The organism is Micrococcus sp. Alg238-R198, from assembly GCF_900537135.1.
Taxonomy (GTDB): Bacteria; Actinomycetota; Actinomycetes; order Actinomycetales; family Micrococcaceae; genus Micrococcus; species Micrococcus luteus.
Map to the genome: position 1 here is coordinate 1 of NZ_UNRH01000006.1, position 57671 is coordinate 57671.

Annotated in this window: 49 protein-coding genes and 1 pseudogene (1 of these 50 running past the window's edge); 39 read left to right on the top strand and 11 right to left on the bottom strand. The window is 74.0% G+C overall.

The window, feature by feature from the left end; translation table 11 throughout:
• The coding region (locus G6R13_RS07060) for a transposase (protein WP_205521340.1) at positions 1-454 on the top strand (454 nt) is incomplete at its 5' end.
• A 33-nt stretch (positions 455-487) separates the two neighbouring features.
• On the opposite strand, the pseudogene G6R13_RS07065 reads toward G6R13_RS07060, so the two are convergent.
• Together G6R13_RS07065 and G6R13_RS07070 are read right to left on the bottom strand one after the other, a co-directional pair.
• Positions 488-1032 (bottom strand): annotated as a pseudogene (locus G6R13_RS07065) (transposase); the annotation flags it as partial.
• Positions 1033-1320: 288 nt separating this feature from the next.
• Entirely contained in the window at positions 1321-1842 is a 522-nt protein-coding gene (locus tag G6R13_RS07070; protein ID WP_063189749.1) for an adenine phosphoribosyltransferase, read from the bottom strand.
• 100 nt (positions 1843-1942) lie between these two features.
• Here G6R13_RS07070 and G6R13_RS07075 point away from each other — a divergent pair, with 100 nt between their 5' ends.
• The 8 genes from G6R13_RS07075 (at position 1943) to G6R13_RS07110 (ending at position 11693) form a co-directional block, all read left to right on the top strand.
• Entirely contained in the window at positions 1943-3478 is a 1536-nt protein-coding gene (locus tag G6R13_RS07075) for a peptide MFS transporter (RefSeq protein WP_144879632.1), read from the top strand.
• An 85-nt stretch (positions 3479-3563) separates the two neighbouring features.
• Positions 3564-3950 carry a glycine cleavage system protein GcvH gene (gcvH, locus tag G6R13_RS07080; RefSeq protein ID WP_002854607.1) on the top strand — a complete coding sequence of 129 codons (387 nt, stop codon included), beginning with the start codon at positions 3564-3566 and terminating at the stop codon, positions 3948-3950.
• 101 nt (positions 3951-4051) lie between these two features.
• Positions 4052-4477 (top strand): FHA domain-containing protein, encoded by a 426-nt coding sequence (locus G6R13_RS07085; protein ID WP_002854606.1) that lies wholly within the window; start codon positions 4052-4054, stop codon positions 4475-4477.
• 12 nt (positions 4478-4489) lie between these two features.
• Positions 4490-5233: a MerR family transcriptional regulator gene (locus G6R13_RS07090; protein ID WP_044659482.1), complete on the top strand. Its 744-nt coding sequence runs from the start codon at positions 4490-4492 to the stop codon at positions 5231-5233.
• Complete coding sequence (locus tag G6R13_RS07095) at positions 5226-5741, top strand: bifunctional nuclease family protein (RefSeq protein WP_002854604.1); 516 nt, start codon at positions 5226-5228, stop codon at positions 5739-5741. The genes G6R13_RS07090 and G6R13_RS07095 overlap by 8 nt, the downstream gene beginning before the upstream one ends.
• Before the next feature lie 212 nt (positions 5742-5953).
• A complete protein-coding gene (locus G6R13_RS07100) occupies positions 5954-6517 on the top strand; it encodes a MerR family transcriptional regulator (RefSeq protein WP_135019669.1) in 564 nt (187 codons plus the stop codon).
• 111 nt (positions 6518-6628) lie between these two features.
• Positions 6629-10147 (top strand): pyruvate carboxylase, encoded by a 3519-nt coding sequence (locus tag G6R13_RS07105; protein WP_163721303.1) that lies wholly within the window; start codon positions 6629-6631, stop codon positions 10145-10147.
• 82 nt (positions 10148-10229) lie between these two features.
• Positions 10230-11693, top strand: a complete 1464-nt coding sequence (locus tag G6R13_RS07110) for a mycothione reductase (protein ID WP_163721305.1) — start codon at positions 10230-10232, stop codon at positions 11691-11693.
• Positions 11694-11754: 61 nt separating this feature from the next.
• Here G6R13_RS07110 and G6R13_RS07115 read toward each other — a convergent pair whose 3' ends face one another.
• Both G6R13_RS07115 and G6R13_RS07120 read right to left on the bottom strand, forming a co-directional pair.
• On the bottom strand, positions 11755-13590 hold the full coding sequence (locus tag G6R13_RS07115) for an AMP-dependent synthetase/ligase (protein WP_163721307.1): 1836 nt from the start codon (positions 13588-13590) through the stop codon (positions 11755-11757).
• A gap of 114 nt (positions 13591-13704) precedes the next feature.
• Entirely contained in the window at positions 13705-14475 is a 771-nt protein-coding gene (locus tag G6R13_RS07120) for an alpha/beta fold hydrolase (RefSeq protein ID WP_036316677.1), read from the bottom strand.
• Positions 14476-14543: 68 nt separating this feature from the next.
• Between G6R13_RS07120 and G6R13_RS07125 the strand changes: the two genes are divergently transcribed.
• Positions 14544-15251: a lysophospholipid acyltransferase family protein gene (locus G6R13_RS07125; protein WP_145951446.1), complete on the top strand. Its 708-nt coding sequence runs from the start codon at positions 14544-14546 to the stop codon at positions 15249-15251.
• A 71-nt stretch (positions 15252-15322) separates the two neighbouring features.
• Positions 15323-16735, top strand: a complete 1413-nt coding sequence (locus tag G6R13_RS07130; RefSeq protein WP_159833223.1) for a 3-deoxy-7-phosphoheptulonate synthase class II — start codon at positions 15323-15325, stop codon at positions 16733-16735.
• Between the two features lie 24 nt (positions 16736-16759).
• On the opposite strand, the gene pknB is transcribed toward G6R13_RS07130, so the two are convergent.
• Positions 16760-18697, bottom strand: a complete 1938-nt coding sequence (gene pknB, locus G6R13_RS07135; protein WP_240335718.1) for a Stk1 family PASTA domain-containing Ser/Thr kinase — start codon at positions 18695-18697, stop codon at positions 16760-16762.
• A gap of 55 nt (positions 18698-18752) precedes the next feature.
• Positions 18753-19868 carry a LysM peptidoglycan-binding domain-containing protein gene (locus tag G6R13_RS07140; protein ID WP_240335719.1) on the bottom strand — a complete coding sequence of 372 codons (1116 nt, stop codon included), beginning with the start codon at positions 19866-19868 and terminating at the stop codon, positions 18753-18755.
• 267 nt (positions 19869-20135) lie between these two features.
• Here G6R13_RS07140 and G6R13_RS07145 point away from each other — a divergent pair, with 267 nt between their 5' ends.
• Positions 20136-20534: an Rv2175c family DNA-binding protein gene (locus tag G6R13_RS07145; protein WP_049158988.1), complete on the top strand. Its 399-nt coding sequence runs from the start codon at positions 20136-20138 to the stop codon at positions 20532-20534.
• Between the two features lie 44 nt (positions 20535-20578).
• Here G6R13_RS07145 and G6R13_RS07150 read toward each other — a convergent pair whose 3' ends face one another.
• Positions 20579-21694 (bottom strand): polyprenyl synthetase family protein, encoded by a 1116-nt coding sequence (locus G6R13_RS07150; protein WP_136939956.1) that lies wholly within the window; start codon positions 21692-21694, stop codon positions 20579-20581.
• Positions 21695-21750: 56 nt separating this feature from the next.
• Here G6R13_RS07150 and dinB point away from each other — a divergent pair, with 56 nt between their 5' ends.
• From dinB to nrdR, 24 genes are all read left to right on the top strand, one after another.
• A complete protein-coding gene (gene dinB, locus G6R13_RS07155; RefSeq protein ID WP_163721308.1) occupies positions 21751-23046 on the top strand; it encodes a DNA polymerase IV in 1296 nt (431 codons plus the stop codon).
• A 133-nt stretch (positions 23047-23179) separates the two neighbouring features.
• The gene (locus G6R13_RS07160; protein WP_002854577.1) at positions 23180-23566 is read left to right on the top strand and encodes a DUF3040 domain-containing protein; all 387 of its coding nucleotides are present in this window, start codon (positions 23180-23182) and stop codon (positions 23564-23566) included.
• A 323-nt stretch (positions 23567-23889) separates the two neighbouring features.
• The gene (gene mraZ, locus G6R13_RS07165) at positions 23890-24321 is read left to right on the top strand and encodes a division/cell wall cluster transcriptional repressor MraZ (protein WP_002854575.1); all 432 of its coding nucleotides are present in this window, start codon (positions 23890-23892) and stop codon (positions 24319-24321) included.
• 142 nt (positions 24322-24463) lie between these two features.
• The gene (gene rsmH, locus G6R13_RS07170) at positions 24464-25459 is read left to right on the top strand and encodes a 16S rRNA (cytosine(1402)-N(4))-methyltransferase RsmH (RefSeq protein WP_073116573.1); all 996 of its coding nucleotides are present in this window, start codon (positions 24464-24466) and stop codon (positions 25457-25459) included.
• Complete coding sequence (locus G6R13_RS07175) at positions 25456-26049, top strand: hypothetical protein (protein WP_144879636.1); 594 nt, start codon at positions 25456-25458, stop codon at positions 26047-26049. The genes rsmH and G6R13_RS07175 overlap by 4 nt, the downstream gene beginning before the upstream one ends.
• Positions 26050-26117: 68 nt before the next feature.
• Positions 26118-27872, top strand: coding sequence for a penicillin-binding protein 2 (locus G6R13_RS07180; protein WP_240335720.1), 1755 nt, complete (start codon positions 26118-26120; stop codon positions 27870-27872).
• 38 nt (positions 27873-27910) lie between these two features.
• On the top strand, positions 27911-29668 hold the full coding sequence (locus G6R13_RS07185) for a UDP-N-acetylmuramoyl-L-alanyl-D-glutamate--2,6-diaminopimelate ligase (protein WP_163721312.1): 1758 nt from the start codon (positions 27911-27913) through the stop codon (positions 29666-29668).
• Positions 29665-31179 carry a UDP-N-acetylmuramoyl-tripeptide--D-alanyl-D-alanine ligase gene (gene murF / locus G6R13_RS07190; RefSeq protein ID WP_144879642.1) on the top strand — a complete coding sequence of 505 codons (1515 nt, stop codon included), beginning with the start codon at positions 29665-29667 and terminating at the stop codon, positions 31177-31179. The genes G6R13_RS07185 and murF overlap by 4 nt, the downstream gene beginning before the upstream one ends.
• Entirely contained in the window at positions 31176-32303 is a 1128-nt protein-coding gene (gene mraY, locus G6R13_RS07195) for a phospho-N-acetylmuramoyl-pentapeptide-transferase (RefSeq protein WP_144879644.1), read from the top strand. Before murF ends, mraY begins: the two co-directional genes overlap by 4 nt.
• On the top strand, positions 32300-33895 hold the full coding sequence (gene murD / locus G6R13_RS07200; RefSeq protein ID WP_186303351.1) for a UDP-N-acetylmuramoyl-L-alanine--D-glutamate ligase: 1596 nt from the start codon (positions 32300-32302) through the stop codon (positions 33893-33895). The genes mraY and murD overlap by 4 nt, the downstream gene beginning before the upstream one ends.
• A 44-nt stretch (positions 33896-33939) precedes the next feature.
• A complete protein-coding gene (gene ftsW / locus G6R13_RS07205; RefSeq protein ID WP_144879646.1) occupies positions 33940-35232 on the top strand; it encodes a putative lipid II flippase FtsW in 1293 nt (430 codons plus the stop codon).
• Positions 35229-36359, top strand: a complete 1131-nt coding sequence (gene murG / locus G6R13_RS07210) for an undecaprenyldiphospho-muramoylpentapeptide beta-N-acetylglucosaminyltransferase (RefSeq protein WP_041102719.1) — start codon at positions 35229-35231, stop codon at positions 36357-36359. The genes ftsW and murG overlap by 4 nt, the downstream gene beginning before the upstream one ends.
• Complete coding sequence (gene murC / locus G6R13_RS07215; RefSeq protein ID WP_144879648.1) at positions 36356-37843, top strand: UDP-N-acetylmuramate--L-alanine ligase; 1488 nt, start codon at positions 36356-36358, stop codon at positions 37841-37843. Before murG ends, murC begins: the two co-directional genes overlap by 4 nt.
• 53 nt (positions 37844-37896) lie before the next feature.
• A complete protein-coding gene (locus G6R13_RS07220; protein WP_186303353.1) occupies positions 37897-38625 on the top strand; it encodes a cell division protein FtsQ/DivIB in 729 nt (242 codons plus the stop codon).
• 317 nt (positions 38626-38942) lie between these two features.
• Complete coding sequence (ftsZ, locus tag G6R13_RS07225; protein WP_060774656.1) at positions 38943-40160, top strand: cell division protein FtsZ; 1218 nt, start codon at positions 38943-38945, stop codon at positions 40158-40160.
• Positions 40157-40978, top strand: coding sequence for a polyphenol oxidase family protein (locus G6R13_RS07230; RefSeq protein WP_144879650.1), 822 nt, complete (start codon positions 40157-40159; stop codon positions 40976-40978). The genes ftsZ and G6R13_RS07230 overlap by 4 nt, the downstream gene beginning before the upstream one ends.
• Positions 40975-41763 (top strand): YggS family pyridoxal phosphate-dependent enzyme, encoded by a 789-nt coding sequence (locus tag G6R13_RS07235; protein ID WP_136940919.1) that lies wholly within the window; start codon positions 40975-40977, stop codon positions 41761-41763. Before G6R13_RS07230 ends, G6R13_RS07235 begins: the two co-directional genes overlap by 4 nt.
• A gap of 110 nt (positions 41764-41873) precedes the next feature.
• Positions 41874-42506, top strand: a complete 633-nt coding sequence (gene sepF / locus G6R13_RS07240; protein WP_060774653.1) for a cell division protein SepF — start codon at positions 41874-41876, stop codon at positions 42504-42506.
• Between the two features lie 7 nt (positions 42507-42513).
• Positions 42514-42810 (top strand): YggT family protein, encoded by a 297-nt coding sequence (locus tag G6R13_RS07245; protein ID WP_144879652.1) that lies wholly within the window; start codon positions 42514-42516, stop codon positions 42808-42810.
• A 139-nt stretch (positions 42811-42949) separates the two neighbouring features.
• The gene (locus G6R13_RS07250) at positions 42950-43543 is read left to right on the top strand and encodes a DivIVA domain-containing protein (protein WP_136940918.1); all 594 of its coding nucleotides are present in this window, start codon (positions 42950-42952) and stop codon (positions 43541-43543) included.
• A 56-nt stretch (positions 43544-43599) separates the two neighbouring features.
• The gene (lspA, locus tag G6R13_RS07255) at positions 43600-44070 is read left to right on the top strand and encodes a signal peptidase II (RefSeq protein WP_060774652.1); all 471 of its coding nucleotides are present in this window, start codon (positions 43600-43602) and stop codon (positions 44068-44070) included.
• Positions 44071-44074: 4 nt separating this feature from the next.
• Positions 44075-45037 (top strand): RluA family pseudouridine synthase, encoded by a 963-nt coding sequence (locus G6R13_RS07260; protein ID WP_144879654.1) that lies wholly within the window; start codon positions 44075-44077, stop codon positions 45035-45037.
• 107 nt (positions 45038-45144) lie between these two features.
• Positions 45145-48741: a DNA polymerase III subunit alpha gene (dnaE, locus tag G6R13_RS07265; protein WP_141843994.1), complete on the top strand. Its 3597-nt coding sequence runs from the start codon at positions 45145-45147 to the stop codon at positions 48739-48741.
• 43 nt (positions 48742-48784) lie between these two features.
• Positions 48785-49279, top strand: a complete 495-nt coding sequence (nrdR, locus tag G6R13_RS07270) for a transcriptional regulator NrdR (RefSeq protein WP_002855838.1) — start codon at positions 48785-48787, stop codon at positions 49277-49279.
• Between the two features lie 158 nt (positions 49280-49437).
• On the opposite strand, the gene G6R13_RS07275 is transcribed toward nrdR, so the two are convergent.
• The gene (locus tag G6R13_RS07275) at positions 49438-50262 is read right to left on the bottom strand and encodes a polyphosphate--glucose phosphotransferase (protein WP_036339941.1); all 825 of its coding nucleotides are present in this window, start codon (positions 50260-50262) and stop codon (positions 49438-49440) included.
• 21 nt (positions 50263-50283) lie between these two features.
• Complete coding sequence (gene map, locus G6R13_RS07280; RefSeq protein WP_144879656.1) at positions 50284-51228, bottom strand: type I methionyl aminopeptidase; 945 nt, start codon at positions 51226-51228, stop codon at positions 50284-50286.
• A gap of 36 nt (positions 51229-51264) precedes the next feature.
• On the opposite strand from map, the gene G6R13_RS07285 reads away from it, so the two are divergent.
• Entirely contained in the window at positions 51265-51477 is a 213-nt protein-coding gene (locus G6R13_RS07285; protein ID WP_036314191.1) for an SPOR domain-containing protein, read from the top strand.
• Between the two features lie 67 nt (positions 51478-51544).
• On the opposite strand, the gene panB is transcribed toward G6R13_RS07285, so the two are convergent.
• On the bottom strand, positions 51545-52408 hold the full coding sequence (gene panB / locus G6R13_RS07290) for a 3-methyl-2-oxobutanoate hydroxymethyltransferase (protein ID WP_036383056.1): 864 nt from the start codon (positions 52406-52408) through the stop codon (positions 51545-51547).
• A gap of 36 nt (positions 52409-52444) precedes the next feature.
• On the opposite strand from panB, the gene glnA reads away from it, so the two are divergent.
• Complete coding sequence (gene glnA, locus G6R13_RS07295; protein WP_144879658.1) at positions 52445-53785, top strand: type I glutamate--ammonia ligase; 1341 nt, start codon at positions 52445-52447, stop codon at positions 53783-53785.
• Between the two features lie 10 nt (positions 53786-53795).
• Positions 53796-56918, top strand: coding sequence for a bifunctional [glutamine synthetase] adenylyltransferase/[glutamine synthetase]-adenylyl-L-tyrosine phosphorylase (locus G6R13_RS07300; protein WP_144825528.1), 3123 nt, complete (start codon positions 53796-53798; stop codon positions 56916-56918).
• A 66-nt stretch (positions 56919-56984) separates the two neighbouring features.
• Here G6R13_RS07300 and G6R13_RS07305 read toward each other — a convergent pair whose 3' ends face one another.
• Positions 56985-57671 carry the 3' portion of an LLM class flavin-dependent oxidoreductase gene (locus G6R13_RS07305; RefSeq protein WP_036314199.1) on the bottom strand. The gene runs 318 nt beyond the window's last position, so 687 of the gene's 1005 nt are visible here — the last part of the coding sequence; the start codon falls outside the window, past its right edge; it ends in the stop codon at positions 56985-56987.

The following is a 57671-nucleotide window of genomic DNA, read 5'->3' on the forward strand; positions in this document are numbered from 1 at the left end:
GCTGAAGCCGATCTACACCGCCCCCAACGAAGAGACCGCGAGGAAGGCGCTGGCCGAGTTCGAGGCCTCCGAGCTCGGCACGAAGTACCCGTCTGCAGCCGCGACCTGGGCGAACTCCTGGGAGCGGTTCATCCCGTTCCTGCAGTTCCCACCCATGCTCCGCAAGGTCATCTACACGACCAACAGCATCGAGTCGCTGAACTTCCAGCTACGGAAGGTGACCAAGAACCGCGGCCACTTCCCCTCGACCGAGGCGGCGGTGAAGCTGCTCTGGCTGGCGATCTGCAACATCGAAGACAAACGCGCCGCCGAACGCGCTCGGGACCGGGGCAAACCCGCCGGCCAGCGCAAAGCCCAGGGCCGGCTCGTCGAAGGCCAGGCCGTCACGAACTGGAAGCAGGCCCTCGCCCAGCTCGCCGCGGCCTACCCCGACCGGATCAACCCCTACCTGTGACCACCCCGCTTACACAGACAAGTTGACACGCCCGCGTTGGATCTTCTTGTGGTTCACCACCCACCCCTCGGCGCGGGCGTCGTGATACGCCCGCCGATACCCGTAGCGGGGATGGTCCTTCGCCCAGGCGCGCAGCCACTCCCTGAGCGCCCGATCCGGGTCCGCGACCGTGTCGCCCTTGAGCGGTCGCCGGTACGCGGAGCGGCTCAGCCCGACCAGACGGCACGCCATCCGTTCGCTCACCCGCAACTTGCGCTTGAGGTGATCGACGGCGGCGCGGCGCCTGTCCGGGCTTAGAAGTTTCCCTCAGCCAGCTCCTTGAGCGCGGYCTTCTCCAGCTCCGCTTCCGCGAGCAGACGCTTCAGGGTCGCGTTCTGCTTCTCCAGCTCCTTCAGGCGCTTTGCGTCGTCGGCCTTGAGGCCGCCGTACTGGTTCCGCCACCGGTAGTACGTCTGCTCGGACACCCCGAGCTCCCGGCACACCGCCGCGACGTCCTGACCATCGGCGAGCATCCTGTCGGCCTGCCCGAGCTTACGGACGACCTGCTCGGGGGTGTGACGCTTCCTGCTGTTCGTCATGATCTGACCAGTCTCCCTGCCCGCGACCGCGGGCAACAGGACGACTCTCATAACGACTGGACCTACGAAACGGGGTCAGCCCAGGCGGTCGCCCGGGCTCCGCGTCGACTCGCGTGCCGTGGCCAGGAGCTCGGCCAGTTCCGCGGTTCTCCGCGCTTGTTGGCAGTAGTTTCGCAGCAGCCCGACCACATTCACGAGGCCGGAGTCCTGCAGCGCAGGGCTCCGGCTTCGTCGTACCCGGCGCGGAGCAGCCTGGTCCGCCACTCTCCGTCGGTCGGGCGGGGCGGTTCAGGCCGCGAACAGCACGTGCGTGTCCGGCACGACGGCCCGGCCGCCGAGGGCCGTGAGCTCCAGCAGGCAGGCCGCGCCCACCACCTCCGCACTCCGCGCCTCGATGAGCCGCCGGCCGGCGGCGAGGGTGCCGCCCGTGGCGAGGACGTCGTCGAGCAGGAGCACCCGTGACCCGGCCCGCAGGTCCTCGGAGACCTCGATGCTCGCGGTCCCGTACTCCAGCGTGTAGTCCGCACGGGCCGCGGGAGCCGGGAGGCGCCCGGCCTTGCGCAGCGGCACGAGGCCGGTGCCGGTCAGGACGGCGGCCGCCCCGGCGAGCAGGAACCCGCGGGCCTCGAGGCCGGCCACGAGGTCGAAGCGTCCCTCGAACGGCGCCACCAGGGCCTCAACACACGCCCTCAGGGCGCGGGCGTCGGCGAGCAGGGGCGTGATGTCCTGGAAGGCCACGCCCGGGCTGGGATGGTCGGGGACCACACGGATGAGCGAGCGGGCACGGGCGATCTCGGAGGTGACGGACACGGCCTCCACTCTAGGACGGACGCCGCCCGGGCCGCGGATGTGATCGGCGTCATCGGGCGGGGAGTTTGCTCTGGCTCCCTCAGGGGAGGACAGTAGATCGGTGGAAAATCCCCAGAATCCTCTCGCGGGCCGCGTGCCCGACGTCGAGCCGTCCGCCCGCGTGGCGGCGTCGACGGCCACCCGTCCCGACGACGCCACCCCCGACTGGCTCGGCCGCCCGTTCCTCGGCCAGCCCGGCCCGCTGGCGAACCTGTTCTCCGTGGAGCTGTGGGAGCGCTTCTCCTTCTACGGCATGCAGGCCATGCTCGTGTACTACATGTCCTGGACCGCCGCGGAGGGCGGCCTCGGGATCGACCCGGCCGTGGCCACGGGCATCGTCGGCGCCTACGGCGGCATGGTGTACGTGTTCTGCATCCTCGGCGGCTGGGTCGCCGACCGCCTGCTCGGCTCCGAACGCACCATGTTCATCAGCGCCGTCGGGATCATGTTGGGCCACATCGCGCTGGCCCTCGTCCCGGGGGTCCCGGGCCTGACCCTCGGCCTCGTGCTCGTCGCCGTCGGTTCGGGCGGCCTCAAGGCCAACGCCACGAACCTCGTCGGCTCCCTGTACTCCCGCGAGGACCCCAAGCGCGACGCCGGCTTCTCCATCTTCTACATGGGCGTGAACATCGGCGCCCTCTTCGGCCCGCTGCTCACCGGCCTGGCGCGCGACACGATGGGCTTCCACGTGGGCTTCGGCCTCGCCGCCGCCGGCATGGCCATCGGCCTGGCGCAGTACGCCCTGACCCGCAAGAACCTGCCGAGCACCGTGCACCGGGTCCCGGATCCGCTGCCGCGGTCGCAGTACGGCCGCTGGGGCCTGATCGGCCTGGGCATGGTCGCCGTCGTCGTGGCCCTGTTCCTCACGGACGTCATCACCCTGGACAACCTCTCCGACGCCGTCGTCGTGCTCGCCGCCGTCGCGGCCATCGCGATCTTCGCGGTCCTGCTGACCTCGACGAAGGTCTCGGAGGAGGAGCGCTCGCGCGTGAAGGCGTTCATCCCGCTGTTCATCGGCACGTCCGTGTTCTTCGCCCTCTTCCAGCAGCAGTTCACCGTGATCGCGCTGTACTCCGAGCACCGCCTCGACCGGAACCTGTTCGGCTGGCTCATGCCCATGGAGTGGGTCAACTCCATCAACCCGATCTTCATCATCGTGTTCGCCCCGGTGTTCGCCGCGCTGTGGACCAAGCTGGGCGCCCGCCAGCCCGCCACGCCGGTGAAGTTCGGCATCGGCATCGTCCTGATCGGCATCGCCTTCCTGCTGTTCATCCCGGTGGCCGACGTCGTCGCCGTGCCGCTGCTGTGGCTGACGCTGATCCTCTTCGTCTGCACCATGGGCGAGCTTCTCGTCTCCCCGGTGGGCCTCTCCCTGGCCACCAAGGTCGCCCCGCGCAGCTTCCCGGTGATGATGGTGTCGCTGTACAACCTGTCCGTCGCCCTGGGCACGGCCCTGGCGGGCTCCCTGGCCGGCTCCTACTCGGAACAGAACGAGGTGGGCTACTTCGGCACGATCGGCGCGGTCACCCTGGGCGTGGGCCTGCTCGTGCTGGCCATCGCCAAGCCGGTGCGTCGCGGCATGCGCGGCGTGCTCTGAGCGCGCCAGTGGCGCGAATCACGCGCCGCTCGGTAGTCTGCGAGACGACGTCATCACTCCCGACCACGCAAAGGACGCGCACTCCATGAGCTCCATCCCCGAAGGCCTGAAGTACTCCGCCGAGCACGAGTGGATCGCCGAGGCCGGTGCCGCCGGCACGGTCCGCGTGGGCATCACCGACTTCGCCCAGGATGCGCTGGGTGACGTCGTGTACGTGGACCTGCCGGAGGTCGGCACCGAGGTCACCGCGGGCACCGCGGTGGGCGAGGTCGAGTCCACGAAGTCCGTCTCGGACATCTACGCCCCGGTCTCCGGCACCGTGGCCGCCGTCAACGACGAGCTCGACGGCGAGCCCGGCCTGGTCAACTCCGCCCCCTACGAGGGCGGCTGGCTGTTCGAGATCACCCTCGCGGACGAGGCCCAGCTCGAGGGCCTCATGGACGCCGAGGGCTACGCCTCGCACACCAGCTGAGCCCCGTCCGCCCTCGCCCCGCCGCTGGCCGGCGGGGCGACGGCGTCCCCTTCGTCTCTCCCTCCGGCGCCGCGGCGCCGGCCCCCGCACAGGAGCACCCCATGAACCAGCCCGGACGTGAACCGGACCTGTCCACCTCCGCCATCAACCTCACCGAGCTGGCGCCGCTGGTCTCGGCGGACCTCACCCGCGAGGAGTCGGACGCGATCCGCGCCCTCCCGGCCGGTTCCGCGCTGCTGCTCGCCCACGAAGGCCCGGACCAGTCCGCCCGCTTCCTGCTGGACGAGGACGTGGTCTCCGTGGGGCGCCACCCGGACGCGGACATCTTCCTCGACGACGTCACCGTCTCCCGTCGTCACGCGGAGTTCCGGGCCGAGGACGGCGGCCATCGGCTCGTGGACCTGAACTCCCTCAACGGCACCTTCGTGAACCACGACCGCGTGGACGAGATCCTGCTGCGCTCCGGGATGCACGTGCAGATCGGCAAGTACCGGCTCACGTACTACGCCGGACCGGCGCGGGGCTGAGCCGCCATCCCCGTGACCGATCCGCGCCCGCGCCCCGACGCCGTCCCCACCGCCCGCCCTGCGGGCCGGCTGGGCATCGGCGAGGTGGTGGCCGCCCTCGAAGCCGAATTCCCCGGCGTCTCCGCGTCCAAGGTGCGCTTCCTGGAGGAGCGTGGCCTCGTCCTGCCCGAGCGGACCCCCGCCGGCTACCGGCGCTTCCGGCCCGAGGACGTGGACCGGCTCCGGTTCGTCCTCGCCCTGCAGCGCGACCACTTCCTGCCGCTCAAGGTGATCGCCGAACACCTGGCCGCGCTGGACCGCGGTGAACGCCCCACCGGCCTGCCCGGAACCGCGGCGGTCCCGGCGTCCTCGGACGCGGATCGGCTCGGCCGCGAGGTCGCCGGGGGCCGCCGGTCGTGGACACGCGCCGAGCTCGCCGCCGAATCCGGTGCGGGCGAGGAGCTGCTGGCCGAGCTGGACCAGTACTCACTCCTGCCCGTCGATCCCGACGGCGGCTACCCGAGCCACGCGATGGACGTGGCCCGGGCCGCCGTCGTGCTCGCGGGCCACGGCCTGGAGCCGCGGCACCTGCGCCCGCTGCGGGCCGCCGCCGACCGCGAGCTGGGCCTGGTGGAGCGCGCCGTCGCCCCGCTGCAGGCCCGCCGCGATGCCGGCACCCGCCCCCGCGTGGCCCGCTCGGCACGGGAGATCGCGCAGGCCAGCCTGCGGCTGCACGCGGCCCTCGTGGCCGAGGGGCTGGAGCAGTGGGATGACTGAGCCGCGCCCCGTGCCCGCCGACGACGTCGGCGACGTGCCGCTCTCCGTGCTCGGCGTGCGCGTCGAGCTGCCCGAGCAGCACCATGTGATCCTGCTGGTGGATCCGCCCGGCCGCACGATGGTCCCGCTGTGGGTGGGCGCGCCCGAGGCCGCCGCCGCCGCGCTCGCACTCGAGGGCGTCCGCGCGCCCCGGCCCCTCACCCATGAGCTGCTCCTGGCCGCCGTCGACGCCCTGGGCGCCGAGGTCGTGCGGGTGCGGCTCACCGAGGTCCGGGACGAGGTCGTGCACGCCGAGCTCGTGCTCTCCACGGGCGCCCGGGTCGACGCCCGCGCGTCGGACGCCGTCGTGGTCGCCCTGCGCGCCGACGCCCCCGTGCTCGGCAGCCCTGCCGTGCTCGCGGACGCCGGCATGCCGGCGCGGACGGGGGAGGAGGACGCCGGCCAGGAGCGCGCCGTCGAGGACTTCCGCGACTTCCTGGACACGGTGCGCCCCGAGGACTTCGCCTGAGCGGAGCCGGCGCGACACGGCGCGGTCTCGCCGCCGGCTTCGTTGACCGTCCCCGGACCCGCGCGTACCTTCGAGGGGAAGAGGGCCCCGCCACCCGGAGCGCCTCCGTCGCCCTCCCCACGGTCACCGGGGAGCGCCGCCACGGTCACCGGCGGCACACGACGGTCGCGTCCCCCTCCCCGCACCGGGGGCCCCGCACCAGGAGGTTCCCCGTGACACCCACTGCAGGTCCTGGCCGGCCCCCCGCGCTCGGCACCCAGGGCACGCTCTTCGACGAGGGCGCGACCCGGGGCGACGACGTCGGCTTCCGCGGTCCCACCGCGTGCAAGGCCGCCGGCATCACCTATCGCCAGCTCGACTACTGGGCCCGCACGGACCTCGTGGTCCCCACGGTCCGCAGCGCCTCCGGCTCCGGCTCCCAGCGGCTCTACTCGTTCCGCGACATCCTCGTCCTCAAGGTGGTCAAGCGCCTCCTGGACACCGGCGTCTCGCTCCAGCAGATCCGCGCCGCCGTGGGCCACCTGCGCGAGCGGGGTGTCGAGGATCTGGCGCAGATCACCCTGATGAGCGACGGCGCCTCGGTGTACGAGTGCACCTCGGCGGACGAGGTCGTGGACCTCGTCCAGGGCGGCCAGGGCGTCTTCGGGATCGCCGTCGGCCGCGTGTGGCGCGAGGTCGAGGGCAGCCTCGCCGAGCTGCCCCGCGAGAGCGTGGTCGGCGCCCCCGAGCCGGGGGACGAGCTGGCCGGGCGGCGTCGGGCCCGCCGCTCCGCCTGACCCTCCACCGCGGGGCGCCCCGGAGGGCCGAGTCAGTCATCTTTCGTCTCGCAGCGGTGACTGTGCGCGACATGAGGCGGAACTCCGGCGCGGTGTGACACACTCCCAACCATGACCGCACCTGTCGAGAACTCCACCCCTCCAGAGGACGCGGCCGGGTCGACCGGAGCCGGCGCCGTCTTCTCCAAGGTCTTGGTGGCCAACCGCGGCGAGATCGCCGTACGCGCCTTCCGCGCCTGCTACGAGCTGGGCGCCCGCACCGTCGCCGTCTTCCCCTACGAGGACCGCAATTCGATCCACCGCCAGAAGGCGGACGAGGCCTACCGCATCGGCGAGGAGGGCCACCCCGTGCGCGCCTACCTCGACGTGGACGAGATCATCCGCGTGGCCAAGGACGCCGGGGCCGACGCGATCTATCCGGGCTACGGCTTCCTGTCGGAGAACGCCGGCCTGGCCCGCGCCGCGGCCGAGAACGGGATCACCTTCGTCGGCCCGCCCGCCGACGTCCTCGAGCTGACCGGCAACAAGGTCGAGGCCCTGCGCGCGGCCAAGCGTGCGGGCATCCCCACCCTGGCCTCCTCGGACCCGAGCGCCGACGTCGAGTGGCTCCTGGAGCAGGCCGAGGAGATCGGCTTCCCCATCTTCGTCAAGGCCGTCGCCGGCGGCGGCGGCCGCGGCATGCGCCGCGTCGAGCGCCGCGAGGACCTGCGCGGCTCACTCGAGGCCGCGATGCGCGAGGCGGACACCGCCTTCGGCGACCCCACCGTGTTCCTCGAGCAGGCCGTCCTGCGGCCGCGGCACATCGAGGTGCAGATCCTCGCCGACGGCGAGGGCAACGTCGTGCACCTCTTCGAGCGGGACTGCTCGCTCCAGCGCCGCCACCAGAAGGTCATCGAGATGGCCCCGGCCCCGAACCTGGACGAGGAGATCCGGCAGGCCCTGCACCGGGACGCCGTCGCCTTCGCCAAGGAGATGGGGTACGTCAACGCGGGCACCGTCGAGTTCCTCGTGGACACGGCGGGCGAGCGTGCGGGCCAGCACGTGTTCATCGAGATGAACCCCCGCATCCAGGTGGAGCACACCGTGACCGAGGAGGTCACGGACGTGGACCTGGTGGGCGCGCAGCTGCGCATCGCCGCCGGCGCCACCCTGCCCGAGCTGGGCATCACGCAGGACGCCCTCCAGGTCCGCGGCTTCGCCATCCAGTGCCGCATCACCACCGAGGACCCGGCCAACGGCTTCCGCCCGGACATCGGCACCATCACCGCCTACCGCTCGGCCGGCGGCTCCGGTGTGCGCCTCGACGGCGGCACCATCTACGCCGGTGCGGAGATCAGCCCGCACTTCGACTCCATGCTGGTCAAGCTCACCTGCCGCGGACGCGACTACGCCACGGCCGTGCGCCGCGTGCGCCGCGCCCTGGCAGAGTTCCGCGTGCGCGGCGTGGCCACCAACATCCCCTTCCTGATGAACGTGATGGACGACCCGCAGTTCCTCAGCGGCGACGTCGCCACGGACTTCATCGACAAGCACCCCGAGCTGGCCACGGTGAACCGCTCCCAGGACCGCGGCTCCAAGGCCCTGCAGTACCTCGTGGACGTCACCGTCAACCAGCCGCACGGCCCGCGCGTCGAGGGCATCGACCCCCGCGACCGCCTCCCCGAGCACCCGGGCGACAAGCACCAGGAGCCGGACCGCTCGCCCTTCGACGGCCCGAGCCGGAACGAGGACGCGGTGCCCCCGCACGGCTGGCGTCAGGTGCTGCTGGCGCAGGGCCCCGAGGGCTTCGCCCGCACCCTGCGTGAGCAGACAGCGCTGGCCGTCACGGACACCACGTTCCGCGACGCCCACCAGTCCCTGCTGGCCACCCGCGTCCGCACGCGCGACCTGCTGGCCGCCGCGCCCGCCGTCGCGCACACCCTGCCGGGGCTGCTCTCCGTGGAGGCCTGGGGCGGGGCGACGTACGACGTCGCGCTGCGCTTCCTCCACGAGGACCCGTGGCAGCGCCTCGAGCTGCTGCGCGCGGAGCTGCCGAACATCCCGATCCAGATGCTGCTGCGCGGCCGCAACACGGTGGGCTACACGCCGTACCCCACCGAGGTGACGGACGCGTTCGTGGCCGAGGCCGCGGCGTCCGGCGTCGACGTGTTCCGCATCTTCGACGCCCTCAACGACGTCGAGCAGATCACCCCGGCCATCGAGGCGGTGCGTGCCACGGGCACCGCCGTGGCCGAGGCGGCCCTGTGCTACACGGGCAACATGACGGACCCGAAGGAGACGCTCTACACGCTCGACTACTACCTGGGCCTCGCCCGCCGGATGGTCGACGCCGGCGCCCACGTCCTGGCGATCAAGGACATGGCGGGCCTGCTGCGGCCCGCCGCCGCGCGCGAGCTCGTCACCGCCCTGCGCGCCGAGTTCGACCTGCCCGTGCACCTGCACACGCACGACACCGCCGGCGGCCAGCTGGCCACCCTGCTCGCGGCGGCGGAGGCCGGCGTGGACGCCGTCGACGCGGCCACCGCGTCCATGGCGGGCACCACGAGCCAGGTGCCGCTGTCCGCCCTGGTCGCGGCGCTCGAGCACACCGAGCGGGACACCGGTCTCGGCCTCGAGGCCGCCACCGCGATGGAGCCCTACTGGGAGTCCGTCCGCTCGGCGTACGCGCCCTTCGAGGCGGGGCTGCCCGCCCCGACCGGCCGCGTGTACCACCACGAGATCCCGGGCGGCCAGCTGTCCAACCTGCGCACGCAGGCGATCGCGCTCGGCCTGGGGGAGCGGTTCGAGGCCATCGAGTCGATGTACGCCGCGGCCGACGACCTGCTCGGCCACCTCGTCAAGGTCACCCCGTCCTCCAAGGTGGTGGGCGATCTGGCGCTGCAGCTGGTCGGCTCCGGCGTGGACCCGAAGGAGTTCGCGGAGCGTCCGCAGGAGTTCGACATCCCGGACTCCGTGATCGGCTTCCTGCGCGGCGAGCTCGGCGACCCGCCCGGCGGCTGGCCGGAGCCCTTCCGGACCAAGGCCCTCCAGGGTCGCCGCGAGGGCGCGGGCATGGTGGAGATCTCCGCGGAGGACTCGAGCGCCCTCGCCGAGGCCGGACAGACCCGCCGCGCGGTGCTGAACCGCCTGCTCTTCCCCGGCCCCACGAAGGAGTTCGAGGCGCACCGCGAGGAGTTCGGGGACACCGTCACCCTGCACACCCGCGACTTCCTCTACGGCCTCGTCCCCGGGCGTGAGCACGTCATCTCGCTCGGACGCGGTGTCCGGCTGCTCGCCACCCTCATGTCCGTCTCCGAGCCGGACGAGAAGGGCATGCGCACGGTGATGGTCACCCTGAACGGCCAGCTGCGCCAGATGACCGTCCGGGACCGCTCGATCGAGTCCACCGTGCGGACCGCGGAGAAGGCGGACCCCGGCACCCCCGGCCACGTCGCCGCCCCGTTCGCGGGCTCGGTCACCGTCCAGGTGGCCGAGGGCGACGCCGTCGAGGTCGGCCAGGCGGTGGCCACGATCGAGGCGATGAAGATGGAGGCCACGATCACGGCCCAGGCTGCGGGCACCGTGCGCCGCGTGGTCACGGAGGGCGTCACGCCCGTCAACGGCGGAGACCTGCTGCTCGTGATCGAGTGAGCCCCGCGTGAGCCCGCCGCCGGCGGGCCGCCCCACGGGCCCGGACGCCACCGCGTCCGGGCCCGTGCCTATCCTGGGAGGCATGGCCACCTCTGCGGAACACCACGACCTGCTCATCATCGGCTCCGGATCGGGGAACTCCCTGATCAGCGAACACTGGAAGGGCCGGAGCGTCGTGATCGCCGACTCCGGCACGTTCGGCGGCACCTGCCTGAACGTCGGCTGCATCCCCACCAAGATGTACGCCTACCCGGCCGGCCTGGCCGCGCTGCCCCCCGAGGCCCGGAGCCTCGGGGTGGGGCTGGAGTTCACGGGCGCCGACTTCCCGGCCATCCGGGACCGCATCTTCACGCGCATCGACGGCATCAGCCGCGACGGGCTCCGCTACCGCCGGGACGATCTGGACTACACGAGCGTGATCCAGGAGGAGGTCCGCTTCGTCGGCCCCCGCCGCGTGCGCACCGCCTCGGGCCGGGAGATCACGGCGGACCAGGTGGTGGTCGCCGCGGGGTCTCGGCCCACCCTCCCGGCGATCCCGGGCCTGGACCTGCCGTCGGTGCACACCTCGGACACCGTCATGCGGATGGATCGGCTACCGCGGCGGCTGCTCGTGGTGGGCGGCGGGTTCATCGCCTGCGAGTTCGCCTCCGTCTTCGCCGGGCTGGGGACCGAGGTCGTCCAGGTCAACCGCGGCCACCGGCTGCTCAAGCAGCACGACATGTCCGTGTCCACGACGTTCACGAAGATCGCTGCCCGACGGTGGGACCTGCGCACGGGGTGGACCCTGGCCGGGATCGAACCGGTCGAGGACGCCGAGCGGGCCGCGGACGGCTGGGTCCGGGTGCACCTGGATCGCGCGGAGGGCCAGGAGCAGACCGGCATCGTGGAGGAGGCCATCGAGGCGGACGCGGTGCTGATCGCGGTCGGCCGGACGCCCAACACGGACCGCCTCGACCCCGCCGCCGCGGGACTGGACGTCACCGACGGCGGCGTCCTGGCCAGCGACCAGCACCAGCGCGCGCTCTCCGACGGTGCTCCGGTGGAGGGGGTCTACGTGCTCGGGGATGTCGCCAACACGTGGCAGCTCAAGCACGTGGCCAACCACGAGGCCCGCGTCATCGCGCACAACCTGGAGCATCCGGACGACCTCCGCGCCAACACGCTCGGCCCCGTGCCGGCGGCCGTGTTCACCCATCCGCAGGCGGCCTCCGTCGGGCTCACGGTGGAACAGGCGCTCGCCGACTACGGCGCGGACGCGATCACGGTGAAGACCCAGTCCTTCGGGGACGTCGCCTACGGCTGGGCCATGGAGGACACCGAGGGCGTGTGCACCGTCGTCGCGGAGAAGGCCACGGGACGGATCCTGGGCGGGCACATCCTGGGGCACGAGGCCGCGAACCTCATCCAGCCGCTCGTGACCGGCATGGCGTTCGGCATCGACGCCCACCGGCTCGCGCGGGGCCAGTACTGGCCCCACCCGGCCCTCACCGAGGTCGTCGAGAACGCGCTGCTGGGCCTGGACGTGCCGGACTCCGGTCTGCTCTGACCGGACCCGCGGGGACGACGACGCCCGGCCGCGGGGGCCGGGCGCCGTCGTCGAGGGGCGTTCAGTTCTGCGGGGCGGGCTCCCCGTAGATGTCCGCGATCTGCGCGGCGAAGTCCTTCATGATCGCCGACCGGCGCATCTTCAGGGACGGGGTCACATGGCCCTCCTCCAGGGAGAAGTCGCGGTCGAGGATGCGGAACTCCCGGATCCCCTCGGCGCGCGAGACCAGGCTGTTGGCCTTGTCCACGGCCTCCTGGATGTGACGGCGCACCGCGTCCTCGCGTGCGGCCGCAGCGACGTCGAGGTCCTTCGGCAGCCCGTTCGCGGCGAGCCACGCGGGCAGGGTGTCGGTGTCGAGGGTGACGATCGCCGCGATGAAGGGCTTGCCGTCGCCGACCACCATCACCTGGGAGACGAGCGCGTCGCTGCGGATCGCGTCCTCGAGCATCGCCGGTGCCACGTTCTTGCCGCCGGCCGTCACCAGCAGCTCCTTCTTGCGGCCGGTGATCGTGAGGAAGCCGTCGTCGTCCAGGGCCCCGAGGTCGCCGGTGCGGAACCAGCCGTCCTCGAAGGCCTCCTCGTTCGCCTCCGGCCGGTTGTGGTAGCCGCGCATCAGCGACGTGCCGCGCGTGAGGATCTCGCCGTCCTCGGCGATCCGCACCTGGTTGCCGCCGAGGGGGTGTCCGACCGTGCCGATCTTCAGCCGGTCCGGCCGGCCCACGGTGATGGGGGCCGTCGTCTCGGTGAGGCCGTAGCCCTCGAGGATGGTCACGCCCACGCCGCGGAAGAAGTGCGCCAGGTCGGTGGAGAGGGGGCCGCCGCCGGAGACCGCGTACGCGAGCCGGCCGCCCATGGCCGTCCGGATCCGGCGGTAGACCAGCGCGGAGTAGAACGCGCGCTGCAGCCGCAGGGGCGCCGTCATCTGGCCCGAGTCCAGCGCCCGGGACCAGCGGATCGCCACGTCCGCGCCACGGCGGAAGATCTTCTCCTTGCCGCCGCTCTGCGCGTTGAGCAGCGCCGCGTTGTAGATCTTCTCGAACACGCGCGGCACGGCCAGCACGAAGCTCGGCTGGAAGGTCTGCAGCGAGACCGAGAGCCGCTTGATGTCCGAGACGTGCCCGCAGCGTGCGCCCGCGGCGACGGTGAGCACCGAGACGAAGCGCGCGAACACGTGCGCCAGGGGGATGAACAGCACGGTGGAGGTGTCCTCGCGGACGACGTCGCCGAGCGAGGAGGACAGGGTCTGGTTGACGAGCTCCGCGAAGTTCTCGTGCGTGAGCTCGCAGCCCTTGGGCCGGCCCGTGGTGCCGGAGGTGTAGATGATGGTCGCCAGGTCGGCCAGGCCGGCGGAGGACCGGCGCGTCTCGAGCTCCTCATCGGTGACGTCCGCGCCCAGGGCGACGAGCGCCTCGAGGCCGGAGCCGGGGGCGCCGTCGGCCGGGTCCATCGTCCACAGGCCGATCAGCTCCGGCAGGCCCTCGCGCTGCACCGCGTCCCGCACCGTCTTGGCGAGGTCCTCGTTCCCGGTCACGACGGCGCGCACGTCCGAGTCCTCGATGATCCAGGACACCTGGCTGACGGAGGAGGTCTCGTACACGGGCACGGTGACCGCGCCGGCATACCAGATGGCGAAGTCGACCAGTGTCCACTCCAGGCGGGTGGAGGCCAGGAGACCGACCGTCTCCCCGGGCTGGATCCCGGCGGCGATGAGCCCCTTGGCCAGGGCCCGCACGCGTTCGCGGGCGTCCCGGGCGGAGACGTCCGTCCACTGGTCCTGCGCGTCGGGCACCGCGAAGAGGCCGTGGTCGGGACGCTCCGTGGCCTGGCGTTCCAGGAAGTCCGTGATGTTCGCCTCCGGGGACAGGCGGGGGTGGTACGGCTCGCTGATCTCGTGCATGGGACTCCTCGGGCGTCGGGTCGGTCCCGCCGACCGATGGTCGGCGGAACGGAAGTATGTGTGAGTCGTGTCACGCACACTCTACAACCGGCAGCGGCAGGGTCCGGGCGCGACTCAGTGCGTCGTCATGGCGGCGACCGCGCTCCGGCCGTGGTCGATCAGCAGCGGCAGGTCGTAGTCGAGCGTGGCGACGTGGCGGCTGCGGGGCAGTCCCACCACCTCCACGGGGGCCTGGCGCAGGCCCCGCACCAGGGTCCGGTGGCTCGAGGCGGGCACGACGGCGTCGCGGGCGGACCGGTAGACCGTCACGGGAGCGGTGATCCGCGGCAGGGCGCGGCGGGCGGCCCGCTGGATGCGGCCGAGGGCGGCGACGCCGGCCACCGGCGTGCGGGGGTAGGCGCGCTCGCGCGCCGTCGGGTCCGCGATGTCGTCCGCGATCGGGGCGACCGTGGGGACGAACGGGGCCAGCAGCGGGGCGAAGGGGGCGAGCGGGCTGGCGAAGCGCAGCGCGGGGTTCACCACGAGCACCCCGGCCACGGGTCGGTGGGCGGCGGCGTCCAGCGCGAGGGCGCCGCCCATCGAGATGCCCGCCATGACCACGCGGCCGTGTCGGGCGAGCTCGAGGTCCACGACGGCCCGGACGGCGGCGCGGATCTCGTCCGCACCGGTGGCGGCGAGGTCCTCCCACCGGGTGCCGTGCCCCGGCAGCAGGGGCACGCTCACGGGGGAGCCGCCTGCCGCGAGCCCCTCGGCCCAGGCGCGGACGGAGGCCGGAGTCGAGGTGAACCCGTGCAGGAGCACGACGCAGTGGTCGCGCCGGGCGGGAGCGGCGGGCATGAGGCGCAGGGGGAGGTCTTCGGGGGCGACGGCGACGGGGCGGGGCATGGTGCCAGGATAAGGCAGGCGGACCATACGATGGGCAGGCACCCGACCGCCCCGACCGGAAGGCCCTCGTGTCCACGTTCTACTGGTCCGCCAAGACGTTCGCCGTGGCTCCGGCCACCCGCCTGCTGTTCCGCCCCTGGGTGAAGGGCCTCGGGAACGTGCCGGCCGAGGGCCCGGCGATCCTGGCCAGCAACCACCTGTCCGTCTCGGACTCGGTGTTCATGCCGGCCATGCTCGACCGCCAGGTGCACTTCCTGGCCAAGCACGAGTACTTCACCGGCCCGGGCGTGAAGGGCTGGGTCACCCGCCGGTTCTTCGAGGCCGCGAACCAGCTGCCCATGGACCGCTCCGGCGGAGAGGCGTCCCTGCGCTCGCTGAACGCGGGCCTCGAGGCGCTGCGGGAGGGCCGGCTGCTCGGGATCTACCCGGAGGGCACCCGCAGCCCGGACGGGCGGCTGCACCGCGGCAAGATCGGCGTGGCCAAGCTCGCGCTGGCCTCGGGCGCGCCCGTGGTGCCCATCGCGATGATCGGCACGGACCGGGTCCAGCCGATCGGCCACGTGCTGCCGCGGATCCGGCGCCTGGGCATGATCTTCGGTGAGCCGCTGGACTTCTCCGACCGTGCCGAGGCCGCCGGCGACCCCCGGGTGCTGCGGGAGGTGACGGACGAGATCATGGAGGCCATCCGGCGCCTGTCGGGCCAGGAGTACGTGGACACCTACGCGGCGGACGTGAAGGCGGGCCGTACGGCCGCTCCGCCACGCGCCCGCGACTGAGCGGGGCCCGCGCGTCGTCATCCGGGGACGCCCAGACCGGGGCGCGGCACGCGGCCCCTAGCCTGGTGCACATGACTGAAGACCCCCGCGAGAAGATCCTGGCCTTCGGCACCGCCATCTCGGAGGGCGCCGCCGACATCCCCGGCCTGGACCACTGGCGCTCGCTGCCGATCGCGCAGGCGCCGTCCTGGGCGGACGAGGCCGATCACCGCGCCGCCGTCGCCGAGCTGAGCGCCCTGCCCCCGCTCGTCTTCGCGGGCGAGGTCGACCTGCTGGGCGCCCGTCTGGCCGACGTCGCCCAGGGCCGCGCGTTCCTCCTGCAGGGCGGCGACTGCGCCGAGACGTTCGCCGGGTCCACCGCCAACCGGATCAGCGCCCGGGTGAAGACCATCCTGCAGATGGCCGCGGTGCTGACCTACGGCGCCTCCATGCCCGTCGTGAAGATGGGCCGGATCGCCGGCCAGTTCGCCAAGCCGCGGTCCTCGGACACGGAGACCCGCGGCGGCGTCACCCTGCCCAGCTTCCGCGGCGAGATCGTGAACGGCTACGAGTTCACCGAGCAGGCACGCCGGCACGACGCCCGACGGATGGTGCAGGCGTACCACACCTCCGCCTCCACCCTGAACCTGGTCCGCGCCTTCACCCAGGGCGGCTTCGCCGATCTGCGCAGCGTGCACCAGTGGAACCAGGGCTTCATGGCCAACCCGGCCTACGCCCAGTACGAGGAGATGGCCGCCGAGATCGACCGCGCGGTCCGCTTCATGAACGCCGCGGGCGTGGACTTCGAGGCCATGCGCCGCACCGAGTTCTACTCGGCCCACGAGGCGCTCCTGCTCGACTACGAACGCGCCCTGACCCGCGTGGACTCGCGCAGCGGCGACCCCTACGCCACGAGCGCCCACTTCCTGTGGATCGGCGAGCGCACCCGCCAGGTGGACGGCGCCCACGTCGACTTCCTCTCCCGGGTCCGCAACCCGATCGGCGTGAAGCTCGGCCCGACCACCACGGTCGCGGACGCGCTCGAGCTCGCGGAGCGGCTGGACCCGGAGCGCGAGCCGGGCCGCCTGACCTTCATCACCCGCATGGGTGCGGAGCGGATCCGGGACGTGCTCCCCGGCATCGTCGAGGGCGTCCGGGACGCGGGGCTGGAGCCGGTGTGGGTCACCGACCCCATGCACGGCAACACCGTGACCGCGGCCAACGGCTACAAGACCCGCCGGTTCGAGGACGTGATGGACGAGGTCAGCGGCTTCTTCGAGGTGCACCGCGAGCTCGGCACGCATCCGGGCGGCATGCACGTCGAGCTGACCGGCGACGACGTCGCCGAGTGCCTGGGCGGCTCCGACCCGATCAACGAGGCCGACTTCGACGCCCGCTACGAGACGCTGTGCGACCCGCGGCTGAACCACCAGCAGTCCCTGGAGATGGCGTTCAAGGTCACCGAGGCCCTCTCCCACCCCGAGCGTCGCGCGCCGCGGGCCTGACCGCGCGGCCGGGCACGCCCCGGCTCAGCCGACCCAGACGTGGACCGCGGTGCCCTCGGGCAGGGCGGTCCCGGCGGCGGGGGACTGGTGCAGGACCCGGGACTCGCCCCGGCCGGCGAGCGGCAGCGGCAGGCGATGCACGCGGGCGTCCCAGCCGTCGTCCGCCAGCGTCGTGCGCGCCGTCTCCGGATCCTGCCCGGTCACGTCCGGCACCGGGCGCACGGCGCGGCCCTCGGAGAGCACCACGCGGACCGCGGTGCCCGGCGTCGCCTGCTCGCCGGGGGCCGGGTGCTGCTCGATCACGGCCCCGGCCGGCACCGCGGGATCGGTGCGGCGCTCCGCGACCTCCACGGTGAATCGGGCGTCCCGGGCCACGCCGTGGGCCCGCCGGATCACGACGCCGGTCAGGTCCGGCACCGGCACCGGCGCGGGGCCGGCGGAGACGGTGAGCTCGACGGGGGTGCCGCGCCCCGCCGGCTCCCCGGCCGCGGGCGAGCTGGCGACGACCGTGCCCTCCGTGCGGAGTTCGTCGTGCCGGGCCGTGACCGCCGCGGTGAAGCCCGCGGCGGTCAGCCGTTCCTCCGCCGCCTCCCGGGCCAGCCCGTCGAGGTCGGGGACCACCGCCACGCCACCGACTCCGAGGCCGCCGGAGCCCAGCGTCCAGCCCAGCAGCAGGGCGACGCCGGTGAGCAGCAGGGTCACGGCCGCGCCGATCGCCGCGGCCCGGCCGGTGCCCTGGCCGAGGTCGAGGGCGGGGCGGCGGGCCGCCCGACGCAGCCGCCGCGGGGACTCGCGCCCCGGATGCCGGTCCGCCGGAGCGGGGTCGAGCCCGAGCGGGCCGATCGGCTCCGCCGGATGCGCGGCGGGCCGCCGGTCGGCCCCGCGCGTCGCCGCACGGGTGTCGATGACGTCGGTCATGTCCGCGTCGAGGTCGGACTCGGCCAGGGCGGGGAGCACGCGCGTCGCGTGGTGGTCGCCGGCGTCGAGGGCCCGGGTCTGCAGGTTCCCGTCCGGGGCTGCGTCCTCAGGGCCATCGGCGGCGGGGGCGGCCACCGCCGGCTCCGCGCCCGGACCCTCGGCGGGGTGGCGGTCCGGTTCGTCGGGGTCCAGGCCCGCCGCCACGGCGTCGATGCGGTGCAGGAGCTCGCCGGCACCGGCGGGCCGGTCGGCCGGGTCCGGCTCGGTGCACCACAGCACGAGGTCGTCGAGATCCTCGGGGAGCCCGGGGTGCAGCGTGGACGGCACGGGGACCCGCTCGTGGACATGCCGGTAGGCGACCTGCAGCGCGGTCGCCGCGGTGTACGGCTGGCGGCCCGTGAGCAGCTCGAACAGGATGATGCCCACGGCGTACACGTCGGAGCGGGCGTCGGCGGGCGCCCCGGCGATGTGCTCGGGGGCGAGGTAGGCGGGCGTGCCCACGACGGCCTGCCCGGCCATGGTGTGGGCCGTGGCGGCGCGGGACAGGCCGAAGTCCGCGACCGTCACCCGGCCGTCGTCGCGGACGAGCACGTTCTCGGGCTTCACGTCCCGGTGCACCAGCCCGGCGCGGTGCGCGGCGGCCAGGCCGTCGACGAGCGGACGCAGGAACCGCAGCGCCTCCCGGGGCGAGAGCGGTGCACGGTCCCGGATGACGGCGCGCAGCGTGCGGCCGGGCACGTGCTCCATCACGAGGTAGGCCAGCACGTCGCCGTCCTCGGCCTCGGTGTGGCCCTGGTCCAGGACCGCGACGACGTGGGGGTGGGACAGCCGCGCCGTCGTCTTGGCCTCCTGCTCGAACCGGCCGACGAGGACGGGGTCCTCCGCCAGGTGCGGGTGCATGACCTTGAGCGCCACCTGGCGGTCGAGACGCTCGTCCACGGCCAGGTAGACGGTGGACATGCCGCCCCGGGCCAGCCGCTCGACGACCCGGTAGCGGCCGTCGACGATGCCCCCCACGAGGGGGTCCCGGCGTGCGCTGCTCATCGTCCCAGGGTAGGACAGGCGGCGGACCCCCTCGGGGCGGCCCGCCGCCGGCGGATCAGAACATCGCCATCGCGGCGCGCACCTTGGCCACGTAGTCCCGTGCCTCCGGGTTCAAGCCGCTGTCCAGCACTCCGCCGAGGCCCTGGTAGTAGGCCCCGATGCCCTGGTCGAGGGTGGGGGTGCGGTCCTGCACGTACTTGATGAACGCGATGCCGGCCACCGCGTTGTCGTGGGGGTCCAGCAGGTTCAGCTCGCGGCCCACCAGCTCCGAGGCGAACTCGCCCGTGATCGGGATGACCTGCATCGCCCCCACGGCGTTGCCGGGGGAGACCGAGGCCATGCGGAAGCGGGACTCGGTGTACGCGTGGCCCAGGGCCAGGCGGGGGTCCACGCCCATCCGCTCGGCGGTCTCGCGGACGATCTGCTGCATCTGCTCGGGGGTGGGCTGCGGGACGGAGCGCAGCAGGCGTAGGTTCTCGTTCGCCGAGGCCGTGACGTGCGGCGCGTAGGTGCGCCCGAGGAAGGTGTCGCCGACCGCCTGGACGGCGGAGACCGGCTCCACCTCGAGGGTGCCGTCGGAGATCACGAGCACGTCGCCGGGGTGCAGCGTCGAGGCCCGCGTCAGGCCGTTGAGCTCGCGCAGACGGGGGATGGAGACCTCGAACCGCTGGGAGATCCCCCAGAGGGAGTCGCCGGAGACCACGGTGTACCGGACCGTCCCGCCGGCCGCCGCCGGGGCCGTCGACGCCGGCGCGGAGGCCGGGGTCGTGGCCGGGGTGGTCGACGCGGGGGCCTTCGGCGCGGCGGCCGTGCGCTGCGTGGTCAGGACCATGCCCGGGTGGAGCATGCTCGACTCACCCATGCCGTTGAGGCGCTGCAGCTGCGCGGCGGAGACACCGGTGCGGCGGGCGATGACCCACCACCCGTCGTTCGGCTGCACCGTGTAGGTCCCGGCGGCCGGGGCCGGGGCCGCCGCGCCGGTCAGGCGGAGCTCGTCACCCGGGTAGAGCACGGTCTCCAGGCCCAGGCCGTTGAACCGCAGCAGGTCGGCGACGGAGACGCCGCGGGCGGCCGAGATCCGGGTGAGGGTGTCGCCCGGGCGCACGGTGTGCACCGCCGCCTCCTGGGCGTGGGCCTGGGTGGGCAGAGCGGTGAGCAGCAGCAGGGGCACCGCGCCGCCGGTCAGGACGGAGCGCAGGCGGCGGGAGCGGACGGGGTGTGGGACACGGCAGACCTCGGCATCGGATCGGACGGATGGAACACGACGGGGAAGTGACGGGCGGGACCCGTGGCCCCCCGCGGTCGACCGACGACGTCGGCGCCCGGCCGTGGAGCCTCGGCGATGTTATCGGAATGTGATCTTCGTGACCATACTGAGATCTATGCCGTCCGGAGCGCGGTGGGCCGGGCCCGTCGGCGGCCACGTAGGCTGGCGCCCGTGAGCACCACTTCCTCCGACACCCCGGTCCCCGCTGACGCGATCCCCGCCGAGCTCGACGCCCTCGTGGGCGAGTGGCTCTCCGTGCCCGACGTGGCGGAGCGCCTCGACCAGCGCGTGACCCGCGTCCACAACCTCGTGCATGATCGCCGCCTGCTGGCCGTGCGTCGCCCCGAGCCCGCGGTGCGGTCCGTGCCGGCGCTGTTCCTCACCGAGACCGGCGTGCTCGATTCCCTGCAGGGCACGCTCGTGCTGCTGGCCGACGCCGGCTTCTCCGACGAGGAGGCCCTCCGCTGGCTGTTCACCGAGGACGAGTCGTTGCCCGGCCGGCCCATCGACGCACTCCGGGACGGCCGGAAGACCGAGATCCGGCGTCGCGCCCAGGCCCTGGCCTGGTGAGCCGGCCCCGCGGGCGACGATCCGCCCGCGGGGTCCGTCGCCGCTCAGTGGCGGCGCGACGTATATGCATCGATCAGCCGCGTGAGCTCGGCGCTCACGTCCTCGGGGACGCCGTGCGCGAGCAGGCCCGCCACGGCCCCGGCCGCCTCATGCGAGAGCGCCGCGACCCGCTCCTCGACGGCCCGGCGCGCGCCGCACGCCTCGAGGACGCCCTGCCAGTGGGCCACCCGGTCCGCGCCGAGGTCCGGGTCGCCGAGGTCCGCGTCGAGCGCGGCGGCCTCGTCCGGGGCGAGCAGCTCGACGGCGCGGGCGATGAGCACCGTCTGCTTCCCCTCCCGCAGGTCGTCGCCCGCGGGCTTGCCCGTGGTCGCCGGATCGCCGAACACGCCGAGCAGGTCGTCCCGGTACTGGAAGGCCATGCCGAACGGCAGCGACACCCGGGCGAACGCGGTCACCAGCCCGTCGTCCGCCCCCGCCAGCAGCCCACCGAGGGCCAGAGGGTGCACGGCCGAATAGCGCGCCGACTTGTGCTCCACGACCGCCTCGGCGGCCGCCTCGGCCTCGCGGGCACCGCGCGCCGCCGGGGCCATCTCGGCCACCACGTCGAGGTACTGACCCGCCATCACCCCGAAGCGCATCCGCTCGAGCTCGGCCCGCGCCCGGTCCTCCCGGGGGGTGCCGGCGAGGACACGCGCGAAGGCCGTCTCGCTCATCCCCAGGGCGACGTCGCCGGCGAGGATCGCGGCGGAGACGCCGAAGTGCTCCGCGGCGTGGCGCCAGCCCGCCTCCCGGTGGAGGGACTCGAAGCGGCGGTGCACGCTGGGCATCCCGCGGCGGGTGTCCGAGCGGTCCAGGATGTCGTCGTGGATCAGCGCCGCGGCCTGGAACAGCTCGAACGCCGCGCCCGCCTCGGCGATGCGGGGGTCCTCCGCCTCGCCACCGGCCGCCCGCCAGCCGAGCCAGGCCAGGACGGCGCGCAGGCGCTTGCCGCCCGCGGTCAGGTCCGCGATCGCGTCCACGAGGGGCGCCGTCAGCGGGTGGACGTCCCGGGCGAGGTCCCGGTGCTCCGCCAGCAGGCGGTCGAGGGCGTCGGCGACGGCGGCGCGGAAGCGGTCCTGGTCGGCGGGACGGGGGCGGGGGACGGCGACGTCGGCGGGCATGGCCCCACCCTAGCCGCGCCGCGCGACGGATCGCCGGTCCCGGATAGGCTCGGTCCATGTCCGAGACCGCGCCCGCTGCACCCCGCGAGGAGGCGACGATCCTGCACGTGGACATGGACGCGTTCTTCCTGTCCGTCGAGCTGCGCGAACGGCCCGACCTCGAGGGGCGTCCCGCCGCCGTCGCCGCCCCGAGCGGCCGGTCCGTGGTGCTCTCCGCCTCGTACGCGGCGCGGGCCTACGGGGTCCGCTCGGCGATGCCCCTGGCGCACGCCCGCGCCCTGTGCCCGCCCCTCGTGGTCATCCCGCCGCGCCAGCAGCTCTACCGGGCCGTCTCCGCCGAGGTGATGGCCGTGCTCGCGGACGTGACCCCCGTGATGGAGCAGCTCAGCGTGGACGAGGCGTTCCTCGACGTCGCCGGCGCCCGCCGCCGGCTCGGCCCGCCCGAGCACATCGGCCACCTGATCCGGGAGCGCGTCCGCTCCGCGCTGGGGCTGCCGTGCACCGTGGGCGGATCGGCCGTGAAGTTCGTGGCCAAGACGGCGTCCACCGCGGCCAAGCCCGACGGCCTGCTGATCGTGCCGCCGGAGCGCACCCTGGACTTCCTCCATCCGCTGCCCGTGGGCCGGCTGTGGGGCGTGGGCCCCAAGGCGGCCGAGCGGCTCGCCCGGCGGGGGGTGGCGACCATCGGCGACCTCGCCCGGGTGGACCCCGCGCGGCTGGAGGCATCGTTCGGGGCCGCCGGCCGGGAGTGGGCGTCGCTCGCCCGGGGCATCGACCCGCGCCCCGTCGCCCCGCGCCCGGCGGCCCGCAGCATCGGCGCGGACCACACCTTCGACGTCGACCCCGTCGACGTCGCGGGCGTCGGCCCGGAGGTCCTGCGCCTGTGCCACCGGGTCGCGGCCCGGCTGCGCGCGGAGCAGGTCACCGCCGGCGCGGTCACGGTCCGCCTCAAGGCGCCGGACGGGTCGGTCCGCAGCCGCACCGCCCGCCTCGCCCGGCCGACCGCCACGGGCCACGACCTCCTCGGCCCGGCGCGACGGCTCGTCCGCGAGCTGCACGCCGAACGACCGCATCCGGTCCGGCTCGTGGGCGTGCGCGCCGAGCGCCTCGGGGACGAGGCCGATCAGCCCCCGGCCCAGGAGGCGCTCTTCGGCGGTCCCGCCTGGGGGACGGAGGACGCGGCGTCGGAGGAGGGCGACTGGGCCGGCGCCGAGGCCGCCCTGGACGCCGTCGCCCGACGCTTCCCGACGGCGGCCGTGCGGCCGGCGTCGCTGCTGGGTCGCCGCGAGGCCCGCGCCGACGCCCGCCGGGACGCGCCGCGGCCGGGCACCGGAGGCCCGGACCGGGAGTGAGGGGATCCGGGGTCGGCGACGTCGCCACCTGGCTGGGGTGGGGCGGCAGGTCCTATCCTGGAGGGCAAGTCGGACGCGCGGGCGTCCCCTCCCGGTCCCGGAGGTGTCGGAGGCCGCGTTCGAAGGAGTCGCCATGCCCCTCTCAGAGCATGAGCAGCGGATGCTGGACCAGCTGGAGCAGCAGCTGCGCACGGAGGACCCCCGGCTGGCCACCCAGATGGCGGACACGGGGCGGCACCGGCTGCCCGTGGGTCGCGTCGTGGCCGGGGCCGTCCTCGCAGTGGTCGGGCTGCTCGTCGTGGTCCTCGGGGTCGCCAACCACGCGATCCTGCTGGGCGTGCTCGGCGTCGTCGTCATCGGGGCCGGCATCTTCCTGCTGACCACGCGGCCGCGCGCCGTCGCCTCCGGGGCCTCGGGCCCGGTGGCCCGACGGTCGGGCGCACCGAGACGGCAGGGGGGCGGCGACTTCATGGGCCGCCTCGAGCGGCGCTGGGACGAGCGGCGGGCCCGAGGCGACTGAGCGCCTGGCCCGCCGGGCCCCCACCCTCCTCCACTCCAGGCCCCGATCCGCTCCGGATCGGGGCCTTTGCGCTGCCCGAGGCCCCGTCGTCGCCGCGGCCCTCCGCCGGGGGCCCACCGGTCCTCCACTTCCCTCCACGGCGACGCCGGCCCCGGGACCCGCGGGATGGCGTGCCGGACCCGGAAGCCTCGACACGCCCGTGGCGCCGGGACCCGCGTTCCTGGGTTGATGGTGGAGGGAAGTGGGGTAATGTGGAGGAAAGGAGAGAGCATGGGTCCCGACCTTGGTCGGGAGGGACCGCTCGACGAGCCAGGGGGTGTGCCGTGTTCTTGGGCACGTACACCCCCCGGCTCGACGAGAAGTCCCGGCTGATCCTCCCCGCCAAGTTCCGCGAGGAGCTGGCGGAGGGGCTGGTCCTGACCCGGGGTCAGGAGCGCTGCATCTACGTGTTCAGCGCTCGTGAGTTCGAGCGGGTCCACGAGCAGATGAGGTCGGCTCCACTGTCCTCCCGCCAGGCCCGTGACTACATCCGCGTCTTCCTCTCGGGGGCGTCGGACGAGGTCCCGGACAAGCAGGGTCGGGTGACCGTGCCGGCGCCGCTGCGGCAGTACGCGGGGCTGGACCGGGACGTGACCGTGATCGGCGCGGGGACGCGGGTGGAGATCTGGGACTCGGAGTCCTGGAACACCTACCTCGCCGAGCAGGAAGCCGCCTTCTCCGAGACCGACGAGGACGTCCTGCCCGGCGTCTTCTGACCGTGACCACCCGACCTCGAGCGCGACCTCCAGCCGACGCCGCCGCACCTGACCCGTCTTCCCCTGGGCCAGGCGCGGCGGCGGACGGATGGGGATCCCGCCCGAGGTCCGCCAGGACCGCGATGTGAGCAGGAGGTCGAGAGTGGACGCAGGCCAGCCGCGCCCCGAGGACCGCCACCTGCCCGTGATGCGGGACCGCGTCGTCGACCTCCTCGCCCCCGCCGTCCAGGCCGCGCTCGAGGCCGGCCGCACGCCCGTCGCCGTCGACGGCACGCTGGGCATGGGCGGGCACACCGAGGCCCTGCTGGCCCGGTTCCCCCAGCTGCGCGTCATCGGCATCGACCGCGACGCCCACGCCCAGGCCATGGCCGCCGAGCGCCTCGGCCCCCTCGCCGACCGTCTGATCCCCTTCCACGGCACCTACGACCGGGTGCCCGAGGCCATGGCCGCCGCGGGCGTCACGAAGGTCGACGCCGCGCTCTACGACCTCGGCGTGTCCTCCTACCAGCTGGACGACCGGGAGCGTGGCTTCGCCTACTCCTACGACGCTCCGCTGGACATGCGCATGGACGACACCGCCGAGCGCTCCGCCGCGACGCTCGTGGCGGAGCTGGACGAGCAGGAGCTGCGCCGGATCATCCGTCGCGACGGTGAGGAGCGCTTCGCCGGCCCCATCGCACGGGCCATCGTCCGGGCCCGCGCCGAGGCCCCCATCGAGACCACCGGCCGCCTCGTCGAGGTGATCCGCTCGGCCGTCCCCGTCGCCGCGGGGGCCACCGGCGGGCACCCGGCCAAGCGCACCTTCCAGGCCCTGCGCATCGCCGTGAACGAGGAGCTCGACATCCTCGACGCCGCCGTGCCCGCCATCCTCGACGCCCTCCACGTGGGCGGCCGCCTCGTGGTGATGAGCTACCACTCCCTCGAGGACCGCATCACGAAGCGGCATCTGAGCGCGTGGGCCACGTCCACGGCGCCCCCGGGGTTCCCGGTGGTGCTGGAGGAGCACGAACCCGTGGTGCGGGTGCTCACCCGCGGCACCGAGAAGCCCACCGAAGAAGAAATCTCAGAGAACCGTCGCGCCTCCTCCGCGAAAGTGCGTGCGGTTGAGAAGATCAGGACGTCCAGGACCACGGCATGACGCTGCACGAGGAGATGAGCATGGCCGCACACGCACGGATCGCAGAGTCGCTGCGCCCCGGGTCGACCCCCGTCGCCCCCGCGCGGCCGGCTCCGCAGGAGCGCACGCCGCTCTCGGTGGTGCCCGCCCCGCTGCCCCGATCCCGCTCCGGGGTGACCGTGCTGTGCGTCCTCGTGGTGCTCGCCGCGCTCGCGGCGGTGCTCGTCATGAACATCACCATGTCCAACCGGCAGTACGCCCTCCTCGACCTGCGCCAGGAGCAGCAGGCCGTCACCGAGACCAATGAGCGGCTGGCCGAACAGGTGGGCCACCTCGAGGCGCCGCAGAACCTGGCCGCGCGCGCCGACGCCCTCGGGATGGTCGCCCCCGCCGGCACCGCCTCCGTGGACGCGGGCACGGGCGAGTTCAGCGGCGAGGCCCAGGCGGCCCAGGACGGCGACGTCTCCGCCACCTACGTCGCGCCGCCGGCGGACGCGGACGCGGTCCGCCAGGGGGCGTCCGACGACGGCCAGGACGAGATCGAGGGACCGCGCACCCTCGGCGGCGAGGACGCCTCCGCCGCCCCCGACCAGGACGCCGCCGACCGTTGATCGACCGTCCCGCCTCGCACCTTCCCCGCGGCGGATCGACGGTCGGGCCCGCTCCCGGGCACCCCGCCGTGCGCACCCGCATCCTTCTCCTGCTCGTCTTCGTCCTGCTCGGCGGGCTCGCACTGCGGCTCGTCTACGTGCAGGGCATCGACCCCACGGGGCAGGCCGCGGCGGCCATGGACCAGCGCCTGACCCACCAGGAGACCCTGCCGCAGCGCGGGTCCATCCTGGACCGCGACGGCGACGTGCTGGCCGCCAGCGTGCGCCGCTACGACATCGTCGTGGACCAGCGCCTCGTCAAGGACTTCAACGAATGGGACCGCGAGGCCCGGGAGACCGTGCTGGTGGACGTGGACTCCCGCCTGGCCAGCCTGGCCGAGGTGCTCGGCATGTCGGAGGAGGAGGTGCGCGAGGCCACCATCGGCTCCCGCCCGTACGCCGTGGTGCGTCGCTCCGTGACCCCGGAGGTGCGGGACAAGGCCATGGCGCTCAACGTGCCGGGCCTGCTCTCCGAGGCGGTGGACCGCCGCACCTACCCGAACGGGTCGGTCGCCGGCAGCATCATCGGCTTCATGGGTGGCGACGGCACCGCCCTCGAGGGCCTCGAGCTCAGCCAGGACGACGTCATGACCGGCACCCCGGGCACCCGCACGTTCGAGGTGGGCGCGGACGGCATCCGCATCCCCAACGCCCCGCTCGAGGAGGTTCCGGCCGTGGACGGCGCCGACCTGCGCCTGACCGTGGACAAGGACGCCCAGTGGTTCGCGCAGGAGACCCTCGGCGCCCTCGCCGCCGAGTACGACGCGGAGTGGGCGAACGCCGTCGTGATGGACGTGAAGACGGGCGACGTGATCGTCATGGCGGACTCCACCACGGTGGACCCCGCCGACCCCGACGCCACCGAGGGGAACTTCCGCACCTCCACCGTGATGAGCACCCCGTACGAGCCGGGCTCCACGGGCAAGGCGCTGCCGATCGCGGCCGCCGTCGACGCCGGGAAGGTCACCGCCACGGACGGCTTCACCGTCCCCAGCAGCCAGGACTTCGACGGGCAGACCATCCGGGACTTCTCCCCGCACCCGACGTTCGACATGACCGTGGCAGGCATCTACGCGCGCTCCTACAACACGGGCACGGTGCAGATCGCCGAGAAGATCACGGACGAGCAGCGCTACGAGTACATGCGCTCCTTCGGGGTCGGCCAGCCCATCGACCTCGGCCTGCCGCAGCAGGCGGGCAGCGTCCTCGTCCCGCCCGAACAGTGGGACGGCCGCCAGCGCCTGACCACGGCCTTCGGCCAGGGCTACACCCAGACCACCCTGCACACCGCCCAGATGTACCAGGCCCTCGCCAACGGCGGCGTGCTGATCCCGGCCCGGCTGATCGACGCCACGGTGGACGGCGACGCCGCGGAGAAGCGCTGGGAGTCGTCCGCGGAGCCCCACCGCGTGGTCTCCGAGGAGACGGCGGCGCAGATGCTCCGCATGATGGAGACCGTCGTGACGCAGGGCACCAGCAAGGCCGCCGCGATCCCCGGGTATCGCGTGGGCGGCAAGTCCTCCACCGCCGAGGCCGCGAGCGACACCGGCACGTACGACGGCTACAACCTCGGCTTCACCGCCGTCGCCCCGCTCGACGACCCCCGCTTCGTGGTGTCCGTGTCCATGCATCGGCCGCCGTCGAAGCAGGGCTCCCGGGACGTGTCCATCGCGGCCGCCACGATCATGGAGTACATGCTCCGCCAGGCGGACGTGCCCGCCACCGGAGCCGAGCCGAACGACTACCGCGTCTTCGTGGACGATCCACAGGACCGGCCGTGGTGACCCACGCCTCCGGCCCCGAGCACCCCAGGAGCACCCCCATGACCACCCCGAGTGACCCCCCTGCGCCGCTGACCCCGGCCCAGCAGGACGCCGCCTTCCGGCCCTCCCACACCCCCGCCACGCCCTGGCCCGCCCTCGCACAGGCGCTGGCCGAGGCGGGGATCGCGGCCCACGTCCACGGCGCGGCCCCGGCCGACGGCGTCACGGGGGTCAGCCTCGACTCGCGTGTCGTGCGCCCGGGCGACCTCTACGTCGCCGTTCCGGGGGCGCGCGCCCACGGCGCGGCGTTCGCGGCCACGGCGCTGGAGGCCGGCGCCGTCGGCGTCCTGACGGACGCGGCGGGCCGCGCGCTCCTGGCGGAGCAGGGCCTGGTCGACGTCCCGGTGCTCGAGGTCGACGCCGTGCGCACCGCCGCCGGCACCGTGGCGGCCCGCGTCTACGGCGGCGGGGGCGACGCCGGCCCGCGCCTGCTCGGCGTGACCGGCACCAACGGCAAGACCACCACGAGCTTCCTCGCCGCCGCCCTGCTCGAGGCCCTGGGGCGCCGGTCGGGCATCGTGGGCACGATCCTGATCCGCGCGGGGGAGCGGGAGGTCCCCTCCACGCTCACCACGCCCGAGGCCACCCAGCTGCACGCCCTCATGGCGCTCATGCGCGAGGAGGAGGTGGACACCGCCGTCATGGAGGTCTCCTCCCACGCCGTGGCGTACCAGCGGATCGCCGGCCTGCGCTACGCGGTGGCCGGGTTCACCAACCTGACCCAGGACCACCTGGACATGCACGGCTCGATGCAGGAGTACTTCGCGGCCAAGGCCGGTCTGTTCGACCCCGCCCGCACCGACCACGCCGTCATCACGCTCGACGGCGGCGAGGGACCCCGCTGGGGCGTCGCCATGGCCCGGGCCGCCGGCGTTCCCGTCACCACGCTCGCCCTCGGGCCGGCCGCGCCGACGCCGGGCGCCCTGGCCGAACATGACCCCGGCCTCCGGGCGGACTGGGAGGTCGCCGAGCTCGCGCCGGACGGCCTCGGCCACCGCTTCACGCTGCGCCACGCGGCCACGGGCCGGGAGCTGCGGGCCTCCGTCGGTCTGCCGGGCCGCTTCAACGTGGCCAACGCGGCCCTCGCGGTCCTGCTCGTGCTGCACGCCGTGGGGGAGGAGCACCTGGACGCGCTCGCCGCCGTCCTGGACGTGCCCGCGGGCGAGGGCCCTCTGGCCGCCGCCGTCCCGGGGCGGATGGAGGTCGTGGGCCGCGAGCCGGACGCCGTCGTCGACTTCGCGCACAACCCGGACGGCATGGTCCAGGCGCTGCGCTCCCTCGCCGACGCCCGGGCGTCGGCGGGGACGCGCGGCCGCACCCTGATCGTGTTCGGCTCCGCCGGCGACCGCGACCGTGACAAGCGGCCCGTGATGGGCGCGATCGCGGCCCGGGCGGCGGATGTGGTGATCGTCACCGACGACACCCCCCACTCGGAGGATCCGGCCCCGATCCGCGCCCACATCCTCGCCGGCGCCCGCGCCGAGGCCGACCGCATCGCGCGGGAGGAGGGCCGCACGGTCGTGATCGAGGAGGTGGCCGACCGTGCGGCGGCCATCCGCCGCGCCGTGGAGCTGGCGGGGCCGCAGGACGGCATCCTCCTGGCCGGCCGCGGGCACGAGACCACGATGGACTACGACGGCGAGCTCGTCCCGCTGGACGACCGGGTGGCCCTGCGCGAGGCCCTGGCCGCCCGTGTCGCGGCGGCCTCCGCCTCGGGCTCCGGCCCAGTCCGCGAGGGTAAGGTCATCGAGTCATGATCGCTCTCACCGCAGCTCAGATCGCCGAGGCCGTGTCCGGCACGCTCTCGGCCACCCTCGACCCCGCCACCGTGCTGGTGCACGTCACCCCCGACTCGCGGGAGGTCACCGCCGAGGGCACGCTCTACGTGGCGAAGCCGGGGGAGCGCGCCGACGGCCACGACTTCATCGACGCCGCGCTGGGTGCCGGCGCCGCCGCTGTGCTCGCCGAGCACGTCACACACGCCCCCGACGGCGCCGCGCACCCGGCGATCATCGTGGAGGACGCCGTGCTCGCGATGGGCGCGCTCGCCCGGGAGGTCGTGCGCCGCGTCCGGGGGCACTCCCCGACCAGCGTCATCGGCATCACCGGCTCGGCCGGCAAGACCACCACCAAGGACCTGCTCGCTGCCCTGCTGGCCACCCAGGGCCCCACCGTCGCACCGGTCGGCTCGTACAACGGCGAGGTCGGCGTGCCGCTCACGGTGTTCCGGGCGGAGCTGGACACGCGCTTCCTCGTGGTCGAGATGGGCGCGGACCACGTCGGCAACATCGCGTACCTCTGCGACATCGTGCGCCCGGACATCGGCGTCGTGCTCATGGTGGGCACCGCCCATGCGGGCAGCTTCGGCGGCGTGGCGAACATCGCGCGCACCAAGGGCGAGCTCGTGGAGGCCCTCGGCCCCGAGGGCGTCGCCGTCCTCAACCTCGACGACGAGCGTGTCGCCGGCATGGCGGCACGGACCGCCGCCCCGATCACCTGGTTCACCGCGGACGAGCGGGGCGTCGCCCGCGCGGCCGAGGACGTGGCCGCCGGCCGCGCGTCGGGACTCGTCGCCGCACGGGACGTGCGAGCCGACGACCAGGAGCGCCCCGTCTTCGACCTGCAGGTCGGGACGGATGAGGCCGCCGTGCGGCATCCGGTCGCCTCCGGACTGACCGGCCTGCACCACGTGCACAACGTGCTGGCCGCCGCCGCGGCCGCCCACGCCGCCGGCATGGACCCGGCCGAGATCGCCCGTGGTCTCGACGGGCTCGGGCCCGCCAGCCGCTTCCGGATGGAGCGCACCGACCGCGCGGACGGCGTCACGATCATCAACGACGCGTACAACGCCAACCCCGAGTCCATGCGCGCCGCGCTGCGGACGCTGGCCACCCTCGGCCGCTCCAGCGGCCGCCGCACCTGGGCCGTCCTGGGGGAGATGCTCGAGCTCGGCGATGCCCGCGTCCGTGAGCACACCCTCGTGGGCGAGTCCGTGGTGCGCCTGAACATCGCCCAGCTGCTGGTGGTGGGCGCCGGAGCCCGGCCGCTCTACATCGGCGCCCTCAACGAGGGCAGCTGGGGCGAGGAGGCGCACTTCGTCGACGACGCCGCGCAGGCCGAGGCGTTCCTCGCCGAGCACCTGCGCCCCGGCGACCTCGTCCTCGTCAAGTCCTCCAACGGCGTCGGGCTCGCGGCCCTCGGCGAGCGCCTCGCCACGGCCGACGCCGTCGCCGCCCCCTCCGCCTCCCCGAAGGAGTCCCGACCGTGATCGGACTGCTCATCGGCGGCGTGCTCGGCCTGGTCCTCTCGGCCGTCGGCACCCCGCTGTTCATCAGGTTCCTCGTCAAGCGCGGATACGGCCAGTTCGTCCGCGACGACGGCCCGACCACCCACAAGACCAAGCGCGGCACGCCCACGATGGGCGGCGCGGTCATCATCGGCTCCATGGTGCTGGCGTACCTGATCACCCACGGGCTGCTCGCGGTGTTCGGCGTCGACTTCGGCGGGCCCACGGCCTCCGGCCTGATCCTGCTGCTGCTCACGGTGGGCATGGCCTTCGTCGGGTTCGTGGACGACTTCACGAAGATCACGAAGCAGCGCTCGCTCGGCCTGACGCCGCGCGGCAAGATCATCCTCCAGGCCCTGATCGGCACCGCCTTCGCGGTCCTCGCCCTGAACTTCCCGGACGAGCGGGGCCTGACCCCCGCCTCGACGGCGATCTCCTTCGCCCGGGACATCCCGTGGCTCGACCTGGCCTTCGCCGGACCCGCGATCGGCGTCATCCTGTTCGTGATCTGGTCGAACCTCATCACCACCGCCACCACGAACGCCGTGAACCTCACGGATGGCCTCGACGGGCTAGCCACGGGCGCCACCGCCATGATCACGGGCGCCTACGTCCTGATATCGCTCTTCCAGTCGAGCCAGTCCTGCGCGCTCGAGGGCACCCGCGGCTGCTACGAGGTCCGCGACCCCATGGACCTCGCCCTGCTCGCGGCGATCCTCACGGGCAGCCTGCTGGGCTTCCTCTGGTGGAACACCTCCCCGGCCAAGATCTTCATGGGGGACACCGGCTCCCTGGGCCTGGGCGGCGCCCTGGCCGGCTTCGCGATCTTCACGCGCACCGAGATGCTGGTGGCCGTGCTGGCCGGCCTCATGGTCGCGATCACCCTCTCCGTCATCATCCAGGTGGGCTGGTTCAAGGTCTCCGGCGGCAAGCGCGTGTTCCTCATGGCGCCGCTGCAGCACCACTTCGAGCTCAAGGGCTGGGCCGAGGTGACCGTCGTGGTCCGCTTCTGGCTGCTGTCCCTGATGTGCGTCACCGTGGGGCTCGCGATCTTCTACGGCGACTGGCTCATCCGCCAGGGCGGCCTCGCGGGGGTGACCCCGTGACCGGCCCCGCGTCCGACGCCGCGCCCGCACCGGTGCGCCGGCCCCGCGCCGACACCGCCCGCACCGCCGACCTCACGTCCTGGGACGCTCCGGGGTGGGCCGGCCTGCGTGTCGTCGTCACGGGCCTGGGCCTCACCGGCTTCTCCGTGGCCGACACCCTGGCCGAGCTGGGCGCCGCCGTCGTGGTGGTGGACGGCGATGACGGGCCGGAGAACCGGGCGCGCGCCGAGACCCTGCGGATCGTGGGGGTCCGCGAGGTCCTGCTGGACCGGGCGGCCACGCAGGCGCTGCCCGAGGTCGACGGCGCCGCCGCGGACCTCGTCGTGACCTCCCCGGGCTGGCGGCCGGACCAGCCGCTGCTGATGGCCGCCCACGCGGCGGGCCTGCCGATCTGGTCCGACGTCGAACTCGCCTGGCGGCTGCGCGAGCGCGCCGGCCGGAAGACCGCCGACTGGGTGTGCCTGACGGGCACGAACGGCAAGACGACGACCGTGACGATGGTCGAGGCCATCCTGCGGGCGGACGGCCGTCGGGCGGTGGCCTGCGGCAACGTCGGCACCCCCGTGCTCGACGCGATCCGCGACCCGGAGGGCTTCGACGTGCTCGCCCTCGAGCTCTCCAGCTTCCAGCTGCACTGGACGCACGGCCTGGCCCCGGCGTCGTCGGCGGTGCTGAACCTGGCCGAGGACCACGTGGACTGGCACGGCTCGATGGAGGAGTACGCCGCCGCCAAGGGCAAGGTGTATGCGAACACGCGGGTGGCCTGCGTGTTCAACGAGCAGGACCCGCTGACCCGCACCCTCGTGGAGCGCGCGGACGTCCAGGAGGGCTGCCGCGCGATCGGCTTCACCACGGACACCCCGGGCCTGTCCGACATCGGCGTCGTGGACGGGATCCTCGTGGACCGTGCGTTCCTGGACAACCGGCGCCACGAGGCGATCGCCCTGGCCGAGCGCGCCGACCTGGGCCCGGTGGCGCCGCGCCACACCACGGCCAACGCGGCCGCCGCGGCGGCGCTGACCCGGGCCGTCGGGGTGAGCCCCGCGGCCGTGGCCGAGGGCCTGCGCGCCTACGACCGCGGCGAGCACCGCATCCAGCTCGTGGCCACCTCCCGCGACGTCATGTGGGTCAACGACTCCAAGGCGACGAACCCGCACGCCGCGGACGCGTCGCTGGCGGCGTTCAGCTCCGTGGTGTGGCTGGCCGGCGGCCTGCCCAAGGGCGTGACCTATCACGAGCTGGTGGCCGCGCACGCCCACCGGCTCCGCGCGGTGGTGCTCCTGGGCAGGGACACCTCGGCCCTGCGCGCTGCCCTGGCCGCGCACGCCCCCGAGGTCCCCGTCCACGCCCCCCTCGCCGCGGCCGACGGCACCGGCCCCGCCGACGGCGCGGCCGTGATGGCCGAGGCGGTGCGCGTGGCCGACGGCCTGGCCCGCCCCGGCGACACCGTGCTCATGGCGCCCGCCGCGGCGTCGATGGATCAGTTCCGCTCCTACGCGGCCCGCGGCGACGCGTTCATCGAGGCCGTCGCCGGGCTGATGCGCGAGCACGGCTGGGACGTGCCCGACGACGCCGCGCCCGACGCCGACTGACCCGCCGCCCACCCGACCGTCTCGCTTCCCCCGTGAGGAGGGCCATGTCCCCGATCGAGCTCCGCCCGGTCCGTCCCCGCGCGGACGACGACGCCCCCGAGCACCGGGAGCGGCTCCTGCGCCGGATGTGGCGGGTCCTCGAGGGCCGCCGCGCCCTCGACCTGTCGGTCCTGCTCATCAGCGGCTGCACCGCCCTGCTGACCGTGCTGGGCCTCGTCATGGTGCTCTCCTCGTCCTCCGTCGAGGCGATCGGCACCGGCGGCGGCTCGTACGCGCTGTTCCTGCGCCAGAGCGCCTGGGCGGTGGCGGGCGTGGCGGCCCTGCTCGTGTTCTCGCGCCTGCCGGTGCGCGTCCTCAAGGCGATGGCCTGGCCGGCGTTCGGCGTGGCCGTGATCCTGCTCGCGCTGGTCGCGTTCTCCCCGCTCGGCGTCACCGTGGGCGGCAATCGCAACTGGCTGGGCATCGGCGAATTCCGGATGCAGCCCTCCGAGGCCGCCAAGCTCGCCCTGGCCCTGTGGGCGGCGGCGGTCCTGGAGCGCAAGCACCGCCTCGTCACCCAGGTGCGGCACGCACTGATCCCGGTGCTGCCCGGCGGCCTGCTCCTGCTGGGCCTGGTGATGGCGGGCAGCGACCTCGGGACCGCGATCATCCTCGCGATCGTGCTGGCCACGGTGCTGTACGTGGCCGGCACCCACTGGGGGGTCTTCCTCACCTTCCTGGCGCTGAGCGTGCTGGGCATCCTGGCCCTGACCCTCCTGGCCCCGCACCGCATGGTCCGGGTGCAGGCCTGGCTGGGGGACTGCTCCGACGCCACCGACCCCTGCTTCCAGCCGGCGCACGGGATGTACGCCCTGGCCTCGGGCGGCTGGTGGGGCGCGGGCCTCGGCCAGTCCCGCCAGAAGTGGAGCTACATCCCGGAGGCCGAGAACGACTTCATCTTCACCATCCTCGGCGAGGAGCTCGGGCTCGTGGGCACGCTGGTGGTGCTGCTGGCCTACCTCGGCCTGGCGATCGGCATCTACCGCGTCGCCGCCGGGACCACGTCCACGTTCATCCGCCTCTCCACGTGGGGGATCCTGGCCTGGCTGGTGGGCCAGGCGGCCGTCAACATCGCGATGGTCTCCGGGATCATCCCCGTGGTGGGCGTCCCGCTGCCCTTCATCTCCTATGGTGGTTCCGCGCTCACCCTGTCCTTGAGCGCGGTCGGCATCGTGCTGGCCTTCGCCCGCCACGAGCGCCGCCGTGCCGTCCAGCCGGACGCCCGCCCGCAGGCGGACGAGCCGGACACCGACCCCCTCCCCGTGATCCCCACCCCCGCCCTCCAGGAGCCCCGATGACGCAGACCTCTCATCCCTCCGGACCCCTGCGGGTGGTGCTGGCCGGCGGCGGCACCGCCGGCCACATCTCCCCGATGCTCGCGATCGCCCGCGCCCTGGAGGACGACGGCGGCGGTCCCGTCGAGTGCACCATGGTCGGCACCGCCTCCGGCATGGAGACGCGTCTCGTCCCCGAGGCGGGCTACGAGCTCGACCTGATCGACCGGGTCCCGATGCCGCGCCGCCCGTCGATGGACGTCGTCCGCTTCCCGGCCCGCATGCGCGCCGCGGTCGCGACCGCGGCCCGGATCCTGCGGGACCGGCGCGCCGACGTCGTCGTGGGCGTGGGCGGCTACGTCGCCACCCCCGTGTACCTCGCCGCGTTCCGGGCCGGCGTGCCCGTGGTGGTCCACGAGGCCAACGCGCGCCCCGGCCTGGCCAACCGCATCGGGGCCCTGCGGGCCACGCACGTCGGCACCGCCCTGCCGGACACCCGCCTCCGCGGCGCCCGCTGGGTGGGCATGCCGATGCGCCCCGAGATCTCCGGCCTGGACCGGGCGGCCGCCGGCCGTGCCGCCCGCGAGGCCCTCGGCCTCGACCCGGACCGGACCACCGTCGTGGTGACCGGCGGCAGCTCGGGCGCGCTGGCCGTGAACCGCACCGTGCGCGCCGCGCTGGGCGACCTCCTCGACGCCGGTCTGCAGGTCTTCCACCTGACCGGGCGGGACAAGGCCCTCACCGAGGACGACGGCAGCCTGCTGGTCCGGGACGGCTACGTCCAGCGGGAGTACCTGGCGGGCATGGAGCAGGCCTACGCCGCCGCCGACCTGATCGTCGCCCGCTCGGGCGCCGGCACGGTCTGCGAGGTGTCCGCGGTCGGCCTGCCCGCCGTCTACGTCCCCCTGCCCATCGGCAACGGCGAGCAGGCGCTCAACGCCCGCCCCGTGGTGGAGGCGGAGGGTGCGCTGCTCGTCCGCGACGACGCCTTCGGGCGCGCGTGGGTGCAGCGTCAGCTGATCCCGCTGGCGACCGACCCCGAGCGTCTCGCGCGCATGGGGGAGGCGGCCGCCCGCTTCGGCGTCCGGGACGCGGACGTCACCATGGCCGGCCTCGTGCGCTCGGCCGCCCAGGAAGGAGCCCGGCGATGAGCCGCGACGAGAGCAGCCGTCCCGCGGCCGAGGGCCGCTTCGCCGACCTGGGCCGCGTGCACCTGCTGGGGATCGGCGGTGTCGGCGTGTCGGGGGTCGCCCGCATCCTCCAGGAGCAGGGCGTCGCGGTGTCCGGCTCCGACGCGAAGGACCTGCCCGTGATGCGCGAGCTCGCCGCGGGCGGCGCCCGGATCACGGTCGGCTACGACGCCGCGCACCTGGGCGAGGACGTCACCACGGTGATCGCCTCCTCGATCGCCGGGCCGGGCAACCCGGAGCACGACGCCGCCGTGGCGCGCGGACTGCGCGTGCTGCACCGTTCCGAGGGCCTCGCCCTGGCCATGCGCGGCCACCGGGTGCTGGCCGTCGCCGGCACGCACGGGAAGACCACCACGTCCTCCATGGCCGCCATGGCCTTCTCCGACGCCGGCTGGGACCCCACGTTCGCCGTCGGCGCCGCCGTCGCCGGGCTCGGCACCAACGCCCGGGCGGGCCGGGGCGAGTGGTTCATCGCGGAGGCCGACGAGTCCGACGGCACCCTGGTGAACTACCCGAGCACGATCGGGATCGTCACGACCGTGGAGGCCGACCACCTGGACCACTACGGGACCGAGGAGGCGGTGCACCAGGTCTTCCGGGACTTCGCGGGCGGGCTGCCGGCCGCCGCCCAGGGCGGGGTCCTCGTGACCTGCCTCGACGACGCCGGCGCGGCGGACCTGGCCGCGTGGGCCCGGGACCACGCGGCCGCCGACGTCGTGACCTACGGGTCGGCGCCCCGCGACGGCGTGACGCCGGACCTGCTGGTCACCGACCTCGCGGTGGAGCCGGGCGAGACCGGAGTGGGCCAGCGCGCCACGTTCCGGATGGCGGACGGACCGGAGCGCACCCTGCACCTGCAGGTGCCCGGCCGGCACAACGCGCTGAACGCCGCCGCCGTGGTCCTGGCCGCCGTCCGGGCGGGCATGGCCTTCGAGGCCGCCGTGCGGGGCGTCGAGGCCTTCCGGGGCACGGCCCGCCGATTCGAGTTCCGCGGCGCCGCGCGCGGCGTGCGGGTCTTCGACGACTACGCGCACCATCCCACGGAGGTGACCGCCGCGGTCTCCGCCGGCCGTGCCGTGGCCGGCGACGCCCGCGTGCACGTCCTGTTCCAGCCCCACCTGTTCTCCCGCACCCGGGACTTCGCCGCCGAGTTCGCCGCCGCCCTCTCCGGGGCGGACGCGGTGCGCGTGCTGCCCGTGTACGCGGCTCGGGAGGAGCCGATGCCCGGCGTCGACTCGTCCCTCATCGCCTCCCGCCTCACCACGGGCGCCGCCGAGGACCGTGTCGTCGCCGAGGACCGCGCCGAGGCGGTGCGCTCGCTCGCGGCGGGCGCCACGGCCGGCGACGTCGTCCTGACGATGGGCGCGGGGGACGTGACCACCCTGGGCCCGGACCTGCTGGCCGAGCTCGGCCGGGACGCGGCGCCCGGCGTCGCCCACCCGTGAAGCTCGGCCGCGGGACGCCGCCGGTCGCTCCGGCCGGGGCCGACGCCTCCACCGTGGTCCGATTCCCGGGCCGCACCGCGCGCCGGCGCCGCGCCACGCGCTGGGGTGTGGCGGCCGGGGTGCTCGCGGTGCTGACCGTCCTGGGCTGGGTCGTGTTCTTCTCGCCCGTGCTCGCGGTGGACCGCGTCGAGGTCACCGGCACCCGCCATGTCTCCGCCACCGACGTCCAGGAGCGCCTGGAGCCCGTGTACGGCGTGCCGCTGTCCCGCGTCGGCGCCGGCCGTGTGGACGAGCTGGTCGGTGGTCTGCCCGGAGTGGCCGAGGTCCAGACCGTGCCCCGCCTGCCCACCGGCCTGGAGGTCGCGGTCCGGGAGCACGAGGCGCGGGCCCGGCGGGACGGCGACGACGGCGTGCAGCTGCTGCTCGCGGACGGCACCGTCCTGACGGGAGTGCCGGAGGAGCGGCTCGAGGGCGAGGACCTCCCCGCGTTCTCGGAGGAGCTGCCGCAGCGGGCGCAGGAGGAGCGCGCCGAGGTGGCCGAGGTGCTGGCCGCCCTGCCGGAGTCCGTGGCGGATCGTGTCGAGACGGCCGACTCCCGGGGCCCGGGCCAGGTCCGTCTGGCGCTCGAGGGCGGGGTGACCCTGGTCTGGGGCGACGCGCAGGACGCCGGCCTCAAGGGGTCCGTGGCCGAGGCGTTCCTGGCGGACGAGCGGCACGGGTCCGCGGCGGGCGGCGTCGCCGAGATCGACGTCTCCGTGCCCACGCGGCCGATCACGCGCTGAACCGGGGCCACAGGAGTCTCCAGTAGAACGTGAAGGTGAAGGTCGGGGCGCGGGGCCTCGCGCGAGTCCGGGTGCCATCACCGCGGCGGCTGGTCCTTCGAGTCTCACGTGAAGGTTGATGCGGAGGCCGTCTTTTCCGCGTGGACACGCCGTTTTCTTTTGCACGTGACGCGGGCCTCCCAGTACGGTGGACCCGAACGCGCGCGAGGCTCGCTTCACGCTGTGCTTGAAGGTGTCCACCCCGGGTGGCCGCCGATCACCGGGGCGTTGTGCCTCGCGCTGACCTCTCGAGATCTCGAACAAAGGGAACCAACACCGTGGCTGCACCCCAGAACTACCTGGCCGTCATCAAGGTCGTCGGCATCGGCGGCGGCGGCGTGAACGCCGTGAACCGCATGATCGAGGTGGGGCTCCGCGGCGTGGAGTTCATCGCCATCAACACGGACGCCCAGGCGCTGCTGATGTCGGACGCGGACGTGAAGCTGGACGTGGGCCGCGAGCTCACCCGTGGACTCGGCGCGGGCGCGAACCCCGAGGTGGGCCGCCAGGCCGCCGAGGACCACGCGGAGGAGATCGAGGAGGTCCTGCGGGGCGCGGACATGGTGTTCGTGACCGCGGGCGAGGGCGGCGGCACCGGCACCGGCGGGGCGCCCGTCGTGGCCCGCATTGCGCGCTCGCTCGGCGCCCTGACCATCGGCGTCGTGACCCGCCCGTTCACGTTCGAGGGCCGCCGTCGCGCCGGCTCCGCCGAGGCGGGCATCGACGCCCTGCGGGACGAGGTCGACACCCTCATCGTGATCCCGAACGACCGCCTGCTGTCCATCTCGGACCGCAACGTCTCGGTCATGGACGCCTTCCGTCAGGCGGACCAGGTGCTCCTCTCCGGCGTGCAGGGCATCACCGACCTGATCACCACCCCGGGCCTGATCAACCTCGACTTCGCGGACGTGAAGTCCGTGATGCAGGGCGCGGGCTCCGCGCTCATGGGCATCGGCCACGCGCAGGGCGAGGACCGCGCCGTCAAGGCGGCCGAGCTGGCGATCGCCTCGCCGCTGCTCGAGGCCTCCATCGACGGCGCGTACGGCGTGCTGCTCTCCATCCAGGGCGGCTCCGACCTCGGCCTCTTCGAGATCAACGAGGCCGCGCGCCTGGTCCAGGAGGTCGCCCACCCGGAGGCCAACATCATCTTCGGCGCGGTCATCGACGACGCCCTCGGCGACGAGGTGCGCGTGACCGTGATCGCCGCGGGCTTCGACAAGGTGGACGTCACCTCCGCCCCGGCCGCCCCGCAGGCCGTGCAGCAGCAGGCGGCCCCGCAGCGGGCCGCGGCCCCCACGCAGCCGCAGCCCGTCCCCGCCCAGCCGCAGCCCGCCCCGGCCCAGCCGCAGCAGGCCGAGCGTCCCGCCGTGCGCGGCACCGTGCCGCTGGCCCCGCAGGAGCAGCAGCCGCGCCGCCAGCAGGACCTGCCCACCGTGGTGGAGCCGGACCTCGGCGCCGGGTCCTCGGACCTGGACGTCCCGGACTTCCTCAAGTGACGGCCGCGGAGGGGCCGGCCGGGACCGTACGGGTCCCCGCCGGCCCCTTCGTGCACCGCGAGACCGTCCGCACCGCGACGGGCGCCGTGCACGTGGCCTGGACGTCCGTGGCCGCCGGCAACCTCGCGCTGCACGTGGTCCCGCCGGACGAGGCCGAGGGGCTCGCTCGCGTCAGCGCCGCCCGTCGCGCCCTGGAGCGCGTGATGGGGGTTCCCGAGGACGCGACGCTCTATTTGGACCAGGTGCACTCGGCCGACGTCGTGTGGGCGGACGGACCCGGGCGCGGCGGTGCCCCGGCCCCCGTGGCCGACGCCGCCGTGAGCCGCGACGGGTCCCGGCCGCTGGCCGTCATGGTGGCCGACTGCCTCCCCGTGGTCTTCGTCGACGAGACGACCGGCGCGACCGCCGTGGCCCACGCCGGGCGGCGCGGGCTGCTGGACGGCGTCCTGGAGGCGACCGTCGATCGTCTGCTCTCCCTGCGCCCGGAGACCGACCGGACCGGTCCCGGCCTGCGCGCCTGGATCGGTCCCGGCGTGTGCGGCCGCTGCTACGAGGTGCCCGCCGCCATGCGTGCCGAGGCCGCCGCCCGCCTCCCGGCGACCGCGGCCACCACGTCCTGGGGCACCCCCGCCCTCGACCTGCCCGCCGGCGCCGCACAGGTCCTCCGTGCCCGCGGGGTGGCCGCCGCGACGATCGACGTGTGCACGCGCGAGGACGAACGCCTGTTCTCGCACCGCCGGGCGCCCGGTGAGGGCCGGTTCGCCGGCCTCGTCTGGCGCACCGACCCCGACGCCACCACCCCGAGAGGAGAGGCATGACCGCCCCCGCCACCGCCGGGCCGACCCCGACGGACCCCCGCGCCCGGGAGATCGCCGACGCGCTCGCCGCGGTGCGCGCCCGCATCGCCGACGCCGCGCGGGACGCCGGGCGCGAGGCGGAGCCCGCGCTCGTCGTCGTGACCAAGACCCACCCCGCCGAGGACGTCGTGCGCCTCGCCGCGCTCGGCGTGACCGACGTGGGGGAGAACCGCGACCAGGAGGCCCGGCCCAAGGCCGAGGCCGTCGCCGCGGCCCTGGGGGCGGACGCCCCGCGCTGGCACTTCGTGGGCCAGCTGCAGACCAACAAGGCCAAGTACGTGGTGCGCTACGCGTCCGTGGTGGAGTCGGTGGACCGACCCGAACTGGCCGAGGCGCTCTCGCGAGCGCTCCTGCTGCGGCGCGAGCGCGAGCCCGAGGCCGCGATCCCCGACCTGGAGTGCCTCGTGCAGGTGGACGTCGACGACCGCGCCGACGAGGACCGCCCCGAGGGGATCGGCCCGCGCGGCGGCGCCCGTCCCGAGGACGTCCCCGCCCTCGCGGACGTCATCGCCGGCCTGCCGGGCCTGCGGCTGGGCGGGCTGATGTGCGTGGCACCGCGCGGCCTGGACCCGGAGGACGCGTTCCGCCGGCTCGCCGCTCTCGGCGCGGGCCTGCGGCAGACGCATCCGGAGGCCACCACGCTGTCCATGGGGATGAGCGCGGACCTCGAGGCGGCCGTGCGCGCCGGGGCGACACAGGTGCGCATCGGCTCCGACGTTCTGGGGGCCCGGGACGCGGTGGGCTAACGTTGACCCCGCGCGTCCCGGCGGGACGCGACAGGACCGCGCGGACGCACGCGCACCGACGACGAACGACGGCGGCCCCCGGGGCCGGAGGACGTGGTGAAGGAAGACTCATGGCTGGCGCCCTGAAGAAGACGATGATCTACCTCGGCCTGGCCGACGGCGACGAGTACGACGAGCAGCCGCGTGCCGCCGAGCGGGAGACCGCGCCCCGACACGAGGTCGTCGAGGCGCGCCGCCCCGCGGAGCCGGACACCGACCCCCACATGGAGGCCGTCCGCCCGGCTGCGGTCCGCGATCCCGAGCCGGCCGAGCGGCCGGAGCCCGTGACCCCGTCCGGCTCCACCGCGGCCGATCCCGTCGAACCCCGGCGTCCGGCGCGTCCCGAGCCGGTCGACCCGGGCTACCGGGCCCCGGTGACCCCCATCAAGCGAGCCGCAGCGTCGTCTGCCGAAGGAGCCTCCGTGCACACCCTGTCCACCGTCCATCCCCGCTCCTACAACGACGCGAAGGCGATCGGCGAGTCCTTCCGCTCCGGCGTCCCCGTGATCATGAACGTCACCGACCTCGGTGAGAACGAGGCCAAGCGCCTCGTGGACTTCGCGGCCGGCCTCGTCTTCGGCCTGCACGGCTCGATCTCCCGCATCACCAGCAAGGTGTTCCTGCTGACCCCGGCCACCGTGGACGTCGTCGGCGCCGAGCAGGGCGAGTCCGGCGAGGCCGACTCCCCGTTCGACGGCGACTGAGGCGCCCATGCAGCTGCTCCTCGCCCTCGCCTACCTCGCCCTGACGGTGGTGCTCGCGGCGCTGACCGTGCGGATCGTCCTGGACGTCACCCAGTCGTTCGCCCGCCACTGGCGCCCCACCGGGGCGGCCCTCGTGCTGGCCAGCGGCGTGTACGGGGCCACCGATCCGTTGCTGCGCCCCGTGCGTCGTGCCGTGCCGCCGGTGAACCTGGGCGGCATCGGCCTGGACGTGGCCTTCCTCATCGTGTTCCTCGGCGTCGTCCTGCTGCGGGTCCTGGTGGTGAGCCTGGCCGGCGTGGCCTGACCCGCGGCCCGGGGCGGCTGTCGGCCCCGGTGGTAGTCTTCGCGGCAGGGTCGGCGCCGCCCCTCACCGGCGCGCCGACCGCCGACGCGCCGGGCCGCCCGGCCGTCCTAGAGCACCGAGCAGAGAGCGAGACGGTTCCATGGCGCTGTCCTGGGAAGACGTGGTCAACAAGCAGTTCCAGCCCACGAAGTTCCGCGAGGGCTACGACCAGACCGAGGTGGATGACTTCCTCGACGAGATCGTGGCGGAGTTCAAGCGCCTGATCGCCCTCAACGAGCAGCTCGAGTCCGAGAACGCGGAGCTGCGCGCCGGCGGCGCCGCCGCGGCCGCCGCCCCCGCTGCGGACACCCCGGAGGCCGCCGCGACGCCGTCCTCCGTCGAGGAGCCGGCCGCGGCCCCCGAGGCCGCCGACGCGGCCGCGACCTCCGCCGCCGGCGTCCTGGCCATGGCCCAGCGGCTGCACGACGAGCACGTCGCCGCAGGCGAGCAGCGCAGCACCGAGCTCGTCGCCGAGGCCGAGGCCACCGCGGCCCGGCTCGTCAGCGACGCCGAGGAGCAGAAGGCCCGCACCCTCGAGGCCCTGGCCGAGGAGAAGGCCGGCCTGGAGGGCGAGGTCGAACAGCTGCGCAGCTTCGAGACCGACTACCGCAGCCGCCTCACCTCCTACATCGAGGGCCAGCTGCGCGAGATCCGCGCCCAGAAGCGCGTCGAGCCCCCCACGCCCGCGGCGTGAGCCGAGCCGTCGACGCCACGTCGGCCCCGCGATCCCCTCGCGCGGGCCGGCGAGCCGTGCTCACCGCCCTCATCGTGGCGGTGCTGGCCTACGCCCTCGACCAGCTGACCAAGTACGCGGTCGAGAGCACGATGCAGCTGGGGGACTCCGTCGCGGTGATCCCCGGGGTGCTGCGCTGGCACTACATCCTGAACCCGGGCGCGGCGTTCTCCATCGGCGAGGACCACACCTGGGTGTTCACCGTCATCCAAGCCGTGGTGGCGGTGGCCGCCCTCGTCGGGATCGCCCGCGTGCGCTCGACGCCGTGGGCCCTGGCGCTGGGCGGGCTCGCCGGCGGCGTGCTCGGCAACCTCACGGACCGGCTGTTCCGGCCCCCGGCGTTCGGGCGCGGCCACGTGGTCGACATGATCTCCGTGCCGCACTTCGCGATCTTCAACGTGGCGGACTCGTTCATCGTCTGCTCCGTCATCGGCGTCGCTCTGCTCGTGATGACCGGCCGCCGCCTGGACGGCACACGGGAGGCGTGAGGACATGGGCATGAGACCGGGACTCACCGAACGGCTCGAGGTCACCGAGGCCGAGGCGGGCCGGCGGGTCGACGCGGTGCTCGCCGACGCGTTCGGCGTCTCCCGCTCGCTGCTGGCGGACTGGTTCTCCCGGGGCCTGGTGCGGGCCGAGTCGCGCTCCGGCCGCCGGGACCGCGTCCTGGCCAAGTCCGCGAAGGCCGTGGCGGGGGAGACCCTCGCCGTCGACGTCCCCGACGACCCCGACCCCCTGGAAGTGAGGGCAGAGCGCGTGGACGCGCTGAGCATCCTGTACGAGGACGAGGACCTGGTGGCCGTGGACAAGCCCACCGGCGTGGCCGCGCACCCCTCGCCCGGCTGGGTCGGGCCCACGGTGGTGGGCGCCCTGGCCGCCCTCGGCTACCACATCACCACCTCGGGTGCCCCCGAGCGCCAGGGGATCGTGCACCGGCTCGACGTCGGCACCACCGGGGTCATGGTCGTGGCCAAGACCGAGCGCGCCTACACGGCCATGAAGGACCAGTTCCGCGAGCGCGTGCCGGAGAAGGTCTACCACGCCGTGGTCCAGGGCATCCCGGACCCGCTGAGCGGCACCGTGGACGCGCCCATCGGGCGGCATCCCGGCCACCACTGGAAGTTCGCGGTGCTCGACGACGGCCGGCCGTCCGTGACCCACTACGAGACGCTCGAGGTGTTCGGCCGGGCCACCCTGCTCGAGGTCCACCTGGAGACCGGGCGCACCCACCAGATCCGCGTGCACACCTCGGCGCTGCGCCACCCGTGCGTCGGCGACCTCACGTACGGGGCGGATCCGCGACTGGCGGCCGAGCTCGGGCTGACCCGCCAGTGGCTGCACGCCCACCGGCTGGCGTTCCCGCACCCGGTCACGGGGGAGCCGGTGACGATCACCTCCCCGTATCCGGACGACCTCGCCCACGCCCTGGCGGCGCTGCGCGGCGACGAGGACTGAGCCGGCACCGTCGACGTGACCCCCGTCCCGGTCCGGCCCCGCCGCCCGGGCACCACGAGTAGGCTGGTGCGGCCCCGCCGTCCTCCCCGTCGAAAGGCCCACCCCGCATGACCGTGTCCGCCGACGCCCGCGCCGACGCCGTGAAGGACGGCGGCTTCGTCCACCTGCACACGCACACCGAGTACTCCATGCTCGACGGCGCCGCGAAGCTGGACGACCTGTTCGCCGAGGCTCAGCGGCTGGGCATGGACTCGCTGGCCATCACGGACCACGGCTACCTCTTCGGCGCCTACGACTTCTGGTCCAAGGCGACGGCGGCGGGCGTCAAGCCGATCATCGGGCTCGAGGCCTACGTGGCCCCCGGGCAGCAGCACCGCACGGACAAGGAGAAGACCCGCTGGGGCGAGCCCCACCAGCGGGGGGACGACGTGTCCGGCGGCGGTGCGTACACGCACATGACGCTGCTGAGCGAGACCACCGAGGGGATGCACAACCTGTTCCGGATGGGCTCGATCGCCTCGCTGGACTCGGTGTACGCCAAGTGGCCGCGGCTGGACCGGGAGCTGCTGAGCCAGTACTCGAAGGGCCTGATCGCCACCACGGGCTGCCCCTCCGGCGAGGTGCAGACGCGCCTGCGCCTGGGCCAGTACCGGGAGGCGATGCAGGCGGCCTCGGACTTCCGGGACATCTTCGGCAAGGACAACTACTACTGCGAGATCATGCACCACGGCCTCGACATCGAGCGCCGGGTGATGACGGACCTGCGGCGGCTCGCCAAGGACCTGGGCCTGCCGTTCGTGGCCACGAACGACCTGCACTACACCCACGAGCACGACGCCAAGGCGCACGAGGCGCTGCTGGCCCTGCAGTCGGGCTCGAAGCTCAACGAGCCCAGCTACGACCAGGGCGGCTCCCGCTTCGCGTTCTCCGGCACCGAGTACTACCTGAAGTCCCCGCGGCAGATGCGCGAGCTGTTCGCGGAGCTGCCCGAGGCCTGCGACAACACGCTGCTCATCGCCGAGCGGTGCGAGGTCGAGTTCGACACGAAGGCCAACTACATGCCGGTCTTCCCCACGCCGGAGGGCGAGGACGAGACCAGCTGGCTCATCAAGGAGGTCGCCTCCGGTCTGGCCTACCGCTACCCGGACGGCGTGCCGGACCACGTGCGCAAGCAGGCGGACTACGAGCTGGACGTCATCATCTCGATGGGCTTCCCCGGGTACTTCCTCGTCGTGGCCGACTTCATCAACTGGGCCAAGGAGAACGGCATCCGGGTGGGCCCGGGCCGCGGCTCGGGCGCCGGATCGATGGTGGCGTACGCGCTGCGCATCACGGACCTGGACCCGCTCAAGCACGGGCTGATCTTCGAGCGGTTCCTCAACCCGGACCGCGTGTCCATGCCCGACTTCGACGTCGACTTCGACGACCGCCGTCGCTCCGAGGTGATCGACTACGTCACCCGCAAGTACGGCGACGAGCGCGTCACCATGATCGTCACGTACGGCACCATCAAGACCAAGCAGGCTCTGAAGGACTCGGCCCGCGTGATGGACCAGCCCTTCTCGATGGGCGAGTCCCTCACCAAGGCGCTGCCGCCGGCGGTGATGGCCAAGGACATCCCGCTCAAGGACATCGAGGACCCCGCGGCCCCGCGCTACGGGGAGGCCGCGCCCTTCCGCGAGCTGATCGCGACGGACCCGGTGGCGAAGGAGGTCTTCGAGACCGCCAAGGGTCTCGAGGGCCTGAAGCGGCAGTGGGGCGTGCACGCGGCCGGCGTGATCATGTCCTCGGTGCCGGTGATCGACGTCATCCCGATCATGCGCCGCCTGCAGGACGGCCAGGTCATCACGCAGTTCGACTACCCGATGGCGGAGTCCCTGGGCCTGATCAAGATGGACTTCCTGGGGCTGCGCAACCTCACGATCATCTCGGACGCGCTCGAGAACGTGAAGGCGAACCAGGGCGTGGACCTGGACCTGGAGACCCTCGACGTGGACGACCCGGCGGCCTACGAGCTGCTGGCCCGCGGCGACACCCTCGGCGTGTTCCAGCTCGACGGCGGGCCCATGCGCTCGCTGCTGAAGATGATGCGCCCGGACAACTTCGAGGACATCTCGGCGACCATCGCCCTGTACCGCCCCGGCCCCATGGGCGCGAACTCGCACACCAACTACGCGCTGCGCAAGAACGGGCAGCAGGAGATCACCCCGATCCACCCGGAGCTGGAGGAGCCGCTGCGGGAGATCCTGGACACCACCTACGGCCTGATCGTGTATCAGGAGCAGGTCATGGCGATCGCCCAGAAGGTGGCGGGCTACTCGCTCGGCCAGGCCGACATCCTGCGCCGTGCGATGGGCAAGAAGAAGAAGTCGGAGCTGGACAAGCAGTACGAGGCGTTCCACCAGGGGATGCTGGACCGCGGCTACTCGGAGGCCGCGGTGAAGGCCCTGTGGGACATCCTGCTGCCCTTCTCGGACTACGCGTTCAACAAGGCGCACTCGGCCGCCTACGGCCTGGTCTCCTACTGGACGGCCTACCTCAAGGCGCACTACCCGGCGGAGTACATGGCCGCGCTGCTCACCTCGGTGGGCGACGACAAGGACAAGCTGGCCATGTACCTCAACGAGTGCCGCCACATGGGCATCACCGTGCTGCCCCCGGACGTGAACGAGTCCCACCTGACCTTCACCCCCGTCGGCCGGGACATCCGCTTCGGCATGGGCGCCGTCCGCAACGTGGGCGCCAACGTGGTCAAGGGCATGGTCCAGGGGCGCGAGGAGAAGGGCTCGTACACGGGCTTCGGCGACTTCCTGGCGAAGGTGCCGCTCGTGGTGTGCAACAAGCGCACCATCGAGTCCATGATCAAGGCCGGCGCCTTCGACTCCCTCGGCTACGCCCGCCGCGCCCTGCTGGCCGTGCACGAGGAGGCCGTGGACGCCACCGTGGCGCAGAAGCGCAAGGAGGACCACGGCGAGTTCACCTTCGACCTGTTCGCGCTCGGCGGCGGCGACGAGGACGACTCCGACGCCGCGGACGGCGTCGCCGTCCCGGACCTGCCGGAGTGGGCCAAGAAGGAGAAGCTCGCGTTCGAGCGCGAGATGCTGGGTCTGTACGTGTCCGACCATCCGCTGCAGGGCCTCGACGGCGTCCTGGCCCAGCACGCCGACGTCCAGATCACCCGCGTCCTCGACGACGACGGGCCCGCGGACGGCGCGATCGTCACCATCGCGGGCCTGATCACCACGCTCGAGCGCCGCATCGCCAAGTCCTCGGGCAACGCGTACGCGCGCTGCGAGATCGAGGACCTCGGCGGCTCGATGGACGTCATGTTCTTCGGCCAGGTGTACGCGCCCATCGCGATGATGCTGGCCGAGGACCTCGTCGTCGCCGTCAAGGGCAGGGTGCAGCGCCGGGACGACGGGTCGGTGTCCCTGTCGGCGATGGAGCTGACCATCCCGGAGCTCTCGGACGGCCCCGGCGGCCCCGTGCGGATCACGCTGCCAGCGTTCAAGGCCACGGAGCAGGTCATGGGCCAGCTGGCGGACGTGCTGCGCACCCATGAGGGCTCCTCGGAGGTGCGGCTGTCCCTGGTGGGCCAGCGTGCCACGCAGGAGTTCCAGCTGGGCCCGCAGTTCCGGGTGAGCCCGAACCCGGCGCTGTTCGGCGACCTCAAGATCCTGCTGGGTCCGGCCTGCCTCGGCTGAGCGGACGTAGCATGGGAGTGCCCCGCCCAGGAGGAGAGAGCTGATGCACTGCCCGTTCTGCCGCCATGAGGACTCGCGCGTGGTGGATTCGCGCTCCCTCGACGACGGCTCCGCCATCCGTCGGCGTCGGCAGTGTCAGGCCTGCGGCAAGCGGTTCACCACCATGGAGACCACCGCCCTGACCGTCGTCAAGCGCTCCGGGGTGGCGGAGCCGTTCGACCGCTCCAAGGTGATCAACGGCGTCCGGAAGGCGTGCCAGGGGCGGCCGGTGACGAGCGACGACCTGGCCATGCTCGCCCAGGAGGTCGAGGAGACGGTCCGTGCCACGGGCAACGCCGAGGTGGACGCCCACGACGTCGGCCTGGCCATCCTCGATCCGCTGCGCCGTCTCGACCAGGTGGCCTTCCTGCGCTTCGCCTCCGTCTACCGGGACTTCGAGTCCCTCGACGACTTCGAGGAGGCCATCGCCGAGCTCCGGGCCGGTGACGGGGACGACCGCGGCCGTCCCGCCGTGCAGCCGCGGCTGTTCACCCGCTGACCTGGGCCGATGCGACGGCGCCGCCGGGATCGACGGTGCAGTGGTGCGCACGGCCTCCAGACGCTACAGTGATCCCCGGGCCGACCTCGGTCGGCCCGGCAAGACTGCCGAGGGCGGTTCCGGAGGGGAAGCCGGAACCGCCCTCGGTGTCTGCGCCCTCAGTTGCCGTCGGCGAGCGAGCCGTGCGCGGCCAGGGCGGCGCCCACGATGCCCGCGTTGTTCTGCAGCTGGGCCGGGACGATCGGGGTGCGCAGGCGCAGCAGCGGCAGGTAGTCGTCCGGCCGCTTGGAGATGCCGCCGCCGACGATGAACAGGTCGGGCGAGAAGATCCGCTCCACGTGGGAGAAGAAGCGCTGCAGTCGCTCGGCGTACTCGGCCCAGCTGAGCTGATCGCGCTCCCGGGCCTTCGCGGAGGCCCGCGACTCGGCCATCACGCCGTCGAGCTCCAGGGAGCCGACCTCGAAGTTCGGGACGAGCACGCCGTCGTGGATCATCGCGCCGCCGATGCCGGTGCCGAGGGTGATCACGTGCACCAGGCCGCGCACGCCCCGCCCGGCCCCGTAGCGGGCCTCCGCGAGGCCGGCCGCGTCGGCGTCGTTGACCACGGTCACGGGGCGGCGCAGGTGCTCCTCGAACCTGCCGCGCAGGTCCGTGCCGATCCACGAGTGGTCGATGTTGTTCGCGGACAGGCACACCCCGTCCTTGACGATCGAGGGGAAGCACACGCCCAGCGGGGCGGAGGGCTTCGGCGCCTTCTCGCGCCCGTCGAGCTCGGCGGTGATGGCCGCCAGGGTCGCCGCCACGGGCTCGGGCATGGCCGGCTGCGGCGTGGGGATGCGGAAGCGGTCCCCGCGCAGGGTGCCCGCCTTCGGCCCCGACCCGAGGCGGACCAGGCCGCCCTTCATGCCGGTCCCCCCGACGTCGATGCCGATCGTCGTGGGGTATTTGGAGGAGCGCTGGGCGGTGCTGGTGTGCGTCGTCACGGCCCCCAGCTTAGTGCCGGGTCACGGCAGCGTGAGAATCTCCGCGCCGTCGTCCGTGACCACGATCGTGTGCTCGAACTGCGCGGTGCGACGGCGGTCGCGGGTCACCACGGTCCAGCCGTCGTCCCACTGGTCCCACTCGATCGTGCCGAGGGTGAGCATCGGCTCGATGGTGAACACCATGCCGGGCACGAGCAGGCGGTCGTGGGCCGGGGCCGCGTCGTAGTGGGGGATCACGAGGCCGGAGTGGAAGTCCACGCCCACGCCGTGGCCGATGAAGTCGCGCACCACGCCGTAGCCGAAGCGCTTGGCGTAGGACTCGATGGCGCGGCCGATCACGTTGACCTGACGGCCGGGCTTCACGGCGCGGATGCCGCGGCGCAGGGCCTCCTCGGTGCGCTCGACGAGCAGCCGGGACTCCTCGTCCACGTCGCCGACCAGGTAGGTGCGGTTGTGGTCCCCGTGGACGCCGTCCAGGTACGCGGTGATGTCCAGGTTGACGATGTCCCCGTCCTCCAGGACGGTGCCGTCCGGGATGCCGTGGCAGATGACCTCGTTGATCGAGGTGCAGATGGACCGCGGGAAGCCGCGGTAGCCCAGGCAGGACGGGTAGGCGCCGCGCTCCACGAGGAAGGCGTGCGCGATCCGGTCCAGCTCGTCCGTGGTGACGCCCGGGCGGATGTGGGCGGCGGTGTGCTCCATGGCCTGCGCGGCCAGGCGGCCGGCGGCGCGGATCCGCGCGACGCCGGCGGCGTCGTAGACGTCCGAGGCCTTGCCCTCGTCCGGGGTGGCCTTGCCGACGTACTCGGGGCGCGGGATCGCGGCCGGCACGGGCGGGGCGGGGGACGGGGCCCCGGGCGTCAGCGTGCCGACGGGGGCGAGCGACCCGGGCTCCGGCGCGGTGGGGCCCGCAGGGCGGGGACCGTTGTGGCTGGACGGGGCGACGGGGTTCTGACGCTGGGACATGTCCTCCAGCCTATCGGCCCGGCTACTGTGGCCCCCATGACCGAGACGAGCGAGTTCTGGTACAACGTCAACACGCATCAGGTGGAGGTGGGCGCCCAGTCGGACTGGTCCCAGCTGCTGGGCCCGTTCGGCACCCGCGAGGAGGCCCAGGCCGCGATGGACCGCGTGCGGGCGAACAACGAGACCGCCGACGCCTGGGACGAGCGCGACGACGACTGGGACAGCCGTCCCGTCGACGACGCCTCCTGACCGCGGCGCCGGACGACGCCGGGCCCCCGTCCCTCGGACGGGGGCCCGGTCGTCTCACGGGGCGGGTTCAGCCCTCGAAGCCGTGCTCCGGGGCCGGGAACGCGCCGTCGAGCACGTCCGCGCGATAGGCCCGGACCGCGTCGCCCACGACCTCGTGCAGACGGGCGTACTGACGGACGAACCGGGGCACCCGTCCCTCGCGCAGGCCGAGCATGTCCTGCCACACGAGCACCTGGCCCGTGGTGCCCGGGCCCGCGCCGATGCCCACGGTGGGCACCCGCAGCGCGGCGTCGACGGCGGCGGCGACGTCCGAGGGGACCATCTCCATCAGGACGGCGAACGCCCCCGCGGCCTCGAGGGCCCGGGCCGACGCCGTCATCCGCTCGGCCGCCCCCGCGCCGCGGCCCTGCACCCGGTAGCCGCCGAGCACGTGCTCGGACTGCGGGGTGAAGCCGATGTGGGCCATGACCGCGACGCCGGCTGCCGTCATCGCGGCCACGTGCTCGGCGAAGCGCTCGTCGCCCTCCACCTTGACGGCGTGCGCGCCGGACTCCTTCACGAGGCGCACGGCCGACTCGACGGCCTGCCGCGGGGAGGCCTCGTACGAGCCGAAGGGCAGGTCCGCGACCACGAGGGCACGCTCGGCACCGCGTACCACGGCCTGGGTGAACAGGATCATCTGGTCCAGGGTGACCGGCAGGGTGGTGGGATGGCCCAGCACGGTGTTGCCCACCGAGTCGCCCACGAGCAGCACCTCGACGCCGGCCTCGTCGAACAGGGCCGCCGTCATCGCGTCGTAGGTGGTGAGCATCGCGAAGCGCCGGCCCTCGTCCTTGGCCCGCTGCAGGTGGACCGTCCGGTACCGGGACGGGGCGGGCGGACCGTAGGGGGCGGTGTCGTCAGGCTGCCGGGGGGACTGGGGAGCAGACATGGGCCGGAGTCTACGCGGCGCGTCTAGAGTGGCGGCATGGATCGACAGCAGGACTACGTGCTCCGCACCATCGAGGACCGGGACGTCAAGTTCGTCCGGCTCTGGTTCACGGACGTGATCGGCACCCTGAAGTCGGTGGCCCTGTCTCCGGCCGAGGTGGAGAACGCCTTCACGGAGGGCCTGGGCTTCGACGGCTCCTCGATCGACGGATACACCCGCATCTCCGAGTCGGACATGCTGCTGCAGCCCGATCCCTCGACCTTCCAGATCCTGCCCTGGCGCGGCGACCAGGAACAGAGCTCCCGGATGTTCTGCGACGTGCTCACCCCGGACGGCCGCCCCGCCCCCGCCGACCCGCGGCACGTGCTGCGCCGCGTGCTGGACCGGGCCGCCGATCGGGGCTTCACGTGCTTCACCCACCCGGAGATCGAGTTCTACCTCCTGCAGTCGGACCAGCCCGGCCCGGACGGGGAGCCGGTGCCCGTGGACCGCGCGGGCTACTTCGACAACGTGCCCGGCTCCGACGCGGCCGACTTCCGCCGCGACGCCGTCAGCCTCCTCGAGGGCATGGGCATCTCCGTCGAGTTCAGCCACCACGAGAACGGCCCCGGCCAGAACGAGATCGACCTGCGCGCGGCGGACGCGCTCACGACGGCGGACAACGTGATGACGTTCCGGACCGTCGTCAAGGAGGTCGCCGCCGCCCAGGGCACCTACGCCACGTTCATGCCCAAGCCGTTCTCCCACCACCCGGGCTCCGGCATGCACACCCACTTCTCCCTCTTCGAGGGCGACGCGAACGCGTTCTACGACCCCGCGGACGAGTTCCGGCTCTCCGTCACGGGCCGCCGGTTCATCGCGGGCCTGCTGCGCCACTCCGTGGAGATCACCGCGGTGACCCACCAGTTCGTCAACTCCTACAAGCGTCTCTGGGGCGGGGGAGAGGCCCCGTCGTACACCTCGTGGGGGCACAACAACCGTTCCGCCCTCGTGCGCGTTCCCCTGTACAAGCCGGACAAGGCCGGCTCGGCCCGCATCGAGTACCGCGGCATCGACGCCTCGGCCAACCCGTACCTGGCCTACGCGCTGCTGCTGGCCGCCGGCCTGAAGGGCATCGAGGAGGGCTACGAGCTGCCCGAGTCCGCCGCCGAGGACGTCAGCGCGCTCACCACCCACGAGCGGCGCGTGCTCGGCCACGTCCCCCTGCCCGGCACCCTGCACGACGCCCTGCGCGCCGCCGAGGAGTCCGAGTTCGTGGCGTCCGTGCTGGGCGAGCACGTCTTCGACGCCCTGCTGCGCAACAAGCGCCAGGAGTGGGACGACTACCGGGTGGAGGTCACGCCGTACGAGCTGCGGCGCTACCTCTCCGGCCTCTGAGGCGCCGGCCGTGTCCGCCCTGCCCGACGCGGCGACCGCCGACGCCCCGGACCGCCGCACCCTCGCGCACGCCGGCGTCGCCGACGCCGGCCGCGTGCAGACGCTGCTCACCTCGCCCGAGTTCGAGGGCGTGGACGTGCGTCCCCTCGTCGAGCTCCTCGGCCACGCCGCCGATCCCGACCGGGCCCTGCTGCTGTGGGTGCGCCTGGCCGAGCGCGAGCCCCGCGTCCACCACGCCCTCCGGGACCCCGGGACGACGGCCCGCCTGCTGCGGCTGCTCGGCGCCTCCGAGGCCCTCGGCGAGTTCCTCATCCGCCGTCCCGAGCACCTGGACCTCGTCCTCGACCCGGACGCGGCCGCCGCCACCGCGCCCGCCCTCGCCCAGCCCGACCCGACCGCCGGCGAGCCCTGGGGTGATGCGTCCGCCGCCCTGCGCCGCCTGCTCCTGGACTCGGTGGGCGCCGACCCGGACGCCGACCGCCCCCTCGCGGCCGTCACCGGCAAGGACGCCGCCGTCGCCCTGCGCCGCGCCTACCGCCGCCAGCTGGCCGCGATCGCCCTGCGCGACCTCGACTCCGCCGAGCCCACGGCGGCCATGCCCTCGGTGGGCCGCTGGCTCGCGGACCTGGCCGGCGCCGCCGTGGACGCGGCGCTCGCCGTCTCACGGGCCGTCCTCACCGAGCGGGAGGGCCCCGTGGTGGACCGCCTGGACCTCGCCGTGATCGGCATGGGCAAGTGCGGCGCCGGCGAGCTCAACTACGTCTCGGACGTGGACGTCGTGTTCGCCCACGCCGTCCGCGAGGCCGCGGACGGCGCGGACCCCGACGCCCAGGTCCCGGACGGGCCGCGCGCCGCCGCGCTCGCGGCCGAGCTGGCCGCGGGCATCGGCCGCGTGATCCAGGGTGCGGCCCCCGAGCCGGGACTGTGGGAAGTCGACGCCAACCTGCGTCCCGAGGGCAAGGACGGCGCCCTGAGCCGCACCGTGGAGTCCCACGCCGAGTACTACCGCCGCTGGGCCCACGGCTGGGAGTTCCAGGCCCTGCTCAAGGCCCGCCCGATCGCGGGCTCGCCACAGCTCGGCGAGCGCTACATCGCGGAAATCTGGCCCCGGGTGTGGGAGTCCTCCGCGCGCGACGGGTTCGTCGAGTCCGTCCGGGCCATGCGCGCCCGGGTCCTGGACACCCTCGCCCCCGCGGAGCGCGAGCGGGAGATCAAGCTCGGGCCCGGCGGTCTGCGCGACGTCGAGTTCACGGCCCAGCTGCTCCAGCTCGTGCACGGCCGTGCGGACGAGTCGCTGCGGGTGCGCGGCACGCTCGACGCGGTGCGGGCGCTGCACGCCGCCTCCTACGTCACCACGCGAGACGCGCGGGCGTTCGACGAGCACTACCGGTGGCTGCGCACCCTCGAGCACCGCATCCAGCTCGTGCACCTGCGGCGCACCCACCTGATGCCGGTCAAGGAGGAGGCCCGCCGCGTCGTCGCCCGGTCGATGCGCGGCGCCGCCGACCGGGGCCCCGCCACCGGCGAGGACCTCCAGGCCGAGTTCACGCGCGTGCGCCGCGCCGTGCGCGGTCTCCACGAGACCGTGTTCTACCGGCCGCTGCTGTCGACGACGGCCGCCCTGTCCGCCGAGGACGTGCGGCTGTCCGCGGAGGCCGTCCGCGACCGCCTGGCGGCGCTGGGCTACCGCGACCCGCAGGGCGCCCTGCGGCACATCGAGGCCCTCACGCAGGGCGTCTCGCGCCGGGCCGCGGTCCAGCGGCAGCTGCTGCCGGCCATGCTCGGGTGGTTCGCGCGGGGCGCCGACCCCGACGGCGGCCTGCTCGCCTTCCGCCGGCTCTCCGAGTCGCTGGGCGGCACGGCCTGGTATCTGCGGATGCTCCGCGACTCCTCGGACGCCGCCCGGCGGCTGTGCCTGGTCCTGTCCGGCTCCCGGTTCGTGGGGGACCTGCTCGAGCACTCGCCCGAGGCCGTGGCCTGGGTGGGGGACGACCGGGAGCTCGACCCCCGGGGCGCCATACAGCTCTGGCGCCAGGTCGACGCGCGGCTCGACCGCCGCGTGGCCGCGCAGGAGGCCCCGGCCGCCGTCCGCCACGTGCGGCAGGTGCGCCGCAGCGAGACCCTGCGCGTGGCCCTGGCGGACATCTCGGGGCTGCTGGACCTCGAGGCCGTCACCGGGGCCCTGTCGGACATCGACCAGATCACCGTCGTCGGCGCCCTGCGCGTGGCCTCGCGCGCCGTCGTCGGGGACGCCGACCCGCTCACCGACGTGCTCGTGGTGGCCATGGGCCGCCAGGGCGGCCGGGAGATCACCTACGGCTCGGACCTCGACGCCCTGTTCGTGCACCGGCCACGCCCCGGCGTCGACGAGGGGCGGGCGCGCGAGCAGGCCGAGGAGGTCGTGCGGACGCTGATGTCCCTGCTGCACCGCCCCGCGACCCCGCCGCTGCCCGGCGAGCGGCCGCTCGAGGTGGACGCCGACCTGCGCCCCGAGGGGCGCCAGGGGCCGCTCGTGCGCACCCTGGACTCGTACCGGGAGTACTACGGGCGCTGGGCGGAGGTGTGGGAGCGTCAGGCGCTGCTGCGCGCCCGGCCCCTGGCCGGCGACGACGACCTCGCCACCGACTTCCGGCGGTGGGCCGACGGGGTCCGCTACGCCGGGGACCTGACCACCGCGGACGCGCGGGAGATCCGGCGCATCAAGGCCCGTGTGGAGGCCGAGCGCCTGCCCCGCGGCGCGGACCCCTCCCGGCACGTCAAGCTCGGCCGCGGCGGGCTCTCGGACGTGGAGTGGCTGGTGCAGTCCCTGCAGCTGCGCCACGCGGGAGAGGTCGAGGACCTGCGGGTCACCGGCACGCTGCCGGCCCTGCGGGCGATCGCCCGGCACGGGCTGCTGCCCGAGGCCGAGGTCGCCGTGCTGGAGGAGGCGTGGCTGCTGGCCACCCGGATCCGCGCCGCCCTGCTGCTGTGGACGGGCAAGGTCTCGGACGTGCTGCCCACGAACATGCGCGACCTCGAGGCCGTGGCCCGCCTCAGCGGGGTGGGCACGGCCGGCGGGGAGCTCGAGGAGCGCTACCTGCGGGTGACCCGCCTGGCCCGTCAGGTGTTCGAGACCCGGTTCTACGGGCTCTGAACGACGCCGGCCCGCCACCTCGACGGGGTGGCGGGCCGGCCGTGCTCCGGTGTCGCGAGCGCCGGCTCAGGCGCGCACGACGTGCTCCCCGAGCAGCTCCAGGGTGCGTCGCCGCACGCCGGCGTCCTGGGCCGCCGTCGTGATGATCAGCTCGTCCGCCTGGACCCGCGCCGCGAAGTCGTGCAGCCACGCCGCCGTCGTCGGGCCGGTGCCCACGGCCGTGCACTCGAGCATCCCGAGCACCTGCTGACCGGCGGGGGAGTGCAGCAGCATCTCGACCTCGTCGTCGGTGAGGGTGCGGCCCCGGCCGAGCATCATCCGGATGCGCGCCCGCTGCGCGGCCTGCCACTCCCGCTCGGCCACCTCCTCGGTGTCCGCGGCGATCACGTTGGCCGCCGCGATGAAGTGCGGCTCCGCGAGGGCCTCGGAGGGCTCGAAGTGCTCCCGGTACAGGCGCGCCGCATGCTCGAGCATCTGCGGTGCGAAGTGGCTCGCGAACGCGTAGCCCAGGCCGAGCTGCGCGGCCAGCTGGGCGCCGAACGCCGAGGAGCCGAGGATGTACAGCGGCACGTTGGTGCCCTTGCCGGGGTAGGCGTCGATGCCGGGGATCAGGCTCTGGCCGGTGAGGTAGCCCTGCAGCTCGAGCACGTCCTGCGGGAAGCGCTCGGCCGCCGACGGATCTCGGCGCAGCGCCTGCAGCGTCCGCTGGTCGGTGCCGGGGGCGCGACCCAGGCCCAGGTCGATGCGGCCGGG

Coding starts and splice junctions, on each gene's coding strand:
- gcvH (WP_002854607.1), top strand. CDS start 3,564: ATGAGCTCCATCCCCGAAGGCCTGAAGTACTCCGCCGAGCACGAGTGG.
- G6R13_RS07085 (WP_002854606.1), top strand. CDS start 4,052: ATGAACCAGCCCGGACGTGAACCGGACCTGTCCACCTCCGCCATCAAC.
- G6R13_RS07095 (WP_002854604.1), top strand. CDS start 5,226: ATGACTGAGCCGCGCCCCGTGCCCGCCGACGACGTCGGCGACGTGCCG.
- G6R13_RS07105 (WP_163721303.1), top strand. CDS start 6,629: ATGACCGCACCTGTCGAGAACTCCACCCCTCCAGAGGACGCGGCCGGG.
- G6R13_RS07110 (WP_163721305.1), top strand. CDS start 10,230: ATGGCCACCTCTGCGGAACACCACGACCTGCTCATCATCGGCTCCGGA.
- G6R13_RS07115 (WP_163721307.1), bottom strand. CDS start 13,590: ATGCACGAGATCAGCGAGCCGTACCACCCCCGCCTGTCCCCGGAGGCG.
- G6R13_RS07120 (WP_036316677.1), bottom strand. CDS start 14,475: ATGCCCCGCCCCGTCGCCGTCGCCCCCGAAGACCTCCCCCTGCGCCTC.
- G6R13_RS07130 (WP_159833223.1), top strand. CDS start 15,323: ATGACTGAAGACCCCCGCGAGAAGATCCTGGCCTTCGGCACCGCCATC.
- pknB (WP_240335718.1), bottom strand. CDS start 18,697: ATGAGCAGCGCACGCCGGGACCCCCTCGTGGGGGGCATCGTCGACGGC.
- G6R13_RS07150 (WP_136939956.1), bottom strand. CDS start 21,694: ATGCCCGCCGACGTCGCCGTCCCCCGCCCCCGTCCCGCCGACCAGGAC.
- dinB (WP_163721308.1), top strand. CDS start 21,751: ATGTCCGAGACCGCGCCCGCTGCACCCCGCGAGGAGGCGACGATCCTG.
- G6R13_RS07160 (WP_002854577.1), top strand. CDS start 23,180: ATGCCCCTCTCAGAGCATGAGCAGCGGATGCTGGACCAGCTGGAGCAG.
- G6R13_RS07175 (WP_144879636.1), top strand. CDS start 25,456: ATGACGCTGCACGAGGAGATGAGCATGGCCGCACACGCACGGATCGCA.
- G6R13_RS07185 (WP_163721312.1), top strand. CDS start 27,911: ATGACCACCCCGAGTGACCCCCCTGCGCCGCTGACCCCGGCCCAGCAG.
- murF (WP_144879642.1), top strand. CDS start 29,665: ATGATCGCTCTCACCGCAGCTCAGATCGCCGAGGCCGTGTCCGGCACG.
- ftsW (WP_144879646.1), top strand. CDS start 33,940: ATGTCCCCGATCGAGCTCCGCCCGGTCCGTCCCCGCGCGGACGACGAC.
- murG (WP_041102719.1), top strand. CDS start 35,229: ATGACGCAGACCTCTCATCCCTCCGGACCCCTGCGGGTGGTGCTGGCC.
- murC (WP_144879648.1), top strand. CDS start 36,356: ATGAGCCGCGACGAGAGCAGCCGTCCCGCGGCCGAGGGCCGCTTCGCC.
- G6R13_RS07235 (WP_136940919.1), top strand. CDS start 40,975: ATGACCGCCCCCGCCACCGCCGGGCCGACCCCGACGGACCCCCGCGCC.
- sepF (WP_060774653.1), top strand. CDS start 41,874: ATGGCTGGCGCCCTGAAGAAGACGATGATCTACCTCGGCCTGGCCGAC.
- G6R13_RS07245 (WP_144879652.1), top strand. CDS start 42,514: ATGCAGCTGCTCCTCGCCCTCGCCTACCTCGCCCTGACGGTGGTGCTC.
- G6R13_RS07250 (WP_136940918.1), top strand. CDS start 42,950: ATGGCGCTGTCCTGGGAAGACGTGGTCAACAAGCAGTTCCAGCCCACG.
- G6R13_RS07260 (WP_144879654.1), top strand. CDS start 44,075: ATGGGCATGAGACCGGGACTCACCGAACGGCTCGAGGTCACCGAGGCC.
- dnaE (WP_141843994.1), top strand. CDS start 45,145: ATGACCGTGTCCGCCGACGCCCGCGCCGACGCCGTGAAGGACGGCGGC.
- nrdR (WP_002855838.1), top strand. CDS start 48,785: ATGCACTGCCCGTTCTGCCGCCATGAGGACTCGCGCGTGGTGGATTCG.
- map (WP_144879656.1), bottom strand. CDS start 51,228: ATGTCCCAGCGTCAGAACCCCGTCGCCCCGTCCAGCCACAACGGTCCC.
- G6R13_RS07285 (WP_036314191.1), top strand. CDS start 51,265: ATGACCGAGACGAGCGAGTTCTGGTACAACGTCAACACGCATCAGGTG.
- panB (WP_036383056.1), bottom strand. CDS start 52,408: ATGTCTGCTCCCCAGTCCCCCCGGCAGCCTGACGACACCGCCCCCTAC.
- glnA (WP_144879658.1), top strand. CDS start 52,445: ATGGATCGACAGCAGGACTACGTGCTCCGCACCATCGAGGACCGGGAC.